This is a genomic window from Streptomyces sp. WM4235 (assembly GCF_001279725.1).
Classification (GTDB): Bacteria; Actinomycetota; Actinomycetes; order Streptomycetales; family Streptomycetaceae; genus Streptomyces.
Genome location: NZ_LGDE01000426.1, coordinates 1 through 56,821, shown reverse-complemented (window position 1 = coordinate 56,821; position 56,821 = coordinate 1). Strand labels below are relative to the sequence as shown.

The 56,821-nt window shown below is 72.2% G+C and carries 52 protein-coding genes and 3 pseudogenes (1 of these 55 cut by a window edge); 31 read left to right on the top strand and 24 right to left on the bottom strand.

Annotated features, from left to right (window positions below; genetic code table 11):
• The 5 genes and pseudogenes from ADK55_RS25765 to hutH form a co-directional block, all read left to right on the top strand.
• Positions 1-112, top strand: partial view of a biotin--[acetyl-CoA-carboxylase] ligase gene (locus ADK55_RS25765; protein ID WP_053682186.1) — the 3' end only. Its footprint begins 767 nt before the window's first position; 112 of the gene's 879 nt are visible here — the last part of the coding sequence; the start codon falls outside the window, past its left edge; it ends in the stop codon at positions 110-112.
• 205 nt (positions 113-317) lie between these two features.
• Entirely contained in the window at positions 318-1,484 is a 1,167-nt protein-coding gene (locus tag ADK55_RS25760; protein ID WP_053682185.1) for an adenylate/guanylate cyclase domain-containing protein, read from the top strand.
• 25 nt (positions 1,485-1,509) lie between these two features.
• On the top strand, positions 1,510-2,298 hold the full coding sequence (locus tag ADK55_RS25755) for an enoyl-CoA hydratase/isomerase family protein (protein ID WP_053682184.1): 789 nt from the start codon (positions 1,510-1,512) through the stop codon (positions 2,296-2,298).
• 238 nt (positions 2,299-2,536) lie between these two features.
• A pseudogene (locus ADK55_RS25750) lies at positions 2,537-3,660 on the top strand (diguanylate cyclase domain-containing protein).
• A gap of 118 nt (positions 3,661-3,778) precedes the next feature.
• On the top strand, positions 3,779-5,320 hold the full coding sequence (gene hutH, locus ADK55_RS25745; RefSeq protein ID WP_053682183.1) for a histidine ammonia-lyase: 1,542 nt from the start codon (positions 3,779-3,781) through the stop codon (positions 5,318-5,320).
• Positions 5,321-5,500: 180 nt separating this feature from the next.
• On the opposite strand, the gene ADK55_RS25740 is transcribed toward hutH, so the two are convergent.
• Positions 5,501-5,815 carry an LPXTG cell wall anchor domain-containing protein gene (locus tag ADK55_RS25740; protein WP_053682182.1) on the bottom strand — a complete coding sequence of 105 codons (315 nt, stop codon included), beginning with the start codon at positions 5,813-5,815 and terminating at the stop codon, positions 5,501-5,503.
• 164 nt (positions 5,816-5,979) lie between these two features.
• On the opposite strand from ADK55_RS25740, the gene ADK55_RS40100 reads away from it, so the two are divergent.
• The 3 genes from ADK55_RS40100 (at position 5,980) to ADK55_RS25725 (ending at position 8,844) form a co-directional block, all read left to right on the top strand.
• Positions 5,980-6,267, top strand: coding sequence for a hypothetical protein (locus ADK55_RS40100; RefSeq protein WP_234350238.1), 288 nt, complete (start codon positions 5,980-5,982; stop codon positions 6,265-6,267).
• A gap of 147 nt (positions 6,268-6,414) precedes the next feature.
• On the top strand, positions 6,415-7,689 hold the full coding sequence (locus tag ADK55_RS25730) for a L,D-transpeptidase (RefSeq protein WP_053682180.1): 1,275 nt from the start codon (positions 6,415-6,417) through the stop codon (positions 7,687-7,689).
• Positions 7,690-7,890: 201 nt separating this feature from the next.
• Positions 7,891-8,844: a GNAT family N-acetyltransferase gene (locus ADK55_RS25725; protein WP_063839612.1), complete on the top strand. Its 954-nt coding sequence runs from the start codon at positions 7,891-7,893 to the stop codon at positions 8,842-8,844.
• Positions 8,845-8,911: 67 nt separating this feature from the next.
• Here ADK55_RS25725 and ADK55_RS25720 read toward each other — a convergent pair whose 3' ends face one another.
• The gene (locus tag ADK55_RS25720; protein ID WP_053682178.1) at positions 8,912-9,790 is read right to left on the bottom strand and encodes a helix-turn-helix domain-containing protein; all 879 of its coding nucleotides are present in this window, start codon (positions 9,788-9,790) and stop codon (positions 8,912-8,914) included.
• 149 nt (positions 9,791-9,939) lie between these two features.
• On the opposite strand from ADK55_RS25720, the gene ADK55_RS25715 reads away from it, so the two are divergent.
• The gene (locus ADK55_RS25715) at positions 9,940-10,986 is read left to right on the top strand and encodes an NAD(P)-dependent alcohol dehydrogenase (protein ID WP_053682177.1); all 1,047 of its coding nucleotides are present in this window, start codon (positions 9,940-9,942) and stop codon (positions 10,984-10,986) included.
• Between the two features lie 274 nt (positions 10,987-11,260).
• Positions 11,261-13,426, top strand: a complete 2,166-nt coding sequence (locus tag ADK55_RS25710) for a sulfatase-like hydrolase/transferase (protein ID WP_053682176.1) — start codon at positions 11,261-11,263, stop codon at positions 13,424-13,426.
• A 60-nt stretch (positions 13,427-13,486) separates the two neighbouring features.
• On the opposite strand, the gene msrA is transcribed toward ADK55_RS25710, so the two are convergent.
• Positions 13,487-14,161: a peptide-methionine (S)-S-oxide reductase MsrA gene (gene msrA / locus ADK55_RS25705; protein WP_053682175.1), complete on the bottom strand. Its 675-nt coding sequence runs from the start codon at positions 14,159-14,161 to the stop codon at positions 13,487-13,489.
• Between the two features lie 94 nt (positions 14,162-14,255).
• Positions 14,256-15,362, bottom strand: coding sequence for a hypothetical protein (locus ADK55_RS25700; RefSeq protein ID WP_053682174.1), 1,107 nt, complete (start codon positions 15,360-15,362; stop codon positions 14,256-14,258).
• Between the two features lie 109 nt (positions 15,363-15,471).
• Here ADK55_RS25700 and ADK55_RS25695 point away from each other — a divergent pair, with 109 nt between their 5' ends.
• Positions 15,472-16,626 (top strand): cystathionine gamma-synthase, encoded by a 1,155-nt coding sequence (locus tag ADK55_RS25695; RefSeq protein WP_053682173.1) that lies wholly within the window; start codon positions 15,472-15,474, stop codon positions 16,624-16,626.
• A 33-nt stretch (positions 16,627-16,659) separates the two neighbouring features.
• Here ADK55_RS25695 and ADK55_RS25690 read toward each other — a convergent pair whose 3' ends face one another.
• The 3 genes from ADK55_RS25690 to ADK55_RS25680 form a co-directional block, all read right to left on the bottom strand.
• Entirely contained in the window at positions 16,660-16,914 is a 255-nt protein-coding gene (locus tag ADK55_RS25690) for a hypothetical protein (RefSeq protein ID WP_234350237.1), read from the bottom strand.
• Positions 16,911-17,363, bottom strand: a complete 453-nt coding sequence (locus ADK55_RS25685) for a sigma factor-like helix-turn-helix DNA-binding protein (RefSeq protein WP_053682172.1) — start codon at positions 17,361-17,363, stop codon at positions 16,911-16,913. Before ADK55_RS25685 ends, ADK55_RS25690 begins: the two co-directional genes overlap by 4 nt.
• A 104-nt stretch (positions 17,364-17,467) precedes the next feature.
• Positions 17,468-17,989, bottom strand: a complete 522-nt coding sequence (locus ADK55_RS25680; RefSeq protein WP_053682171.1) for a MarR family winged helix-turn-helix transcriptional regulator — start codon at positions 17,987-17,989, stop codon at positions 17,468-17,470.
• A gap of 269 nt (positions 17,990-18,258) precedes the next feature.
• Between ADK55_RS25680 and ilvA the strand changes: the two genes are divergently transcribed.
• From ilvA to ADK55_RS25665, 3 genes are all read left to right on the top strand, one after another.
• The gene (gene ilvA / locus ADK55_RS25675; RefSeq protein WP_053682170.1) at positions 18,259-19,491 is read left to right on the top strand and encodes a threonine ammonia-lyase; all 1,233 of its coding nucleotides are present in this window, start codon (positions 18,259-18,261) and stop codon (positions 19,489-19,491) included.
• Between the two features lie 244 nt (positions 19,492-19,735).
• On the top strand, positions 19,736-20,767 hold the full coding sequence (locus ADK55_RS25670; RefSeq protein WP_053682169.1) for an ATP-binding cassette domain-containing protein: 1,032 nt from the start codon (positions 19,736-19,738) through the stop codon (positions 20,765-20,767).
• On the top strand, positions 20,764-21,576 hold the full coding sequence (locus tag ADK55_RS25665; RefSeq protein WP_053682168.1) for an ABC transporter permease: 813 nt from the start codon (positions 20,764-20,766) through the stop codon (positions 21,574-21,576). Before ADK55_RS25670 ends, ADK55_RS25665 begins: the two co-directional genes overlap by 4 nt.
• 95 nt (positions 21,577-21,671) lie before the next feature.
• Here ADK55_RS25665 and ADK55_RS38785 read toward each other — a convergent pair whose 3' ends face one another.
• The 3 genes from ADK55_RS38785 to ADK55_RS25650 form a co-directional block, all read right to left on the bottom strand.
• The gene (locus ADK55_RS38785; protein ID WP_159041549.1) at positions 21,672-22,262 is read right to left on the bottom strand and encodes a hypothetical protein; all 591 of its coding nucleotides are present in this window, start codon (positions 22,260-22,262) and stop codon (positions 21,672-21,674) included.
• A gap of 56 nt (positions 22,263-22,318) precedes the next feature.
• Positions 22,319-22,816 carry a transcription elongation factor GreA gene (gene greA, locus ADK55_RS25655; RefSeq protein WP_053682166.1) on the bottom strand — a complete coding sequence of 166 codons (498 nt, stop codon included), beginning with the start codon at positions 22,814-22,816 and terminating at the stop codon, positions 22,319-22,321.
• A gap of 344 nt (positions 22,817-23,160) precedes the next feature.
• The gene (locus ADK55_RS25650; protein ID WP_053682165.1) at positions 23,161-23,574 is read right to left on the bottom strand and encodes a DUF4307 domain-containing protein; all 414 of its coding nucleotides are present in this window, start codon (positions 23,572-23,574) and stop codon (positions 23,161-23,163) included.
• A 337-nt stretch (positions 23,575-23,911) separates the two neighbouring features.
• Here ADK55_RS25650 and mca point away from each other — a divergent pair, with 337 nt between their 5' ends.
• Both mca and ADK55_RS25640 read left to right on the top strand, forming a co-directional pair.
• On the top strand, positions 23,912-24,793 hold the full coding sequence (gene mca, locus ADK55_RS25645; RefSeq protein WP_053682164.1) for a mycothiol conjugate amidase Mca: 882 nt from the start codon (positions 23,912-23,914) through the stop codon (positions 24,791-24,793).
• Positions 24,794-24,795: 2 nt separating this feature from the next.
• Positions 24,796-25,026 (top strand): hypothetical protein, encoded by a 231-nt coding sequence (locus ADK55_RS25640; protein WP_053682163.1) that lies wholly within the window; start codon positions 24,796-24,798, stop codon positions 25,024-25,026.
• Positions 25,027-25,217: 191 nt separating this feature from the next.
• Here ADK55_RS25640 and ADK55_RS25635 read toward each other — a convergent pair.
• Positions 25,218-28,482, bottom strand: a pseudogene (locus tag ADK55_RS25635) (tetratricopeptide repeat protein).
• A gap of 219 nt (positions 28,483-28,701) precedes the next feature.
• On the opposite strand from ADK55_RS25635, the gene ADK55_RS25630 reads away from it, so the two are divergent.
• Positions 28,702-29,541: a DUF4344 domain-containing metallopeptidase gene (locus ADK55_RS25630; protein WP_053682162.1), complete on the top strand. Its 840-nt coding sequence runs from the start codon at positions 28,702-28,704 to the stop codon at positions 29,539-29,541.
• 67 nt (positions 29,542-29,608) lie between these two features.
• Here ADK55_RS25630 and ADK55_RS40095 read toward each other — a convergent pair.
• Together ADK55_RS40095 and ADK55_RS25625 are read right to left on the bottom strand one after the other, a co-directional pair.
• Positions 29,609-29,821, bottom strand: a pseudogene (locus ADK55_RS40095) (hypothetical protein); the annotation flags it as partial.
• Between the two features lie 78 nt (positions 29,822-29,899).
• The gene (locus tag ADK55_RS25625) at positions 29,900-30,466 is read right to left on the bottom strand and encodes a Uma2 family endonuclease (RefSeq protein ID WP_053682161.1); all 567 of its coding nucleotides are present in this window, start codon (positions 30,464-30,466) and stop codon (positions 29,900-29,902) included.
• Positions 30,467-30,695: 229 nt separating this feature from the next.
• On the opposite strand from ADK55_RS25625, the gene ADK55_RS25620 reads away from it, so the two are divergent.
• Entirely contained in the window at positions 30,696-32,753 is a 2,058-nt protein-coding gene (locus ADK55_RS25620) for a thioredoxin domain-containing protein (protein ID WP_053682160.1), read from the top strand.
• Positions 32,754-32,850: 97 nt separating this feature from the next.
• On the opposite strand, the gene trhA is transcribed toward ADK55_RS25620, so the two are convergent.
• Positions 32,851-33,582: a PAQR family membrane homeostasis protein TrhA gene (gene trhA / locus ADK55_RS25615; protein ID WP_053682159.1), complete on the bottom strand. Its 732-nt coding sequence runs from the start codon at positions 33,580-33,582 to the stop codon at positions 32,851-32,853.
• A 219-nt stretch (positions 33,583-33,801) separates the two neighbouring features.
• Between trhA and ADK55_RS25610 the strand changes: the two genes are divergently transcribed.
• Together ADK55_RS25610 and ADK55_RS38780 are read left to right on the top strand one after the other, a co-directional pair.
• Positions 33,802-35,634 (top strand): phosphoenolpyruvate carboxykinase (GTP), encoded by a 1,833-nt coding sequence (locus ADK55_RS25610; protein WP_053682158.1) that lies wholly within the window; start codon positions 33,802-33,804, stop codon positions 35,632-35,634.
• A 284-nt stretch (positions 35,635-35,918) separates the two neighbouring features.
• Entirely contained in the window at positions 35,919-36,371 is a 453-nt protein-coding gene (locus tag ADK55_RS38780; protein ID WP_053682157.1) for a hypothetical protein, read from the top strand.
• Positions 36,372-36,546: 175 nt separating this feature from the next.
• Here ADK55_RS38780 and ADK55_RS25600 read toward each other — a convergent pair whose 3' ends face one another.
• The 8 genes from ADK55_RS25600 to ADK55_RS25565 form a co-directional block, all read right to left on the bottom strand.
• Positions 36,547-36,942 (bottom strand): hypothetical protein, encoded by a 396-nt coding sequence (locus tag ADK55_RS25600; protein WP_053682156.1) that lies wholly within the window; start codon positions 36,940-36,942, stop codon positions 36,547-36,549.
• Positions 36,943-37,044: 102 nt separating this feature from the next.
• Positions 37,045-38,256 (bottom strand): pyridoxal phosphate-dependent aminotransferase, encoded by a 1,212-nt coding sequence (locus ADK55_RS25595; protein ID WP_053682155.1) that lies wholly within the window; start codon positions 38,254-38,256, stop codon positions 37,045-37,047.
• Between the two features lie 188 nt (positions 38,257-38,444).
• Positions 38,445-39,026 carry a dihydrofolate reductase family protein gene (locus ADK55_RS25590; RefSeq protein WP_053682154.1) on the bottom strand — a complete coding sequence of 194 codons (582 nt, stop codon included), beginning with the start codon at positions 39,024-39,026 and terminating at the stop codon, positions 38,445-38,447.
• Entirely contained in the window at positions 39,023-39,607 is a 585-nt protein-coding gene (locus ADK55_RS25585; protein WP_234350236.1) for a TetR/AcrR family transcriptional regulator, read from the bottom strand. Before ADK55_RS25585 ends, ADK55_RS25590 begins: the two co-directional genes overlap by 4 nt.
• A 211-nt stretch (positions 39,608-39,818) precedes the next feature.
• Entirely contained in the window at positions 39,819-40,004 is a 186-nt protein-coding gene (locus tag ADK55_RS25580) for a hypothetical protein (protein ID WP_053682191.1), read from the bottom strand.
• A 103-nt stretch (positions 40,005-40,107) separates the two neighbouring features.
• Complete coding sequence (locus ADK55_RS25575) at positions 40,108-41,118, bottom strand: YdcF family protein (protein ID WP_053682152.1); 1,011 nt, start codon at positions 41,116-41,118, stop codon at positions 40,108-40,110.
• A 31-nt stretch (positions 41,119-41,149) separates the two neighbouring features.
• Positions 41,150-42,715, bottom strand: a complete 1,566-nt coding sequence (locus tag ADK55_RS25570) for an N-acyl-D-amino-acid deacylase family protein (protein ID WP_053682151.1) — start codon at positions 42,713-42,715, stop codon at positions 41,150-41,152.
• Between the two features lie 2 nt (positions 42,716-42,717).
• Positions 42,718-43,998, bottom strand: coding sequence for an amino acid deaminase (locus ADK55_RS25565; protein WP_053682150.1), 1,281 nt, complete (start codon positions 43,996-43,998; stop codon positions 42,718-42,720).
• A 162-nt stretch (positions 43,999-44,160) separates the two neighbouring features.
• Here ADK55_RS25565 and ADK55_RS25560 point away from each other — a divergent pair, with 162 nt between their 5' ends.
• Both ADK55_RS25560 and ADK55_RS25555 read left to right on the top strand, forming a co-directional pair.
• Entirely contained in the window at positions 44,161-44,991 is an 831-nt protein-coding gene (locus tag ADK55_RS25560; RefSeq protein WP_053682149.1) for an IclR family transcriptional regulator, read from the top strand.
• A complete protein-coding gene (locus ADK55_RS25555) occupies positions 44,988-45,398 on the top strand; it encodes a RidA family protein (protein WP_053682148.1) in 411 nt (136 codons plus the stop codon). The genes ADK55_RS25560 and ADK55_RS25555 overlap by 4 nt, the downstream gene beginning before the upstream one ends.
• 106 nt (positions 45,399-45,504) lie before the next feature.
• Here ADK55_RS25555 and ADK55_RS25550 read toward each other — a convergent pair whose 3' ends face one another.
• Together ADK55_RS25550 and ADK55_RS25545 are read right to left on the bottom strand one after the other, a co-directional pair.
• Positions 45,505-46,845 carry a M14 family metallopeptidase gene (locus tag ADK55_RS25550; RefSeq protein ID WP_053682147.1) on the bottom strand — a complete coding sequence of 447 codons (1,341 nt, stop codon included), beginning with the start codon at positions 46,843-46,845 and terminating at the stop codon, positions 45,505-45,507.
• Positions 46,846-46,973: 128 nt separating this feature from the next.
• Entirely contained in the window at positions 46,974-48,665 is a 1,692-nt protein-coding gene (locus tag ADK55_RS25545; RefSeq protein WP_053682146.1) for a chitinase, read from the bottom strand.
• Between the two features lie 360 nt (positions 48,666-49,025).
• On the opposite strand from ADK55_RS25545, the gene ADK55_RS25540 reads away from it, so the two are divergent.
• From ADK55_RS25540 to ADK55_RS25505, 9 genes are all read left to right on the top strand, one after another.
• Positions 49,026-49,919, top strand: a complete 894-nt coding sequence (locus tag ADK55_RS25540) for a hypothetical protein (RefSeq protein ID WP_199826625.1) — start codon at positions 49,026-49,028, stop codon at positions 49,917-49,919.
• Between the two features lie 43 nt (positions 49,920-49,962).
• A complete protein-coding gene (gene cpaB / locus ADK55_RS25535; protein ID WP_053682145.1) occupies positions 49,963-50,664 on the top strand; it encodes a Flp pilus assembly protein CpaB in 702 nt (233 codons plus the stop codon).
• Between the two features lie 7 nt (positions 50,665-50,671).
• Positions 50,672-51,952 carry an AAA family ATPase gene (locus ADK55_RS25530; protein WP_078999399.1) on the top strand — a complete coding sequence of 427 codons (1,281 nt, stop codon included), beginning with the start codon at positions 50,672-50,674 and terminating at the stop codon, positions 51,950-51,952.
• A gap of 75 nt (positions 51,953-52,027) precedes the next feature.
• Positions 52,028-52,357, top strand: a complete 330-nt coding sequence (locus ADK55_RS36800) for a TadE/TadG family type IV pilus assembly protein (protein ID WP_234350235.1) — start codon at positions 52,028-52,030, stop codon at positions 52,355-52,357.
• Between the two features lie 100 nt (positions 52,358-52,457).
• The gene (locus ADK55_RS25525) at positions 52,458-52,793 is read left to right on the top strand and encodes a TadE/TadG family type IV pilus assembly protein (protein WP_053682144.1); all 336 of its coding nucleotides are present in this window, start codon (positions 52,458-52,460) and stop codon (positions 52,791-52,793) included.
• Positions 52,790-54,154: a CpaF family protein gene (locus tag ADK55_RS25520; RefSeq protein WP_053682143.1), complete on the top strand. Its 1,365-nt coding sequence runs from the start codon at positions 52,790-52,792 to the stop codon at positions 54,152-54,154. The genes ADK55_RS25525 and ADK55_RS25520 overlap by 4 nt, the downstream gene beginning before the upstream one ends.
• Positions 54,151-55,089 carry a type II secretion system F family protein gene (locus ADK55_RS25515; RefSeq protein ID WP_053682142.1) on the top strand — a complete coding sequence of 313 codons (939 nt, stop codon included), beginning with the start codon at positions 54,151-54,153 and terminating at the stop codon, positions 55,087-55,089. The genes ADK55_RS25520 and ADK55_RS25515 overlap by 4 nt, the downstream gene beginning before the upstream one ends.
• A 13-nt stretch (positions 55,090-55,102) precedes the next feature.
• Complete coding sequence (locus ADK55_RS25510; protein ID WP_053682141.1) at positions 55,103-55,996, top strand: DUF5936 domain-containing protein; 894 nt, start codon at positions 55,103-55,105, stop codon at positions 55,994-55,996.
• A gap of 3 nt (positions 55,997-55,999) precedes the next feature.
• A partial coding sequence (locus ADK55_RS25505; RefSeq protein WP_199826624.1) for a histidine kinase occupies positions 56,000-56,821 on the top strand: 822 nt, incomplete at its 3' end.

The window sequence follows — 56,821 nt, the reverse complement described above, 5'->3', positions numbered from 1 at the left end:
CGGGACGGCCGAAGCGGTCGACGCGGACGGTCGGCTCGTCATCCGGACGGCCGACGACGCGCACGAGGCCGTGGGCGCCGGCGACGTCGTCCACCTGCGGTCGACCCATTAGGCCGGCTCCGGGTGCCCGCCCGGGGCGGGCACCCGGCCGGCCGGCCCGACGGGGCGGGCGGGCGCGGATCACGCTCGGGTCGCGGCCGGCGGAGTGGGGAGTGAGCTACGGCACACCTGCCGTATGGTTTAGGCGATCCCGGTCCTCCCGGTGATCAATCGGTTCGGAAGTCGGAATTGCGCACGGAATGGACAGGAGGCGGCCCTTGACCGTCGACGACTCAACGTCCAGTGCGCCCGCGTCCGGCGCGTCCGGCTCGTCCGCCGGCGCGGGCACCCCCATCGGGCGCGACCAGCACACCCCCCACCACGAGGTCGACCACACGGCCCAGCCGACGGCCGACCCGCTCGCCATCCGCCTGGAGCAGCTGATCCTGGGCGCCGAGCGCCGGTACACGCCCTTCCAGGCGGCCCGCAGCGCCGGGGTCTCGATGGAGCTGGCCTCCCGCTTCTGGCGGGCCATGGGCTTCGCGGACATCGGCCAGGCCAAGGCACTGACCGAGGCCGACGTACTGGCGCTGCGCCGACTAGCCGGCCTGGTGGAGGCCGGCCTGCTGAGCGAGCCCATGGCGGTGCAGGTGGCGCGGTCCACGGGCCAGACCACCGCCCGACTGGCCGAATGGCAGATCGACTCCTTCCTGGAGGGGCTGACGGAGCCGCCGGAGCCCGGGATGACCCGTACGGAGGTCACGTACCCGCTGGTCGAGCTGCTGCTGCCGGAGCTGGAGGAGTTCCTCGTCTACGTGTGGCGCCGCCAGCTGGCGGCCGCGACCGGGCGCGTGGTGCAGGTCGCCGACGACGAGGAGATGGTCGACCGCCGGCTCGCGGTGGGCTTCGCGGACCTGGTGGGCTTCACCCGCCTCACCCGGCGGCTGGAGGAGGAGGAGCTCGGCGAACTCGTCGAGGCCTTCGAGACCACGGCGGCCGACCTGGTCGCCGCACACGGCGGGCGACTGATCAAGACCCTGGGCGACGAGGTGCTGTACTGCGCCGACGACGCGGCCACGGCGGCGGAGATCGCGCTGCGGCTGATCGAGACCATGGAAGCCGATCCGCAGATGCCGGAGCTGCGGGTCGGGATCGCCTTCGGCACGGTGACGACCCGGATGGGCGACGTCTTCGGTACCACGGTGAACCTGGCGAGCCGGCTGACGTCCATAGCGCCCAAGGACGCGGTGCTCGTGGACGGCGCTATGGCCGAGGAACTGGGCCGGACCGGGGCCGCGCCGCGGTCGGAGAAGGAAGCCGCGTCGGAGGAGGGCGGCGGCACCTACCGCTTCGCGCTCCAGCCGATGTGGCAGCGGCCGGTGCGCGGGCTCGGGGTCGTCGAACCCTGGTCGCTGACGCGGAGGACACCTAAGATCCCCGGGTAACGTTCGTTAACCGGGAGGGTCCCCAGTGCCTGTGGAGTCGGAGTTCGTAGCGGTACGTCGGCACGGAGACGACGGGGTCGTCGAATTGGTCCTGGACCGCCCCAAAGCCATGAACGCGGTGTCGACGGAGATGGCCCGGGCCATCGGCGCCGCGTGCGCCTCGCTGGCCGCGGACGCCTCGGTGCGGGTCGTCGTACTGACCTCCACCGCGGAACGGGCCTTCTGCGTCGGGGCCGACCTCAAGGAGCGCAACTCGCTGTCGGACGCCGAACTGCTGCGGCAGCGGCCGACCACGCGCGGGGCGTACGGGGGCGTGCTGGAACTGCCGATGCCGACGATCGCCGCGGTGCACGGGTTCGCGCTCGGCGGCGGCTTCGAGCTGGCCCTGGCCTGCGACGTGATCGTGGCGGACGAGACGGCCGTGGTCGGCCTGCCCGAGGTGTCGGTCGGCGTGATCCCGGGCGGCGGCGGCACCCAACTGCTGCCCCGACGGGTGGGCGCGGCCCGCGCGGCGGAACTGATCTTCACGGCGCGCCGCGTCGAGGCGGCCGAGGCGCTGGACCTGGGCCTGGTGGACTCGGTGGTCCCGGCGGGCTCCGACCGCGAGGAGGCGCTGGCGCTGGCCGGGCGGATGGCGGCGAACTCGCCGGTCGGGCTGCGCGCGGCCAAGCGGGCGCTGCGGCTGGGGCACGGCATGGACCTGACGGCCGGCCTGGAGATCGAGGACGCGGCCTGGCGGACGGTGGCGTTCTCCGGGGACCGGGCGGAAGGTGTGGCGGCGTTCAACGAGAAGCGGAAGCCGCGCTGGACGTAGGGCCTGGCCGGCCGGGGGATTGGTGGGCGGGGCCCGGGGCCCCACCGGCCCCTGGATGCGGGGGGTGCGGGTGCGGGGTCGCGTGCGGCGCCGTTGCGGGGGCGCTGCCCCCGGGCCCCCGCGCCTCAAACGCCGGCGGGGCTGGATTTGTGCGGGCGGGTCGATTCGCGCGGCCGGACTGATTCACGCGGCCGGGTGGGAAGGTACGAAGTTGGACAAAACTCCCTAGTCTGGGGTGATGGGAGTTGACGGGCGGCTGAGAGCCGTCGTGGGCCTCGCGCAGGCCATGGCGGCCGCCTGCCTGCCGCGGGACAGCGTGCGGGCCGCCGCGCGGGGGGCGCGGCTGGCCCTGGACGGATCGTTCGCCGCCATCTCCGCGTGGGAGCGCGAACGGGGACGGCTGCGGGTGCTCGTCAACGAGGGGGAGCGGCGGGCCGGGGAGGAGGCGTTCCCCGAGGACGAGTCCTATCCCGTCCACGACTTCCCGGAGATCACCGAGTTCCTGCACGAGCGCTGGGCGGGCGGCGGTGGCCCGCACGCCTGGGTCGAGAGCGCCGTCGGAGACCGGCCCGGACGGCGCGGCGAGGCCCTGCGCCGGCGCGGCCGGGGCACCTGTGTCGTCGCGCCCATCGTGCTCAGCGGGCGGGCCTGGGGCGAGCTGTACGTGGCCCGGGACGAGGGGCTGCCGGACTTCGACGAGGACGACGCGGAGTTCGCGACGGTCCTGGCCGCCGTCGTGGCGGCGGGTCTCGCGCAGAACGAGCGGCTCGAAGAGGCCCGGCGGCTGGCCTTCACCGATCCGCTGACCGGACTCGCCAACCGGCGGGCCGTGGACATGCGGCTGGACGAGGCCCTGGAGGAGCACCGGCGCTCCGGGGCGGTGGTGAGCCTGGCCGTCTGTGACCTGAACGGCCTCAAGAAGGTCAACGACACCCTCGGTCACGCCATGGGCGACCGGCTCCTGGAGCGGTTCGGGTCCGTGCTGAGCCTGTGCGGGGCCATGCTGCCGGGCGCGCTGGTGGCCCGCCTCGGCGGTGACGAGTTCTGCCTGGTGAGCCTGGGGCCGTCGGCGGACGAGGTGGTGCGGGTGGCCTGCGGGTGGCCGAGGAGCTGTGCCTTCGGGCCGCCGAGCTGGAACTGGGCGAGGGGGTGGCCTGCGGGGTCGCCTCGACCGGGGATCCCATCGGCTTGGTGAAGTCCTCCCGGCGGCTCTTCCGGCTCGCGGACGCCGCCCAGTACAAGGCGAAGGCCGCGCGGTCGCCCCAGCCCGTGGTGGCGGGGCGGGACACGGCCGTGGTGCGGCTCGCGGACGCCGCGCAGGAGGCGGCGGGGGAGCGGCGACGGTTCCGCGGCCGGGCCTGAGCACCCGCTCCCGGGCCGGACAAGGGCCGTGACGGGGGCGGTGACGGCGCGTGAGGGACCCTCATCGAACTGGCTAGTGACAGAGAAGGATTCAGTCCGTAGGGTGCTGAATATGGATATGCACACTGTCGTGGTGGGGACGTCCGGGACCACCGCCGAGGACGTCATCGCCGTCGCCCGCGGCAACGCGCGCGTCGAGCTGTCCGGCGAGGCACTCGACGCCCTGGCCCGCGCCCGCGAGATCGTCGACGCGCTCGCCGCCAAGCCCGAGCCCGTCTACGGGGTGTCCACCGGGTTCGGCGCCCTCGCCTCCCGGCACATCAGCCCCGAGCTGCGCGCGCAGCTCCAGCGCAACATCGTCCGCTCGCACGCCGCCGGCATGGGCCCGCGCGTCGAGCGGGAGGTCGTGCGCGCCCTGATGTTCCTGCGACTGAAGACCGTCGCCTCCGGACACACCGGCGTACGCCCCTCCGTCGCCCAGACCATGGTGGACGTGCTCAACGCCGGGATCACCCCCGTCGTCCACGAGTACGGCTCCCTCGGCTGCTCCGGCGACCTCGCGCCGCTGTCCCACTGCGCGCTCGCGCTCATGGGCGAGGGCGACGCCGAGGGGCCCGACGGGTCCGTCCGGCCCGCCGGCGAGCTGCTCGCCGAGGCCGGCATCGAGCCGGTCGAGCTGCGCGAGAAGGAAGGGCTCGCCCTCCTCAACGGCACCGACGGCATGCTCGGCATGCTGGTCATGGCCCTCGCGGACCTCGCCAAGCTGTACACGTCCGCCGACATCACGGCCGCGCTGACGCTGGAGGCGCTGCTCGGTTCCGAGAAGGTCCTCGCCCCCGAGCTGCACGCCATCCGCCCGCACCCCGGCCAGGGCGCGTCCGCCGCCAACATGGCCGCCGTCCTGAAGGGCTCCGGGCTCACCGGGCACTTCCAGGAGGAGTCCGCCCCGCGCGTCCAGGACGCCTACTCGGTGCGCTGCGCCCCGCAGGTCGCCGGCGCGGGCCGCGACACCATGGCGCACGCCGCCCTGGTCGCCTCCCGGGAACTGGCCGCCGCCGTCGACAACCCGGTGGTGCTGCCCGACGGTCGCGTGGAGTCCAACGGCAACTTCCACGGCGCCCCCGTCGCGTACGTCCTGGACTTCCTGGCCATCGCCGCCGCCGACCTCGGCTCCATCGCCGAACGGCGCACCGACCGGCTGCTCGACAAGAACCGCTCGCACGGCCTGCCGCCGTTCCTCGCGGACGACGCCGGCGTGGACTCGGGCCTGATGATCGCCCAGTACACGCAGGCCGCCCTGGTCAGCGAGATGAAGCGGCTCGCGGTGCCCGCGTCCGCCGACTCGATCCCCTCCTCCGCCATGCAGGAGGACCACGTCTCCATGGGCTGGTCGGCCGCGCGCAAGCTCCGTACGGCCGTCGACAACCTGACCCGGATCGTCGCCATCGAGCTGTACGCGGCCACCCGGGCCATCGAGCTGCGCCACGGGCTCACCGCGGCCCCGGCGAGCCGGGCCGCCATCGCGGCCGCCCGCGCGGCGGGAGTCCAGGGCCCCGGGCCGGATCGTTTCCTCGCCCCCGACCTGGCCGCCGCCGACGCGTTCGTTCGATCGGGCGAACTCGTCGAGGCGGTCGAAACGGTGACCGGTCCGCTCGCCTGACCCGTCACGGCTCGCCCGACCGGCGACAGTACGACGAAGGGCCGCGCCCGGGGCGATCCCCCGGTGCGCGGCCCTTTCGCGTCTTCTCACGCCTTTGATCGGGCGCCGCGTGGCTCGGGCGCCGCGTCCGTCGTGCGTCGCGTCCGGCGGGCGCCGTCGGCCCCGGAGGGCCGAGCGGCGCTACTCGGCGCGGGAGCGGCGTACGGAGAAGGTCACGAACCCCGCCCCGAGCCCCAGGAAGAGGGTGCCGCCCATCAGGTAGGGGGTGGTGTCGATACTGCCGGTGTCGGCGAGGGCGAGAACGGCCTCCTGGGGTTCCGCGTGGTTCACGATCGTGTCGGAGGACGTGATCGTGCCCGTGTTGGCGGGGACGGGCGCCCCGGAGGATCCCGACGCCTGTTCCGGTGCCGTGGCGTTGGCCGACGGCACGAACCAGAGGGCGGCGAGGAGGGTGGTCGCTCCGAGAGCGGTGAGCAGCGGTCGACGTGCGGACACGGTGCGATCCCCCTTGTGGCAGCAGCGAATTGGCCGTGTGCGCCGATGCTAGTGAAAGGGGCGGGTCGTGGGAAAGTCGGGGCGGCCACGGGCTTACTCTCCGTCGTATGAACCCTTCTGAGACATCACGGTACGTACGACTTCGGGTGGATTTGGTCCTCGAAGTGACCGACGCCACGGCACTGACCGGAGCGGCGCACACCCACATCAAGGCCGACGAGTTCATGCCGGACGAGGAGCGCGGCCACGCGGAGGCGGCGGTCCGCGACGACGAGTCGGAGGCCCTGGCCTACCTCGTCGACCCCACCGACCTGGTCACGGACATCCCCGGAGTGGAACTGGCCCAGGCCTCCTGGAGCAGCGAGCCCGCCGAATACGACCCCGAGTCCATGGAGTGGGACCTGGACGAGGAAGATGGGGAACACGACGAAGAGCCGACCGGCAACGCGTGACCGTGGGATTGCACACATTCGAACCGGATGTGGAACCGAACAGGGTCGTGTGAGCGTTGTTGATCCGTGGCAGGGGGGCGTGCCCCCCCTGTCCGGTAGGGATACCGCCCGGCGGTAGCCGGGTGGAGCTCGGGGGTTCCGGCAACGATGGAGTGGCGTGTGAGGACGGACAGCATGCGGAGGAAGAGGTCCCTGGTGGCCGTTTCCGCCGTGCTCGGTGGCGTATTGATGCTCTCGGCCTGCAACGGCGGCGGAGACGGCGACCCGAAGGCGGGCGGCACGGAGAGCGGCAAGTCGCAGGCGGACGTGGACGCCGCGGCGGCCAAGGACAGCTCCAAGGCCCGAATAGCCATCACGCCCAAGGACGGCGCCACCAACATCGGCCTGAACGACGCGACCAAGGTCGCCGTCAGTGACGGCACGCTCACCAAGGTCGAGCTGAAGAGCACGGAGGGCACGGTCGTCCCCGGCAAGATCGCCGGCGACGGCAAGAGCTGGAAGCCGGACGGTGCGCTCAAGCGCTCCACCAAGTACGCCCTGTCGGCGACCGCCAAGGACGAGGCCGGCAAGGAGGCGCACGAGAACGCGTCCTTCACCACCGTCTCCCCGGAGAACAGCTTCGTCGGCTCGTTCATCCCGGACGAGGGCCAGACCGTCGGCGTGGGCATGCCGGTCTCGATCACCTTCAACAAGCCGATCAAGGACCAGAAGGCCGTCCAGGCGGCCATCAACGTCACCTCCAGCAGCGGTCAGGAAGTCGTCGGCCACTGGTTCGGCTCGCAGCGACTGGACTTCCGCCCGGAGGAGTACTGGAAGGCGAACTCCACCGTCACGCTGAAGCTGGCGCTGGAGGGCGTGAAGGGGGCACCCGGCGTCCAGGGCGTCCAGAACAAGACCGTCTCCTTCAAGGTCGGCCGCAGCCAGGTCGCCAAGGTCGACGCGAAGACCAAGCAGATGACGGTCACCCGGGACGGCGCGGTCCTCAAGACCATTCCGATCTCGGCGGGGTCCCCGGACAACCCGACGTACAACGGCAAGATGGTGATCTCCGAGAAGTTCAAGGAGACCCGGATGGACGGCGCCACCGTCGGCTTCAAGGACGGCGACGGCAAGGGCGAGTACGACATCAAGGACGTCCCGCACGCGATGCGGCTGTCCACCTCGGGCACCTTCATCCACGGCAACTACTGGGGCGCCGACTCGATCTTCGGCAAGGTCAACACCAGTCACGGCTGTGTCGGTCTCAACGACGCCCAGGGCGCCAACGACCCGAACACCCCCGGCTCGTGGTTCTTCGACAACTCGCTGATCGGCGACGTGGTCGAGGTGGTCAACTCCCCGGACAAGACCATCAAGCCGGACAACGGCCTCAACGGCTGGAACATGAGCTGGGCGGAGTGGAAGGCGGGCGCGGCCTCCTGACGCCGTGTACGACCCGAACTGACGCCGTGTACGAACTGAACTGACGCGCGGACACCACGGACGGCGGGAAACCCACACGGGTTTCCCGCCGTCCGTCGTCTTCCGGCGTCGCGGGCCCCTTCTCATCCGACTCCCGCCCGCGGGTGACGATGACGGAAAACCCCTGAGCGCGCGGCGGACGCCCCGGCTAGGGTCCCGCTCATGACGATCCGACCCGTTGCCCCACCCCCCTCCGACGCCGCGGTGGACTCCTGGCTCGCGGTCCTGACCGCCGCCACGACCACCGACCTGCCGGGGCTGCCGGCGCCCTCCCGCGTGGAGGTGGCCGGCCGGCTCCGGGTGCCGCCGGCCCGGGGCCGGAACGCGTTCTGGACGACGGACGACGGGGCCGGCGTCGCGGGCCTGCTCCTGTTCACCGACGAGGGCAACACGCACACCGCGTTCCTGGACGTGCTGACGGTGCGCCCCGAGGCGCGCCGGCGGGGCGTGGGCACGGCCCTGTGGGAGCGGGTCCGGGCCGAGCTCCTCGCGCGCGACCGCACCTCGGTCTCCGCGCTCGTCGACCTCGAAGGCCCGGGCCGGGCGTTCGCCGAGTCCCTCGGCTTCGAGAACGTGCTGCGGATGGCCTGGTACGTCCAGGACGTGGCGACACCCGCCGCGATACCGGCCACCCCCGGCTACGAGCTGCTGTGCTGGCCCGGGATCGTCCCCGACGCGTGGGCGCCGGCGCTGGCCGTGGCCCACGGCGCGATGGAGGACGCGCCGAGCGGGGACATGGACGAGCAGACGATGACGTGGACGGCCGAGCGGGTACGGGCCGCACAGCGGCTGGTCCTGGAGCGGGGCGGCGACCTGACCACGGTCGCGGCGGTGACCCCCGCCGGGGAGGTGGCCGCGTACACGGTGCTCGTCCGGACGGACCCGACGGGGCCGCGCGCCCTCCAGTACGACACGGTGGTCGTCTCCGCCCACCGGGGCCACGGCCTCGGCCGCGCCGTCAAGCTCCGCATGCTCGCGGACATGGCCGCGTGCCACCCGGACCTGCGACAGATCGGCACGACCGTGGCGGACGAGAACGGCCCCATGCGGGCGGTCAACGAGTCCCTGGGCTACCGGTGGGAACGCGGCGTGGGAATCTTCCAACGCACACTGTGACCCGGGGCCGGGGCGCGGCGCGGACCGTGATCCGCGGCGGGCGCCCGCGGGGCCGGCCGGACGCACCTCAGTTCTGCGACGGGGCGTCCACGGGGGAGTGGGTCGGCGCCGCCCAGGACGACAGCAGGCGCAGGGCGTCCGCCGACGGGGAACCCGGGGTGGCGTGGAAGGTGACCAGCGACTGTTCCGGGTCGTCGCGCAGGGTCAGCGTCTCGAAGTGCAGGTCCATCTCACCCACCACCGGGTGCCGCAGCCGCTTCACTCCGTGCGTCTTGTCCGCGACCGTGTGCGCCGCCCACAACCGGCGGAACTCCTCGTTCTTCACCGACAGCTCCCCGACCAGCGCCGACAACTGCTCGTCCTCCGGGTGCTGGCCCGCGTACATCCGCAGATTGCTGACCACCTCGCAGGCCCGGCACTCCCAGTCCGCGTACAGCTCCGCCGTCGCGCCGTCCAGGAACACCAGCCGCACCAGGTTCCGTTCACCGACCGGCAGCGCCCCGAAGTCCCCGAAGACCGCCACGGCCAGCCGGTTCCAGCCGATGACGTCCTGCCGCCGCCCCACCAGGTAGGCCGGTACGCCCTCCATCGCGTCCAGCAGCGTCCGCAGCTCCGGCCGGACCTGCTGGGGCCGCCGGGACTGGCGCCGCTTGAGGGTCCGCGGGCTCGCCAGGTGGGTCAGGTGCGCCGACTCCGTGTCGTCCAACCGCAGGGCCCGCGCGATGGCGTCCAGCACCTCCGCCGACACGTTCTGTCCGTGTCCCTGCTCCAGCCGCGTGTAGTACGCCACCGACACCCCGGCCAGCTGCGCCAGCTCCTCGCGGCGCAGGCCGGGCACCCGGCGGTGGCGGCCGTAGTCGGGCAGCCCCACGTCCCCGGGGCGCAGCCGGGCCCGCCGGCTCCGCAGGAACTCGCCCAGTTCGGCTCGCTGATCAAGCTGGTCCATACAGTCAGTATGTCCGGGTCGCGAACCGTGTGCCTGACCCCGCCAGTGGTAGGTCCACGGGACGTAGGCACAACAGGGGACTGGGTGACCCGAGGGAATGGGGGCATCGTGGAGATACCGCTGGAAATCCCCGTCCGAGGAGCTTCACCATGTCCGTCACCCAGGTCGCCGCCTACGCCGCTCCCGCCGCGAAGGCCCCGCTGGAGCGCACGACGATCCCGCGCCGCCCGGTCGGCGAACACGACGTCCTCATCGACATCAAGTTCGCCGGCATCTGCCACTCCGACATCCACCAGGCCACCGACGGCTGGGGCGAGGGCATCTTCCCCATGGTCCCCGGCCACGAGATAGCCGGCGTGGTCACCGAGGTCGGCGCCGGCGTCACGAAGTTCGCGGTCGGCGACCGGGTCGGCGTCGGCTGCTTCGTCGACTCCTGCCGCGAGTGCGAGCAGTGCCTGGCCGGCTTCGAGCAGTACTGCCTCAAGGGCATGACCGGCACGTACAACGCCATCGACAAGAACGGCGAGCCCACCTACGGCGGCTACTCCACCCACATCGTCGTCGACGAGAACTACACCGTCCGCATTCCCGAGGGCATCGACCTCGACGTCGCCGCCCCGCTGCTGTGCGCCGGCATCACCCTGTACTCCCCGCTCAAGCACTGGAACGCGGGCCCCGGCAAGAAGGTCGCCATCGTCGGCCTCGGCGGCCTCGGCCACATGGGCGTCAAGATCGCCTCCGCGCTCGGCGCGGACGTCACCGTCCTGTCGCAGAGCCTGCGCAAGAAGGACGACGGCCTGCGGCTGGGTGCCTCGGAGTACCACGCCACCAGCGACGAGACCACCTTCGAGAAGCTGGCCGGCACCTTCGACCTGATCGTCTCCACCGTCTCCGCGCCGCTTCCCCTCGACACGTACCTGCGGCTGCTCAAGGTCGACGGCGCGTTCGTGAACGTCGGCGCCCCGGAGGACCCGGTCTCGCTGAACCTGTTCTCCGTCATCGCCGGCCGCAAGACCCTCGCGGGATCCTCCATCGGCGGGATCGCCGAAACCCAGGAGATGCTGGACTTCTGCGCCGAGCACGGCTTGGGCGCCGAGATCGAGCTGATCGGCGCCGACCGGATCAACGAGGCCTACGACCGGGTCCAGGCGAGCGACGTCCGCTACCGCTTCGTCATCGACACCGCGACCATCTGACCCGACCACTCGGCGTCATCCGACCGCTCGGCGCGCATCCGGCCGCCCGGTGGCATCCCGCTGCTCCGCGCCGTCCGAGTGCCCCGCCCGACCCGCCCGCCCTGCCCGACCCGCCTGCCCCGCCGCAGGCGGGTCGGCCCGTTCCAGCGCCGCCGGGCGCTCCCGGGCCGCCCCGGCGGGCGTCGTCACACGCTTTTCACGCCCCGTGCATGGTCTTGCCGGCGCCCCCTGCGGACGATCGCCTCACCAGCCTTCCGTCCCACAGGAGTTCGCGATGCCCAGCCGCCGTCACTTCCTCGCCGGATCCGCGGCCGCCGTGGGCCTCGCCGCCCTGCCCCGGGCCGCGGAGGCCGCACCCGCACCGGCGGCCGAGGACACCGCGCCGCCCCACCTGGTGGTGATCCTGGCCGACGACCTCGGATACGGGGACCTCGGCGCGTACGGCCAGAAGCTGATCACCACCCCGCGCATCGACCGGCTCGCCGCCGAGGGGCTGCGGTTCACCGACGCCTACGCCGCGGCCGCCGTCTGCGCCCCGTCCCGGGCCGCCCTGCTCACCGGCCTGCACACCGGGCACGCCGCCGTCCGCGCCAACCCCGACAGCGGCGGCCAGGGCGCCCTCGGCGCCGGGGACACCACCTTCGCGGAGGTGCTCCGGGCGCGCGGCTACCGCACGGGCCTGTTCGGCAAGTGGGGCTTCGGACCGGAGGTCGGGGACCAGCCGAGCCACCCCGGCGCCCGGGGCTTCGAGGAGTTCCACGGGTACATCGACCACGGCCACGCCCACCAGTACCGCCCCTCCTACCTGTGGCGCAACGGTGCCAAGGAACCCCTGCCGGCCGGCACCTACGCGCCCACCGTCATCGCCGAGAGCGCCCTCGGCTTCATCGACGCGCACGCCGCCGGCCCCGACCCCTTCCTGCTGTTCCTGACCCCGAACCTGCCGCACGCCCCCAGCGAGGTCCCCGACGTGGGCGCGTACGCCGCCCGGACCTGGACCCAGGAGAACAAGGCGCACGCCGCCCAGATCAGCCTGCTCGACGCCCAGGTCGGCGCGGTCGTCGACCGGCTCACGGCGCACGGCATCGCCGACCGGACGGTGGTCCTGGTCGCCTCCGACAACGGCCCGCACGAGGAGGGCGGGGTGAACCCCGACCTCTTCGACGCCAACGGCCCGCTGCGCGGCTACAAGCGCAACCTGTACGAGGGCGGCGTACGCGTCCCGCTGATCGCCTGGAGCCCCGGCCGGATCGCCCCCGGCACCCTCAGCGACCGCCCCACCCCGCTGTACGACCTGCTGCCCACCCTCGCCGACCTGGCGGGCGCCCCGGCCCCCGCCGACATCGACGGGCTCTCGGCCGCCCCCGTGCTCACCGGGGCGCCCGCGACGGCCCCGCTCCACGACCACCTGTACTGGTACCGGGACGAGCAGGGCGTCACCGCCCGGGCCAACAGCCAGGACGGCGGCCGGGCCAAGAAGGTCGCGGAGGCGATCCGCAAGGACCGCTGGAAGGGGGTCCGGTTCGCCCCCGCGCGGGACCGGACCGTGCCCGACGCGCAGTGGCGGTTCGAGCTGTACGACCTGGCCGCCGACCTCGGCGAACAGCGCGACGTGGCCGCGGCGAACCCGGCCGTCGTCGCCTCCCTGACGGCCATGCTGCGGTCGTCCTGGTCGGACGCCTACCCGCGCCGCCCCTGGGGCCTCACGGTGGCCTCGGACGGGGTCACGGCCACCACCACCCTGTCCAACGGAACCTCCCGCGCCTGGCCGCAGGCCCGGGTCGGCCTCACGGTCCCGGCGGGCTGGACGGCCACCCCGACCGGCCCGGTCACGGCGGCCTCCCTGGCCCCGGGCGCGCGCCTGACGACCACCTGGAAGATCACCGCGCCGGGCTCCGGATCCGGTCCGGCCGTCCTGACGGCCCGGGCCGACACGGGCGCGTTCCGCTTCACCGCGGCGCACCCCTTCACACCGCTCCCCGCGCCGCCCACCCGGGACGGTCACCTCAGCGACCTCCCGTGGGTGTCGGCGACCAACGGCTGGGGCCCCGTGGAGATCGACCGCTCCAACGGCCGCAAGGAGGGCGGCGACGGCACCCCGATCGCCTTCGGCGGCGTCACGTACGCCAAGGGCCTCGGCGTGCACGCCCCGTCGGAGGTGGTCTACCACCTGGGTGGCCGCGCGGCCCGCTTCACCGCCCTCGTCGGCATCGACGACTTCTCGACGAGGCAGTCGGCGGCCGGCGCCACCCGCGCCGTGGTCCGCGGCGACGGCCGCACCCTCCTGACCACCCCGACGCTCACGGGCGCCTCGGGCCCCACGGCCATCGACCTCGACGTCACCGGCGTCCGCCTCCTCCACCTCGTGGTGCAGGACGCCAACTCCAACTCCGCCTTCGACCACACCTCCTGGGCCCGCCCCCACATCACCCTGGCATGACGAGGCCCCGGCCGCCCGCCGCGGGTGCGGCGGCCGACCGGGGCGTGCGCGCGGGACGGCTCAGGCGCCGGCCGCCGGGGCCTGGGCCACGCCGATCGGGCAGCTGACGCCCGTGCCGCCGATGCCGCAGTACCCGCCGGGGTTCTTGTCCAAATATTGCTGGTGGTAGGCCTCGGCCGGCCAGAACGGGCGCTCCGATGCCGGGAGGACGGCGGTGGTGATGTCGCCGTGGCCCGCTGCCGTCAGGACCCGCTGGTAGGCCTCGCGGGAGGACTCGGCCTCCGCCTGGTGGGCGGGGGAGTGGGTGTAGATCGCCGAGCGGTACTGGGTGCCGACGTCATTGCCCTGGCGGAAGCCCTGCGTGGGGTCGTGGGACTCCCAGAACAGCTTCAGCAGGGTCGCGTACGAGACGAGCGCCGGGTCGAAGACCACCCGCACGACCTCGGTGTGGCCGGTCTGCCCCGAGCAGGCCTCCTCGTACGTCGGGTTCTCCGTGAACCCGCCCTGGTAGCCGACGAGGGTCGTCCACACCCCGGGGGTCTGCCAGAACTTGCGCTCCGCGCCCCAGAAACAGCCCAGGCCGAAGTCCGCCACCGCCAGGTGCGCGGGGTAGGGGCCCGCCAGCGGGTTGCCGAGCACGGTGTGCGCGGACGGCAGCGAGAAGAGCGGTTCCGAGCGGCCCCGCAGGGCCTCTTCGCGGGTCGGGAGCTCGGGCGTGCGGCGGTACGAGAACATGGGTCGCCTCCTTGGTAGTGGGAACAACGGACGAGGGCGGCCCGGGATTCCCGAACCGCCCCGCGGCCGCCCCTCGCGTGCCCGCCGCCCCGCGTCAGTGCGGCAGCGTCGCCGGCGAACCGCCGTTGGCCTCGTAGCCCGCCACCGCCAGCGCCCGGTACACCGCGTACGCCGCCGCCGGGTCCGGCGAGGCCGACCAGGGCAGCGCGCCGACGTACCCGTCCACGTGCCGCACCTGCTCCATCGCCTCCGCCCAGCGCTCCATGCTCACCAGGAACATCAGCAGCAGGTGCCGTACGTGGGCGAGCATCGGGTCGTCCGCGCGGGCCGTGCGGACCGCGTACAGCGCGCCCTCCACGGCCCGGGTGACGACCGCGCTCTGCCAGAACGTCGACACGAAGTTCACCTCGGGCAGGTGCTCGTACACCGCGAACAGCGGCAGGGCCGCCAGCAGCGAACCCTGCGGGGCGCGGGCCGCCGCCGCGTGCGTGAACGCGTCGGCCTTCTCCCGCGAGCCGTGCCACTTCTCGCACCAGTAGTTCAGGGCCGCCAGGTGCGCGCCCATGTGCTGCGGGGCCCGGTCGATGACCTTCGCCCACAGTGCGTCGTACTCCGCCTCGGAGTAGCCCAGCGCCCGTCCGATCGCCAGCTCCGTGATGTACGGGACCGGGTCCCCCGGCGCGAGCAGGGCCGCCCGCCGGCAGGCCTCCAGGGCCTCCTCCAGGATGATCCGGTGGTCCTCGGAGCCGACGCCGCCCGAGTGCCGCCAGGCCTGCTGCACCAGCAGCTCGGCGTGCACCTGCGCGCCGCCCGCGTCCTTCGGCGCCTCCAGTCGCCACGCCTTCAGCCACTGCGCGCCCTCCCCGGGCCGGCGCACCAGGTCCAGCGCCGCCGCACCGCCGAAGGCCTGGACGCGCTGCCAGCGCTGCTCGCCCTCCGTCGGGGTCCCGGCGAGCAGTTGCGAGGCGGCCTGCCACTGGCCGGTGCGCTCGACGTTGTCGAGGGCGTCCATCAGGTCCTGGTCGGGCCCGGGAACGCGGATGTCCAGCTCCTCTTCCCGGTCGAACCCGTAGTTCGCGGGGTCGGCGGCGTCCGGGCTGCCGGGCGCGACCAGCCGGGCACCGCCCCGCCGGCGCCGGATGTAGGGGGCGGCGATGGCCACGAGCAGGCCCATCGCGAAGAGGAACCACAGAATCTCCATGCCTCCAAGCGAACCAGACGCACCCGGGCCAAGGCCAATGCCTCACTGGCCAGGTCCGATGGTCGGGGCACGAGAGGAACCACCGCCGTACGGGGCATAGCATCTGCCCATGAGCGACAGCCACGAGCACCAGAGCTTCGAGACCCGCGCGATCCACGCGGGCAATACGGCGGACCCGCGGACCGGCGCGGTCGTGCCCCCGATCTACCAGGTGTCCACGTACAAGCAGGACGGCGTCGGCGGACTGCGCGAGGGCTACGAGTACAGCCGCAGCGGCAACCCGACGCGCACCGCCCTGGAGGAGAACCTCGCGGCGCTGGAGGGCGGCCGACGCGGTCTCGCCTTCGCGTCCGGGCTCGCCGCCGAGGACTGCCTGCTGCGCACGCTGCTCTCCCCGGGCGACCACGTGGTCATCCCGAACGACGCCTACGGCGGCACGTTCCGCCTCTTCGCCAAGGTCGTCTCCCGCTGGGGCGTGGAGTGGTCGGTGGCCGACACCTCCGACGCGGACTCCGTGCGGGCGGCCCTGACGCCGAAGACCAAGCTGATCTGGGTCGAGACCCCCTCCAACCCGCTGCTCGGCATCACGGACATCGCCGTGGTCGCCGACATCGCGCGGTCCGCGGGCGCCAAGCTGGTCGTGGACAACACCTTCGCGTCCCCGTACCTCCAGCAGCCCCTGGCGCTCGGCGCCGACGTGGTCGTGCACTCGCTGACCAAGTACATGGGCGGTCACTCCGACGTCGTCGGCGGCGCGCTCGTCGCGGCGGACGAGGCGCTCGGCGAGGAGCTGGCCTACCACCAGAACGCCATGGGCGCGGTGGCCGGTCCCTTCGACTCGTGGGTCGTGCTGCGCGGCATCAAGACCCTGGCCGTCCGCATGGACCGGCACGCGGAGAACGCGGCGAAGATCGTCGAGGTGCTGGCGCGCCACCCGAAGGTCACCAAGGTCCTCTACCCGGGCCTGCCCGAGCACCCGGGCCACGAGGTCGCCGCCAAGCAGATGCGCAACTTCGGCGGCATGATCTCCTTCCAGGTCGCCGGTGGCGAGGAGGAGGCCATCGCGGTCTGCGGCCGTACGAAGATCTTCACCCTGGCCGAGTCCCTCGGGGGCGTCGAGTCCCTCATCGAGCACCCGGGCCGGATGACCCACGCCTCGGTGGCCGGCTCGGCCCTGGAGGTCCCGGCGGACCTGATCCGCCTCTCGGTCGGCATCGAGAACGCCGACGACCTCATCGCGGACCTCACCCGCGCGCTGGGCTAGGTCCCCTCTTCGCCGGATGCCGCCGGGCGGTCGTCACCAGCCCTCCAGGGGCGGGGAGACATCGCTCGGCGGCGTCGCCCACGGCCGGGTCAGCGCCGCCCACACCGTGAACGCGAGCGCCGCCGCGCACAGCACCGTCCAACCGAACCGGCGCAGCGCCCGGCGGCGGCGCAGGAGCCGGTCCCCGCGGGCCGCGGCGGCCGCCGCCAGCCCGACCGGCACCGTCGGGTGGGGACCCTCCATCAGCTCCCGCACCCGGGCCGCCTTGCGGTCGGGGAAGGCGCTCACGCCGCCTCCCGACCGGGGGCGGGCGCCGCGTCCCGCAGGGCCGCGACGGCCCGGTTGCACAGCGCGTGCACCCGCTCGGCGGGCAGCCCCAGCTGCGCCGCCGTGACCTCCTCCGCGACGCCCTCGTACACGCGCAGCACCAGGACGAGCCGTTCCAGCGGGACCAGCCGCGCGAGCGGCCCGGTACCGGAGGGCCGGCGGCGGGCGGTGCGGGCGTACGCGGCGCACAGTTCCTGCCGCGTGTGGTCGTACGGGTCGTCGCCGCGCAGCCTGCGCCAGTCCGCGTACGTACGGGCCAGGGCGCCCGCGAGGAGCCGGCGCGCGACGGCCGGGTCGTCCTCGGGTTCCGCGGTCAGCAGGATCGCGACGTGCAGGAGCCGGCCCGCCGCACCCGCGACGAAGGCCTCGAACTCCGCGTAGGGCCTTGCCCGGTGGTCCACAACCCCCATGGCTCACATAGTGCGGTCGGGGGCACCGCCTTGGTCAAGGGGTCGGACACGGCCGGATCCGTACGGTGGGGCGGGCGGCCCCGGGGACCGGGCGGCGGCGGGGTTCAGGAAGCGGGGCCCGCGTCCGCGACGGAGGCCATCAGCTCCGACAGCGACAGGTTGAAACGCGTCAGCAGCCCGGTGAAGGACTCGCGCTCCTCCTCCGTCCAACCGTCGGTCACGCGAGCCATCAGCTCGCGCCGCGAGGACCGGACCTCCTCCAGCCGCGCCAGCCCGCGCGGGGACAGCGCGAGCACCACGGCCCGGCCGTCCTCGGGGTGCGAGGTCCGCTTGACCAGGCCGCCGTCGACGAGCGGGGCCACCTGGCGGGTGACGGTCGACGAGTCGATGCCCATGCCGCCGGCGAGCGCCTTGACGCCCATCGGGCCTTCCAGGTCGAGTCGGTTCAGCAGCAGGTAGGCGGCTCGGTCCATCGAGTTGCGGGCCTGACCGACTCCGCCGAGGCGGGTCTGCTCCGCCCGGCGGGCGAAGACCGCCACCTGGTGCTGGAGCGCGTCGAGGAGACCGGCTTGGGCGGGCGTTTCGGCCACCGTGGGCAGGTCGGAACTGGCCGGGATGGAGGGCATGGCCGTGGGCTCTCTTCGCGTGGGTCCGACAAGGATGGGGGACAGAGTACGCGGCCGTGCGGCGGCTCGTACGCCTCGTACGAGAACTGATACGACCATCGCCGGACGGAGCGCGGGCGCCGTCGCGATTGGCGTGATCCCGCCCCCGGCGTCCCGATCCCCGGTCGGCCGGTTTCCCACCCCTGGCGGCGGGTCCCCCCTTTCCCGGGCCCCGTCTCACGGGTTCGACGTCCTGCGCCCCGATCCGCGCGGACTGCGAGACTGGCCACATGAACTACCGCGTGCCGACGCCCGTCCCCCAGGTCATCCTCGACGACGTCCGGGGGGCCCAGAAGATGCTGTCGGGCGTCTCGCGGGTCACCGCGATGGAAGGCAGTCGACACCTCTCCGCGCTGACCGGATCTCCGGTCCACTTCAAGTGCGAGAACCTCCAGCGGACGGGTTCCTTCAAGCTGCGCGGGGCGTACGTGCGCATCGCGGGCCTGCGCCCCGAGCAGCGCGCCGCCGGTGTGGTCGCGGCCAGTGCCGGCAACCACGCTCAGGGCGTCGCGCTGGCCTCGTCCCTCCTGGGCGTGCGTTCCACGGTGTTCATGCCCGTGGGGGCGCCGCTGCCGAAGGTGGCGGCGACCCAGGAGTACGGCGCCGAGGTGATCATGTACGGGCAGGTGGTCGACGAGACCCTCGCCGCCGCCCAGGAACACGCCGACCGCACCGGGGCGGTGTTCATCCACCCCTTCGACCACCGCGACATCATCGCGGGTCAGGGCACGGTCGGCCTGGAGATCCTGGAGCAGTGCCCGGAGGTGCGCACGATCCTCGTCGGCATCGGCGGGGGCGGGCTCGCCGCCGGCGTCGCGGTCGCGGTGAAGGCGCTGCGGCCCGACGTGAAGGTCATCGGCGTGCAGGCGGCGGGCGCCGCCGCGTACCCGCCCTCGCTCAAGGTCGGCTACCCGGTGTCGATCGACAACCCGAACACGATGGCGGACGGCATCAAGGTCGGCCGACCCGGCGACGTCCCCTTCAAGATCATCGGTGAACTCCTCGACGACGTCCGCACGGTGTCGGAGGACGCGCTCTCCAGCGCCCTGCTGCTCTGCCTGGAGCGGGCCAAGCTCGTGGTCGAGCCGGCCGGCTGCAGTCCGGTCGCCGCGCTGCTGAGCGAGCCCGAACTGTACGGCGGCGGCCCGGTGGTGGCGATCCTGTCCGGCGGGAACGTCGATCCGCTGCTCCTCCAGCGGATCCTGCGGCACGGCATGGCGGCGGCCGGCCGCTACCTCTCGCTGCGGCTGCGCGTGAGCGACCGGCCCGGAGCGCTGGCCGGTCTGCTCGGGGTGTTGTCGACGGTGGACGCGAACGTGTTGGACGTCAGTCACGTCCGGACCGATCCGCGGCTGGGACTCACCGAGGTGGAGGTGGAACTGCACCTGGAGACCAAGGGGCCCGAGCACTGCGCCCAGGTCGCGCGGTCGTTGCACGCCGCGGGGTACACGGTCATGAGCTGAGGTCGGGGCGCCGTCGCGTCGGCACTCGCGGCGGGTCCCCGATCGGGGCGGGACGCGCGGGGCCTCGCACATCCGAACGGAACTCCCCGCCCCATGGCGGTACGCGATATGACGCGATACCGTACCGGCTCGGCTCGTGCGCGCCCGGAGTCGGGCGGTCGAGTCTTCGCGAAGCCGGGCGGAACTCGTGTCCCGCCCATAAGATTTGCCCGGGAAACACCCGATTCGCTCTGGGAGAATCCTTATGCCAGGCGCCATCTACGCCGAAGGCCTGGTGAAGACCTTCGGTGACGTACGGGCTCTGGACGGCGTGGACCTCGATGTTCCCGAAGGAACCGTCCTGGGCCTTCTCGGCCCGAACGGCGCGGGCAAGACCACGGCCGTGCGCGTCCTGACCACCCTCCTGCGACCCGACAGCGGCAGAGCCCTCGTCGCGGGGTTCGACGTACTCGAGAACCCCGACCAGGTCCGCCGCTCCATCGGCCTCTCGGGCCAGTTCGCGGCGGTGGACGAGTACCTCACCGGCCGCGAGAACCTCCACATGGTCGGCCGGCTCTACCAGTTGAACTCCAAGGCGGCGAAGGCCCGCGCCGCCGAACTGCTGGAGCGCTTCAACCTCGCCGAGGCCGCCGACCGGACGGCCAAGACCTACTCGGGCGGCATGCGCAGGCGCCTCGACCTCGCCGCCGCGCTCGTCGTCAGCCCGCCCGTGATGTTCATGGACGAGCCGACCACCGGACTCGACCCCCGCAACCGGCAGCAACTGTGGGGCATCATCCGCGAACTCGTGGCGGGGGGCACCACCCTGCTGCTCACCACCCAGTACCTGGAGGAGGCCGACCACCTCGCCCACGACATCTGCGTCGTCGACCGGGGCAGGGTCATCGCGCGCGGCACCTCCGACCAGCTCAAGGCCCGTACCGGCGGCGAGCGGGTGGAGGTCGTCGTCCACGAAAGGGACCACCTCGCCACGGCGCGCGCGGTGCTCGCCGGTTTCGGCAAGGGCGAGGCCGGCGTCGAGGAACACACCCGCAAGCTCACCGTTCCGGTGTCCGGCGGCGCCAGACTGCTCGCCGAGATCATCCGCGAACTCGACGGCCGGGGCATCGAGATCGACGACATCGGACTGCGCCGGCCCACGCTCGACGACGTGTTCATCTCGCTGACCGGCCACGCGGCGGAACGGGACGCGGGGAACGGCGCCCCGGACGGCACCGCGGCCACGACCGGGGCCGAGCCCGAGGGCGACACGGCGCGGAAGGAGCAGGTGAAGTGAGCAGCACGACCGACTCCCTGGTCATCGCACATCGCAACCTCCTGCGGATGAGCAGGATCCCCGAGATGATCCTGTTCGGGCTCATCCAGCCGGTGATGTTCGTGGTCCTCTTCACGTACGTCTTCGGCGGGTCCATCAACGTTCCGGGGGCGCCCGCGGGCAGCGCGAGCGCCTACAAGGAATTCCTCATGGCCGGCATCTTCGCGCAGACCGTCACCTTCGCCACGGCGGGCGCGGGCGCCGGCATCGCCGACGACATGCACAAGGGGCTCATCGACCGGTTCCGCTCGTTGCCGATGGCGCGCGGCGCCGTGCTCACGGGCCGCACCCTCGCCGACCTCGTACAGACGGCGGTGACGCTGACCGTACTGGCGGGCGTGGCCTTGATCGTCGGCTGGCGTACGCACGAGAACATCGGCAAGGTGCTGGGAGGGTTCGCCCTGCTCCTGCTGCTCGGCTACGCGTTCACCTGGATCGGCGCCCTCATCGGCCTGACCGTGCGGACGCCGGAGGCGGCGACCTCGGGCGGTCTGATCTGGCTGTTCCCGCTGACCTTCATCTCGATCGCCTTCGTCCCGGTCAACGGCATGCCGAGGTTCCTCCAGTACGTCGCCGAGTGGAACCCGTTCAGTGCCACGGTGGCGGCGTCCCGCGGGCTGTTCGGCAACACGATCGACGGGGTTCCGCTGTCGGTGACCGGCGCCTGGCCGATGCTGCATCCCGTGTGGGCCTCGATCATCTGGTCAGTGGTGATCATCGCGGTGTTCCGCACGCTGGCGGTCCGCAAGTACCGCCGAGTGGACGCCTGATTCCGTCTCCTGATTCCGTCCCTTGAAAGCGCGGACGGCATCACACGGACGGCATCGGGAAGCCCGCCGATCGCATCCGGCGGGCTTCCTCGTACTCACGAGCAGAAGAGCGTGTACCCGGACTTCTTGTAGAAGGTGATGCGTCCGTTCACCTTCGCGCTCGCCAAGGTGGCGTACTTGCCGCACGGCGGAATCGCCGCCTTCGTCGTCACCTTGCCCGCGGAGATCGTCTTGCAGGTCGTGGAGATCGCGACGTCGGGGGTGTACGGGTGCGCCGCCAGCAAGGTGACGCAGAACTTGGTCGGGGCGTTGGGGCCGTTGAGGTTGGCCGAGCCGACGACTTTGCCGCCGCTTGCATAGGGGGCCTTCACCGTGCCCGACGCCTGCGCGTCCGCTTGGGCCGTCAGCGCACTGGTGAAAACAAGCGCGACGGCCGCGGCTGCGGTTCCCGCCAATCGGAATACGCCCTTCACAATTCGCTCCTCGCTCATGCGCGGTGGGGTGTTCGCCTCGTGCGGTGCCTCGGTCGGCGCCTTGTTCGATGTCTTGTTCGGGTGAGCACGAGAGAAGCTACTCGCCATGTGTGGACGTTCGTGATGCGAATCCGGCCAGGTTTCGGCCTGATTCGGACCGTGAAGGACGGGCGGCGTCGGCTTCCGGGAGGCGTGCGGGAAGAGCCCGGTCACGCGAGAGCCCCCGCCCGGATCCGATCCGGGCGGGGGCTCTCGACGTGCGCGGGTGCTCAGCCGGTGAAGGGCTTGACGTCGAGGATCTTGACGGCCGCCGTCTTGCCGTTCGGCAGCTCGTACGAGGCGTCCTCGCCGATCTTCTTGCCCATCACGCCGGTGCCCAGCGGGGACTGCGGGGAGTAGGTCTCGAAGTCCGAGGACGCGTACTCGCGCGAGGCCAGCAGGAACTCCATGGTGTCGTCCTCGTCGCCGTCGAAGGCGATCTTGACGAGAGTGCCGGGGGCGACCACGCCGTCGGAGGCGGGGGCGGTGCCGACCTTCGCGTTCTCCAGGAGCTGGGTCAGCTGGCGGACCCGGAGCTCCTGCTTGCCCTGCTCCTCCTTGGCCGCGTGGTAACCGCCGTTCTCACGCAGGTCGCCCTCTTCGCGGGCAGCTGCGATCTTCGTGGCGATCTCCGTGCGTGCGGGACCAGAGAGGTAGTCCAGCTCTGCCTTCAGCTGGTCGTACGCCGCCTGGGTCAGCCAGGTGACGCTCTCGCTCGTCTGGGTCACGGGTGCTCCTCGTCGGTACAGGGGACTTCAAAGCCGCCAGCGGCGGACGAAACCACGAGCCTAACAATTCGGGAAGAAAAGGGGGAGGACACCCTGTGTATGAAGTGTGTCATCGCGCGTCGCCGGGCCGGGCGGCGTCGCAGGTCACACGCCTGGTGCGGGGTGCGAGGGCAATCTTCCCGGGCGTGGCGCGCTACCGATCCGTAATGGGCGCCACCGGTCAGGAACGGTCAGTACCGGTCGGTGGCGGGGCCGTGGCCCCCGGGCTGCCCGACCCGGCAAGATCCGACCCGGCAAGATCCGAGAGGGCGGGATCCGAGAGGGCGGGATCCGGAAGGGACGGCCTACGAGGCGGCGCCGGCGGCCTGGCAGCCGACCAGCTCGACCATCGTCGCCCGCCCGGTGGTCTTCAGCGAGACGACCTCGTCCACGCGCGCGTCCCGCTGCCCGAAGGTGAAGTCGGCGCGGCCCACCTCGCCGTGCCCCTCGTCCTGGGAACTGAGGGTGCAGACCCCGGTCACCCCGGTGTCCTTGCGGACCTCCAGGTGCACCTTGACCTCGCTGTCCGACACGATCTGGAACTTGATCACCTCGGCGCTGACGGTCTGCCCGCCGACGTAGTCCCAGCCGATCCAGCCGACCACGCCCAGCAGCCCGACCCCGAGCACGGACCCGACGATCTTGAGCTTCCGGTCCGCGCGCTCGTCCGCCGACCGGCCGTAGCGACCCTCGGGCAGTCCTTCGCGCACCGTGCTCATCGATCGTTCCTTTCGCGAGGGCCGGGAAGCCTCGCTCCTCCGGTCCGGTCACCGTAACCGGAGGATGTCACGCCCCCCGGTCCGGGGCGGAATCAGGGGGCCGTCGGCGCGGGCGGTGAAAGCGGAATCCGAGGGCCCGGGAAAACCGGCGAAGGGCGGCCCGGGCACGCATTACCTTGGTCGGACCGCATGTACACGGGCACCGCGTGCGGGGCCTCGTCCCCCGGGACGAGTGTGCCGGGAATCTCCCTCGTCTCCGTTTGTTGAGGGGAGGAGTGACTATAGAAGGCGCCCACCGGCCTTCCCTTTTGCCAGACGAGTACCAGAGGATCCTGTCTTGACCGAGCAGCTTCGACTGATGGCCGTCCACGCCCACCCCGACGACGAGTCGAGCAAGGGCGCGGCCACCATGGCCAAGTACGTGTCCGAAGGGGTGCCCGTGCTGGTGGTGACCTGCACCGGCGGTGAGCGCGGCTCCGTCCTGAACCCCAAGCTCCAGGGGGACAAGTACATCGAGGAGCACATCCACGAGGTCCGCGCCAAGGAGATGGACGAGGCGCGCGAGATCCTCGGCATCGAGCAGGAGTGGCTCGGCTACGTCGACTCCGGGCTGCCCGAGGGCGACCCGCTGCCGCCGCTGCCCGAAGGCTGCTTCGCGCTCGCCGACGTCGACGAGGCCGCCGGCCGCCTGGTGAAGAAGATCCGCGCCTTCCGGCCGCAGGTCGTCACCACGTACGACGAGAACGGCGGGTACCCGCACCCCGACCACATCATGACCCACCAGATCTCCATGGTGGCCTTCGAGGGCGCGGCGGACACCGAGAAGTACCCGGAGGCCGAGTTCGGCCCGGCCTACCAGCCGCAGAAGCTCTACTACAACCAGGGCTTCAACAAGCCGCGCACCGTCGCCCTGCACGAGGCGCTGCTCTCCCGCGGCCTGGAGTCCCCCTACGGGGAGTGGCTGGAGCGCTGGAAGGAGTTCGAGCGCACCGAACGCACGCTGACCACGCACGTCCCCTGCGCGGACTTCTTCGAGATCCGTGACAAGGCGCTGATCGCGCACGCCACGCAGATCGACCCGGACGGCGGCTGGTTCCGCGTTCCGATGGAGATCCAGAAGGAGGTCTGGCCGACCGAGGAGTACGAACTGGCGAAGTCGCTGGTGGACACTTCCCTCCCCGAGTCCGACCTCTTCGCGGGCATCCGGGAGAATGCGTAGTCATGAGCGCTACGCAGGAAGCAATCGTCCAGCTCCTCCCGCTGGCCGGCGACACCTTCGACAAGAACAAGGTGACCCCGGGAATCCTCGGTTTCATCGTGTTCGCGGCCCTCGCCCTCGGGGTGTGGGGCCTGATGAAGTCGATGAGCAGGCACATGGGCCGGGTGGACTTCAAGGAAGCCCCCGAACCGGCGGCCAAGGGCACGGCGACGGACGGCACGCGGGCCCCGTAGGCCCCTGCCCCGCGGGCCCCTGAGCCCGCGGGGCCCACGCGGGCGTCGGACGCACGCGCGACGACCGCCGCCCCACCCGCGGACCGGTGGGGCGGTGGCACGTACGCGTGCGGTGGCACGTACGCGTGCGCGATCACGGCAGGCGCCGGGACGCCCGGACCGCCGGTCCCCGGCGGGTCCCGTCCGGGCCGTCAGGCGACCGGCACCACCGGCACCCCCATGACCTCCCGCGACCGCAGGTTCGGGACCATGCCCAGGCGCCACGCCTGCCAGCCCTCCGCCGGATCCACGCCCCGCCCCAGGATCACCCCGTACGTCTCCAGGCAGTCCTCCAGCCGCCGGTCACGCAGCGGGTGCGGGGCCGCCGCCAGCCGAGCCAGCTCCGCCCGCGCCTCGTCCGAGGCGCCCGGGACCGACGGCACCGCGTACGGCAGCATCGTGCAGCGCAGGAAACGCGCCCAGTCCTCCCCGCGCAGGTCCCCGTACGAGGCGAACAGCCGGGCCGCCTCCTCGCACAGCCCCAGCGCCTGCGGGACCCGCGCGTTGCCCGCGTCCACGATCGCCAGCTCCAGGCAGGTCCAGCCCTCACCGTGGGCCAGCCCGATCCGCCGGAAGTCCGCCCGCGCGTCCACCAGCAGCTGGCGGGCGAAACCGGAGTTCCGCAGGTTCCCCGTCTGCGCCGCCCGCTGGTCGCGCGTCACCCGCCCCGAGTGGTGCCGGGCGTGCGCCAGCCCGTACACGTCCCGCATCCGGGAGAACATCGTCCGGGCCCGCTCCAGCTCCCGCACCGCCCTGTCCCGCTCGCCGTCCTCCTCCAACGCCTGCCCGAGGTAGTACAGCGTCCACGCCTCGCCGCGCGCGTCCTCCGCCAGCCGGTGCCGGGCCAGCGCGTCCCGCAGCCGCTCCAGCGCCGGCCCCGGGTCCCCGTCCACCACCCGCGCCCGGCCCAACTGGGTCAAAGCCCAGGCCTGGCCCCGGTCGCCCGTACATCTCCAGGGCCAGCCGCAGCTCCGGCTCCGCCCGCTCCGGCGCACCCATCCGCAGGTACACCTGCCCTAGCTGGAAGTGCGCCCACGCCTCCCCGTGCACGCTCTCGCTCTCCCGGTGCAGGGCGATGGACCGCTCCAGCAGCGTCAGCGCCTCCCCGAGCTCCGCCCGGTCCCGCTGCACCGCAGCCAGCGCGTGCAACCCCCACGCCCGGTCACCCGCCAGCTCCGGCGACTCCTGGAGGGCCAGCGCCTCGCGCAGCCGGGCCGCCGCCTCCGGAAGGTTGCCCTGGTGGTGCAGGGTGATGCCCAACGACACCAGGGCCATCGCCGCGCCCGCCTCCTGCTCGGCCTCCATGTACTGGTCGACGACCGAGGTCAACGTGGTGCGGGCCTTGTCCAGGTCGCCGAGCTGGCGCGCGGCGATGCCCGTGCGCCACTGCACCGAGCGGGCCATCCGGCCGCCCCGCCCCGGCTCCCCCCGCTGCCCCGCCTCCACTGCCTGGGTCAGCTCGTTGATCTCACCCAGCCGGTACAGGTCCCCGCGCAGCAGACAGAAGTCGCACAGCGCGCCCAGCAGGTCCAGCACCGCCTGCTGATCCACGTCCTGCGAGTGCCGCAGCGCCGCCGTGATGAAGCTCGACTCGTCGTCCAGCCAGCGCAGCGCCGCGTCCAACGAGGCGAAGCCGTGCCCGCCGAAGTGGTTGGCGCGGGTGGACATCTTCCCGTCGACCATCCGGATCACCGAGTCCGCGAGCTGCGCGTAGTTGCGGATCAGCCGCTCGTGGGCCGCCGCCGCCTCCGCCCGGTCCTCGTCGGCCGTCAACCGCGCCGCCGCGTACGCACGCACCGCGTCGTGCATCCGGTACCGCTCCCCGCGCACCGGGTCCAGCAGGCCCGCCCGCGCCAGCTCGCGCAGCAGCCGCCCCGCCTCCACCTGGTCCGCGTCGATCAGCGCCGCCGCCGCGGACGGCCCGAGCGAGGCCCGCCCGGCCAGCGTCAGGCGCCGCAACAGCCGACGCCGCTCCTCGGGCAGCCGTACGTACGCCAGGTCCAGCGCGTGCTCCAAGGTGCCGCCGGAGCCCCCGGCCGCCCCTGCCTCCCCCAGCGGAGCCAGCACGCGCAGCGCCAACGGCAGCCCCGCACCGAGCACCGACAACTCCCGCACGGCCTCCTCGCCGTACGCGGGACCGCCCGCCGCCTCCGCGCCGGCGCGCAGCACCTCGGCCGCCTCCGGCTCCGACAGGCGGGCCAGCGGAAGCTGGTGCACCCACGCCGCCAGGTCGGTGGGCAACTCCAGCGGGCCGGAGGCCGTCACCAGGACCAGACTGTCGGACCGCTCCGGAACCAGCGTCCGGACCTGCGCCGCGTCCACCGCGTCGTCCACCACGACCGTCACCGGCAGCCCCTGGAGGTGTTGGTGATACAACTCCCCGAGCCGCCGCACCTGTTGCTCCGCCGAGGCCCCCTCGCGGAACAACAACTGCTCGCGCGGGGCGCCCAGCCGGTTCAGCAGGTGCAACAACGCCTCCCGCGTCGACAGCGGGGCCTCCGCGGCGCCGCCGTACGGGGAACCGCCCCGCAGGTCCACCACGCACGCCCCGCGGAACTGGTCCCGCAGCGCGTGCGCCGCCCGCAACGCCAACGCGGTACGCCCCGAACCGGGCTCGCCGTGCACCACCACGACCACCGGCCGGGTCTCGGTACTGGCCCGCGCCGCCTGCACCCACTGCGCGATACGCGTCAGTTCCGCCCGGCGACCCGTGAACCCCTCGTCCGTGCGAGGGAGTTGATTGAACGACTGCTCCAGCACACTGCGCCGCCGCGCCTCCGCGCTGCGATCCGTCCCGCGCAGCGCCGGCCCGGAGCCCGTCGTCTGCTTCACGAGGCCGACCGCGCCACCGTTGACGCCCGACCGGACGCGCGGCGGATTGCGCACCGCCGTCGCCACCAGGCGCTGCTGCTCCAGAAAGGGCCGAATGCCGCGCACCTCCAGCGCCGACAGCCACTGCAGCCTCAACTGCTCCGGACCGCCCGGCCTGCCCGCCTCCCCGGCCCGCCGGTTCGCCGCCGGCAGGTGAAGAGCCGTCACCTTGACCGCCGTCGTGGCCGCCCCCGCGACGCCCACGACCATGCCCGTACTGAACGCCGTACCGGCCGCCACGCCGAAGGCCAGGTCCGCCCCGACCGCCGCGACCGCCCCGACCGCCGTGACCAGCAACGCCGTCGAACTGTTCGCGCGCCGGAACGCCTCGCCCAGCGACTGGTCCCCGGCCGCCGCCTCGTCCAGGGCGCGCACGTACGCCTCGTACTCCTCGGAGGCGCTCGCGGCTAGCGTGTCCAGGGACTCCCGGCCGCGCGCCAGCAGGGCCGCCTTGTCGACCGGCGCCCCCGGAGCGGCCCGGCGCTCCTCCTCGTCCACGGCTCGCACCAGAAGCCGTTCGGCCTCCACACGATGACTGTCCCGCATCGGCATCCCCCTCAGAGCGCTCCGGCAACGTGCCCCAAGTGTCCTGCGGGACGGTCGCGAGCGCGAGGGAATCCGAACCGGTTCAGAGGGAGTTGGCGCGTCTTCGGTCGACCGCGTGCATATATGTACGGCCGGGCGCCGGGGGAGCTGCCCGGCCGCGCCTCCCGGACAGATCAGTAGGCTGATCCGAACATCCGACAGTGTGGTGGGGGCGGCACGATGACGGGGACACCGACGCGCGCCGCCGAACGCCGCCGCGCTGAACGCCGCCGCGCTGAACGCCGCCGCGCTGAACGCCGCCGCGCGGAACGCCGCCGCGCGGAACGGCACCGTGTCCTGCCCGCCGCACTGACCGCCTCGCTCTGCGCCGCCCTCGCGACGGCCCTGCTCTCGGGCGGCTGCGCACCCGCACCGCGCGGATTCGCCGTACGGTACGAGGCCCCCGCCGCCGGCGACGAACGCGAGGCCGCCTTCCTGCGCGACGGGAAGCACGCCGACCGGGCCGTCACCCGCCTGAACGCCTACCTCGACCTCCCCGACCGGGTCACCGTCGTCGCCCGCTCCTGCGCGGGCGAGGGCACCGCCTACGACCCCGCCGCGCACCGCATCGACCTCTGCTACGACGACATGGCGGAGGACCGGGAACTCCTCACGACGGACGAGAAGGTCGGCGCGATCGTCGCCGAGAGCGTCTACCACGAGGCGGGCCACGCCCTCGTCGAGGCCCTCGAACTCCCCGTCGGACCCGACCCCGACGAGGAGAACACCGCCGACCGCTTCGCGGCCCTGATGCTGCTCCGCGAGGGCCCGGACGGGGAACGCGCCCTGCGGACCGCCGCCGAGGAGTACGAACTCCTCGCGGCGCGGGAGCCGGACACCGCCCCCGACGAGGACGAACACGCCCCACCGGCCGACCGCGCCGCCGCCTACCTCTGCCTCCTGCACGGCGCCGCCCCCGACCGCCACCCGGACCTCGCCACCCGCACCCGCGACTGCGCCCCCACCTGGCCCACCACCCGCGCCACCTGGGAACACGCCCTGGCCCCGCTGCTGAGGTGATCGGCCGGCGGCGGGGCGTCGCGGCGGTCCGTCGCTCCGAGTACGCGAGCACCCACTTCAAGCGCGCCGCGGCGCCCCGCGCGTCCTCGACTCCGAACAGTTCGCGCCGGGCGGCTGCGATCTCCTGCTCGGTGAGCGCGCCGTGTTCCTCCTCGTGGGATGCCACGATCTCGGCGAGTCCGTCCATGGCGAGCGGGTGCCTGACAGCCTCGGTGATGTAGCTGGAAAGTCCACGGCGACCGGTTCGAGATCGCAGCTCACTGATCAGCTCTGCCGGCATGAACACGGAAATTCCGGCACGCGATCCCAGTGCCCCGCCGCTTTCGATGGAAGACGGTGAGGGGCGACTTCTCGGTCCCTACAGGACCCCAAGGTCAACCGTGACGGAGAAAGGCGCGGTGGCCTTCACCGTGCCCGTGAACATCTCGCCGTCCCTGTAAGCCTTGGTGGCGGGATCGAGAACGTAGGTGTAGACGATCGGGACACCGGTGGCGGCCTGCTCGACCCGCCAGTAGAACGGAATGCCGGCCTTGGCGTACTGGTCCACCTTGACGATCCGGTCCGTGGTCTCCGAACCGGGTGACACGACCTCGACGACCAGGAGTACGTGCTCGGGGCGGGTAGGCGTGAGGTCGATGGTCTCTGCCCGGTACACGATGACGTCCGGACGGCGGTTGGTGAGCGGAACGTCCTGCAGACGGACGTCGAAGTCCGTGTCGGCGTTCCAGTCCGGGCCCGCGGCGGCGTCCAGGGCATTGGCCAGGACCCGCGCCAGCCGGTTGTGCCGTTTGGAGGCGCTCGGGCTCACGACGACCATCCCGTCCACGATCTCGATGCCGGCGCACTGCTCCTCGGACCAAGAGTCGTACTGTTCCGCGCTGATCTGCGAATGCATCCACGCGGGCGCCACCATCTCGGCGGTCATGGTGTACCTCCTTCGAGGGGCCTCGGCAGGTCCGGCGCTGCTGCGCCCAGCCTACTGTTCCGAGGTGTCGGGCCGCCTGACTTGGAGGAACGCCGGGAGAAGTTCGACGCCGACCGTGAGGGGAAGGAGCCGCCCGCCACGGGATGACTCATACGTGCAATTCAGCCAAGCGGGGCGGGCTCGTGAGGGTTTCGTTGGTCGCGTCAGACGCTGTGAGAGGCTGGGCCGTATGAACCGGTTGGCTGGTGTGACCTCGCCCTATCTGCTTCAGCACGCCGACAATCCCGTCGACTGGTGGCCCTGGACGCCGGAGGCATTCGAGGAGGCACGACGGCGTGATGTGCCCGTTCTGCTCTCGGTCGGCTATTCCGCGTGTCACTGGTGCCACGTCATGGCCCACGAGTCCTTCGAGGACGAGCTGACCGCCGCCTACATGAACGAGCACTTCGTCAACGTCAAGGTGGACCGCGAGGAGCGGCCCGACATCGACGCCGTCTACATGGAGGCCGTACAGGCCGCGACGGGGCAGGGCGGCTGGCCCATGACGGTGTTCCTCAACGCCGAGGCCGAACCGTTCTACTTCGGCACCTACTTCCCGCCCGAGCCCCGGCACGGCATGCCCTCCTTCACCCAGGTGCTCGAAGGCGTGCGCACCGCGTGGGTCGGCCGGCCCGATGAGGTCGCCGAGGTCGCGTCGCGCATCACGCGCGATCTGTCCGAGAGGCAGTTGGACTACGGCAAGGCCGAGGCTCCCGGGCCCGAGGAGGCGGCGCGTGCGCTGCTCGCGCTGACGCGTGAGTACGACTCCACCCGCGGCGGGTTCGGCGGCGCGCCGAAGTTCCCGCCGTCCATGGTGCTGGAGTTCCTGCTGCGCCACCACGCCCGGACCGGAGCCGAGGGGGCCTTGCAGATGGCCGCCGACACCTGTGAGGCGATGGCCCGCGGCGGTATCTACGACCAGTTGGGCGGCGGGTTCGCCCGGTACGCGGTCGACCGGGAGTGGGTCGTGCCGCACTTCGAGAAGATGCTCTACGACAACGCGCTCCTGTGCCGGGTCTACGCCCACCTCTGGCGCTCCACCGGGTCGGAGCTCGCCCGCCGCGTGGCGCTGGAGACCGCGGACTTCATGGTCAGGGAGCTGCGTACCCGCGAGGGTGGCTTCGCCTCCGCCCTCGATGCCGACAGCGAGGACCCGTCGACCGGCCGGCACGTGGAGGGCGCGTACTACGCCTGGACGCCCGCGCGGTTGCGCGAGGTGCTCGGCGAGGAGGACGGGGAGGCGGCCGCCGCCTGCTTCGGGGTGACCGAGGAGGGGACCTTCGAGCACGGCGCCTCCGTGCTGCAACTCCCGAAGGACGGGCCGGCCCTGGACGCGGCGAAGGTCGCCGACATCAAGGCCCGGCTGCTCGCGGCTCGCTCCGGGCGGCCCGCGCCCGGCCGGGACGACAAGGTGGTGGCCGCCTGGAACGGGCTGGCCATCGCGGCGCTCGCCGAGTGCGGGGCGTTCTTCGAGCGGCCCGATCTCGTCGAGCGCGCCACCGAGGCGGCCGACCTGCTGGTGCGGGTCCACTTCGACGCCACGGCCGGGCCCCGCCTGGCCCGCACCAGCAAGGACGGGATCGTCGGCCTCAACGCCGGGGTCCTGGAGGACTACGGCGATGTCGCGGAGGGCTTCCTGGCGCTGGCCTCGGTGACCGGCGAGGGGGTCTGGCTGGAGTTCGCGGGCTTCCTCGTGGACCTGGTGCTGGACCGGTTCACCGCCGAGGACGGCTCGTTGTACGACACGGCGCACGACGCCGAGAAGCTGATCCGGCGTCCCCAGGACCCGACGGACACGGCGGCGCCCTCGGGCTGGACAGCCGCCGCCGGCGCGCTGCTCTCGTACGCCGCGCACTCCGGTTCGCAGGCGCACCGCACGGCCGCCGAGCGGGCGCTCGGGGTGGTTCAGGCGCTCGGGCCGCGGGTTCCGCGTTTCATCGGGCATGGGCTGGCGGTCGCGGAGGCGCTGATGGACGGGCCGCGCGAGGTGGCCGTGGTGGGCCATCCGGAGGATCCGGCGACGGCGGCGCTGCACCGGACGGCGTTGCTGGGGACGGCTCCCGGCGCGGTGGTGGCGGTCGGTCTGCCACTGGCGGCGGACGGCGGCGCGGCGGAGTTCCCGCTGCTGGTCGACCGCGCGTTGACGGACGACCTCCCGACGGCGTACGTCTGCCGGCACTTCGTCTGCGCCCGCCCCACGACCGAACCGGCCGAACTGGCCGAGCAGGTGGGCGGCGCGCACCCCTGAGCCCGAGGGGCGGGGGAGTCGCGTCCGCGGTCGCGCCCCGCAGTCGCGTCCGGCGTCGGTCCGGTGGCATCGCCGGCGGACCGACCGCCCGGCGACGTCAGTGCTGGTAGGCGGCGAGGGAGATGCCCACGTAGTGGGCGACGAAGGCCGCGAGCGTCAGCGAGTGGAACACTTCGTGGAACCCGAAGAAGCGGGGGGAGGGGTTGGGGCGCTTCATGCCGTAGATGACCCCTCCCACGCTGTAGAGCAGCCCGCCGACGATCACCAGCACGAGGACGGCGATGCCGCCGGTGCGCATGAAGTCGGGGAGGAAGAAGACGGCCGCCCACCCCATGGCGATGTAGCAGGGCGTGTACAGCCAGCGCGGGGCGCCGACCCAGAAGACGCGGAAGGCGATGCCGGCGCCGGCGGCGATCCACACCGCCCACAGCAGGGTCCGCCCCGTGGAGGGCGGGAGCAGCAGGACGGTCAGCGGGGTGTAGGTGCCCGCGATGATCAGGAAGATGTTGGCGTGGTCGAGCCGCCGCAGGATCGCCTCGCCGCGGGGGCCCCACGTGCCGCGGTGGTAGACCGCGCTGACGCCGAAGAGCAGGCAGGCCGTGAGGATGTAGACCCCGCAGGCGACGCGCGCCTCGGTCGAGTCGGTGAAGGCCATCAGCGCCAGGCCGGCGACGATCACGGCGGGGAACATTCCCAGGTGGAGCCAGCCGCGCAGCAGCGGCTTGTGTTCCAGGGCGGACTCGACGGCCTCGACGGCCTCGACGACCGGGTGGGCCGGATCGGCCGGGGCGGCCTCGGATGCCGGAGCGGCGGCGGCGTCAGAAGTCATGGCCACATGCTATCTACGGGTCCGTAGGTTTCCGTCAGTCCTCTTTACGGAAGATTGACGCGAGTGGCGATGCTCACGTGAGAAGCCCCCTGGACATATGCGCACATGCACCGGATGATCAGATGAGTGCGGTCGGCACCGGATGAGCGGAGCGCGAAGCGTCCGGGTCGCAGCCCCCACGGGGCAAACACCAAACAAACCCCTCAACAAGGAGCGATCGTGGCGCGCGACAACGCGGCTCCCACTTCCAACCCGACGCAGCACAAGGCGTTGACCTCCTGGGTCGACGAGATCGCCGCCCTGACCGAGCCGGACCGGATCGTCTGGTGTGACGGGTCCGAGGCCGAGTACGAGCGCCTGTGCGAGGAGCTCGTCGCCCAGGGCACGTTCAAGAAGCTCGACCCGGCCAAGCGCCCGAACTCGTACTACGCCGCCTCCGACCCCTCCGACGTCGCGCGCGTCGAGGACCGGACCTTCATCTGCTCCGAGAAGGAGGAGGACGCGGGCCCGACCAACCACTGGAAGGCCCCGGCCGAGATGAAGGCCCTCTTCACCGGCACGGACGGTGGGCAGGGCATCTTCCGCGGCTCCATGAAGGGCCGGACGATGTACGTCGTCCCGTTCTGCATGGGCCCCCTCGGCTCCGAACTCTCCGCGATCGGCGTCGAGATCACCGACTCCGCCTACGTCGCGGTCGCCATGCGCACCATGACCCGCATGGGACAGCCCGTCCTCGACGAGCTCGGCACCGACGGGTTCTTCGTCAAGGCCGTCCACACCCTCGGTGCTCCGCTCGCCGAGGGTCAGGCCGACGTGCCGTGGCCCTGCAACACCACCAAGTACATCTCGCACTTCCCGGAGACCCGCGAGATCTGGTCCTACGGTTCGGGCTACGGCGGCAACGCCCTGCTCGGCAAGAAGTGCTACGCCCTGCGCATCGCGTCCGTCATGGCCCGCGACGAGGGCTGGCTGGCCGAGCACATGCTGATCCTCAAGCTCACCCCGCCGCAGGGCGAGGCCAAGTACATCGCCGCCGCCTTCCCGTCCGCCTGCGGCAAGACGAACCTCGCGATGCTGGAGCCCACGATCCCCGGCTGGACCGTCGAGACCGTCGGCGACGACATCGCCTGGATGCGCTTCGGCGAGGACGGTCGCCTGTACGCGATCAACCCCGAGGCCGGTTTCTTCGGTGTCGCGCCCGGCACCGGCGAGCACACCAACGCCAACGCCATGAAGACGATGTACGCCAACACCGTCTTCACCAACGTCGCGCTCACCGACGACGGCGACGTCTGGTGGGAGGGCATGACCGAGACGTCGCCCGCCCACCTGATCGACTGGAAGGGCAACGACTGGACCCCGGACAGCGAGACCCCGGCGGCCCACCCCAACGCCCGGTTCGCCGTTCCGGCCTCCCAGTGCCCGACGATCGCGCCCGAGTGGGAGGACCCCAAGGGCGTCCCGATCTCCGCGATCCTCTTCGGTGGCCGTCGCGCCTCCGCCGTGCCGCTGGTCACCGAGTCCTTCGACTGGAACCACGGCGTCTTCATCGGCTCGAACATCGCCTCCGAGAAGACCGCCGCCGCCGAGGGCAAGGTCGGCGAGCTGCGCCGCGACCCCTTCGCCATGCTGCCGTTCTGCGGCTACAACATGGGCGACTACATGGGCCACTGGGTCGACGTGGCCAAGGGCAAGGACCAGGCGAAGCTCCCGAAGATCTACTACGTGAACTGGTTCCGCAAGAACGACGCGGGCAAGTTCGTGTGGCCGGGCTTCGGCGAGAACAGCCGCGTCCTGAAGTGGATCGTCGAGCGCCTCGACGGCACCGCCGAGGGCGTCGAGACCCCGATCGGCGTCCTGCCGACCGTGGCCTCCCTCGACACCGACGGCCTGGACCTGCCGGCCGCCGACCTGGACTTCCTCCTCACGGTCGACAAGGAGATCTGGCGCGACGAGGCCGCGCTGGTCCCCGAGCACCTGAACACCTACGGCGACCACACGCCGAAGGAACTGTGGGACCAGTACCACGCGCTCGTCGAGCGCCTGGGCTGACCCGCCCGCCCCGTCCGGGGCCCGAGAACGTGGGAGCCCCCGACCAAGCGGTTCCCACCGCAGCACGTGACCATCGTCAGGAGCGTTCGCGCTTCCGGGCATGTCGTGTGCGTCTGCTGACGGCGGACCTCCTGCAAACGGAGGTCCGCCGTCACGCGTTTCGGCCAGGGCCCGTCGGGCGACCGCGTCGAGTGGACGGCCGGCGTCCGTGCGATCCCGCTTCGAAATGCTGTGTGGGCCCTTGGGTGCTGGTGGGAGGGGCGGGCTGCCGGGAGGATCGTGCCATGGGCGTGAGCGCGTTGAAGTGGCAGGGCTGGCTGGTCGGTCTGGTGGTGCTGGCCGGGATGTTGGTGTTCGCTCCGCTGGGCCTGTACGTGTGGGCCAGCGGCGAGGGGCCGGCCGAGCCGCCGGAGGTCCCGCCGGGGGCGGCGGTGGACGACGTGCGGGTCACCTCGTGCCGCGTCGATCCGGTCGGCCGCAGGGTGGTGGCCGGGGTCGACGTCACGGGCCGGGTCCCGGGCGTGAGCGCGTACCTGGTCACGGTGGAGTTCCGCGAGAGCGCCGAGCCGGAGCCGGGCGGTCGTGCGGCCCAGGCGCTGGCCAGGATTCCCGGGGTGGCGCGGGGGGCGACGGAACACGCCGAGGTGGTGGGCCCGGTGTGGCCGGCGGCGAAGGTGCCGTGGTGCGGGGTGGCGGGGGCGGAGTTCGGCCCCACGCCCTCGGCGGGCACGCCGTGAGCGGTCCGCCCCGAACCCCGGCGCTCCGAGCGCCCGGGTGCACGGCACCGGGTCTCGACACGCGGGTGCGCGGCACCGGGTCGGATCGTCCGGGTGCGTCGCACCCGGTCTGATCGCGCCCCGCGCCGGTACATGGCACCCGGTCCGGAGCCTCCGCGGCCCCGGACCGGGGCCGTCAGTGGGCGCCGGCCAGGTCCGCGTCGGCGGAGCGCAGGGCGGCGGCGTGCGCGTCCATCCGCTCGGCGGCGAGGATCGCGGCGGTGGTGTCGGCGCGGGACGCGGCGACGAGCAGGGCGCGGGCGGCGAGGTCGTGCGCCCGCTGGTGGAGCGCGGCGGTGTTGTCCGCCCGCGGCCGGCGCAGTCGGGCGGGTCGGGCGCCGCGCAGCCGGGTGACCTGTTCGGCGATCCGGTCGCCGGCCTCGTCGAGCCCGAGGTCGTCGGTGACGGCGAGCAACGCCGAGAGGTGCCCGGCGAGCTGGATGTCCAGCGCTTCGCCGCGGCTGCTGTGCGGGTAGTCGCGGCCGCCGTCCATACGGTGGACGACCGACTTGGTGCGGATCGGCTCGTACATGAGGAGGCCTCCTGCGTGGTCAGGAAGCCATCCTACATTGGATTGGTTCTAAAGTTGTGCTTGATCCGGTCGATCGGTGGGATCCGGCCGGCCCTCCCGCTCCTACGGCTGGCTGTAGCCGTCGAGGAAGGTGCCGATCCGCGTCACCGCGTCCGCCAGGTCCTTGGCGTTCGGCAGCGTCACGATGCGGAAGTGGTCGGGCTCCGGCCAGTTGAAGCCCGTACCGTGCACCACCATGATCTTCTCGGATCGCAGCAGGTCGAGGACCATCTGCCGGTCGTCCTTGATCTTGTAGACCGACGGGTCCAACCGCGGGAAGAGGTACAGGGCGCCCTTGGGCTTCACGCAGGTGATGCCGGGGATCTGCGTCAGCAGGTCGTACGCGGTGTCGCGCTGCTCCAGCAGCCGTCCGCCGGGCAGGACCAGGTCGACGATCGACTGCCGGCCACCCAGGGCGGTGGCGACGGCGTGCTGCGAGGGCATGTTGGCGCACAGTCGCATGTTCGCCAGGATCGTCAGGCCCTCGATGTACGACGAGGCGTGCTGCTTGGGGCCGCAGACCGCCATCCAGCCGGCCCGGTAGCCGGCGACGCGGTAGTTCTTGGAGAGCCCGTTGAAGGTCAGGGTCAGCAGGTCCGGCGCGATGGCGGCGGTGTTCGTGTGCGTGGCGCCGTCGAACAGGATCCGGTCGTAGATCTCGTCCGAGCAGACGACGAGGTTGTGGCGACGCGCGATGTCCGTGAGGCCGCGCAGCATCTCGTCGTCGTAGACGGCGCCGGTGGGGTTGTTCGGGTTGATGATCACGAGCGCGCGGGTGCGGTCGGTGATCTTCCGCTCGATGTCCGCGAGGTCCGGCATCCAGTCGGCCTGCTCGTCGCAGCGGTAGTGGACGGCGGTGCCGCCGGCCAGGCTGACCGAGGCGGTCCAGAGCGGGTAGTCCGGTGCGGGGACCAGTACCTCGTCGCCGTCGTCGAGCAGCGCCTGCATCGACATCTGGATCAGCTCGGAGACGCCGTTGCCGAGGTAGACGTCCTCGACGTCCAGCTCGATGCCCTTGGTCTGGTAGTGCTGCACGACCGCGCGCCGCGCGGAGAGCAGTCCCTTCGCGTCCCCGTAGCCGTGGGCGTTGCCCAGGTTGCGGAGCATGTCCTCAAGGATCTCCGGCGGGCAGTCGAAGCCGAAGGCCGCGGGGTTGCCGGTGTTGAGCTTGAGGATGCGATGACCTGCCGCTTCGAGCCGCATGGCCTCTTCGAGCACGGGCCCGCGGATCTCGTAGCAGACATTGGCGAGTTTCGTTGACTGGATCACCTGCATGACGGGAGCTTACGGGGCCCGCCGCGGACCCGCTTCGAATTGCGCACCACGAAGAGGGGGAGGATTTGCCCCATTACGCGCGATGCGTGGGTGGCGGCGCGGTCCCTCCTTGGAAACGCGGGTCAGGCGCCGGTCCCGCCCTGCGGAACGGGTGTGTGCGCAGGGCGGTGACGATCGTGTTGCGCTCGTCACCTCGGGGGACGGGCGGGGGCGGCGGCCCCGCCCGCGCGGCACGCCCGGTCCACCCGGTAGGTCGCCTGGGTGAAGCCCCCGCCGAGAGCCTTCGCCGAGTCGAGCGTCAGGTCCACGTCCGCGTGCAGGGGGCCGAAGAGCGGGATGCCGGAGCCCAGCAGGACCGGGGCGGTGGTGAGGGTGAGTTCGTCCAGGAGGCCCTCGCGCAGGAAGGTCTGGACGACGAGCCCGCCGTCCACGTAGACGTTCTTCGCGCCCTGTGCGGTCAGGGTGGCCAGCAGGTCGTCCAGGGTGCGGTGGACGGTGATGCGCGGGTCGTCCGTGGTCAGGGTGGTGCTGAGGACGGCCACGCGCTTGCCCTCGTACGGCCAGAAGCCGAAGGTCAGCACCTTCTCGTAGGTCTTGCGGCCCATGGCGAGGGTGTCGATGCCGGCCATGAACTCCTCGAAGCCCGAGTCCCCGGCCTCCTCGCCGCGGCTGGTGAGCCACTCGATGTCGCCGTCGGGGCGGGCGATGAAGCCGTCCAGGCTGACGCCGATGGTGACGGCGGTGCGGAAGGTGCGGGTGGCGGTGCTCAAGACGGGTCCCCTCGCTTGGTTCGGTGTGGTTCCAGGGCGGCCGACAGGGCCGCGCGTTGGCGCCCCGCCAACGTGCCCTCGTGGTCGACGGCCCACAGCAGCCCCGCCCCCGTGACGGCCGCCTGTACGGCCGCCGCGAGCGCGGTGGTGTCGGTGTCCGGGCGCAGCTCGCCGGCGGCCGCGGCGCGGGTCAGCAGCGTGTGGCAGGCCTCGTGGTGGGCCCGCTGGGCGGCCAGGGCGTGCAGACGGAACTCCGGGTCGGTCAGGTCGGTGCACAGGGCCGCCAGGTGGTTCGCGTACGCCTCCGGGCCGGCCATCGGGCTCCAGGCCGCGGCGATCAGCGCGTCCAGGGCGTCCAGGGGCGAGGCGTGTTCCCGTACCGTCCGCTCGCGCAGCTCCGCGACGCCGCGCACGCCGTACTCGCAGAGGGCGAGCAGGAGTCCGCGCTTGGATCCGAAGCGCTGGACGAGCGTGCCGGGCACCAACCCGACCTCGCGCGCCACGGCGGCCAGCGTCAGCTTGGCCGGCCCCGTCCGTCCCATCACGTCGACGGCGGCGCGCAGGATCGTCGCGTCGTCCACGCCCCTCGGTCGTCCTGCCATCGTTCGCTCGATTCATTAATGAATGACTGTTCATTCATTAATGCAGGCGCAGGCGTTCGAGCACAAGGGGGCGGGCGCACAACCTCTGGCCACAGGCGAGGACGGGGCCATCCGTCCACTGACGCGGGCGCCGCCCGACGCGTCGCGAACGTGTCGGGACGGGTGGCGGCGCCCGGTCGGGAGGCGCGCGCTACGGGAGGTAGCGTTCCAGCGCCGCCGGACCCTCCTTTTCGATCATCTGACGCGCCTTTTCGAGCCGCTCCGGAGTCGGCTCCTGGCCGCGCGCCATCACAAGGTCCTCAGGGTCGAACGGACGCTCCGCCCCGGTGTAGAGGTGGGCCGGTCGGCTGGGCCGCTGGTCCGATTCACTGTCCATCGCGTACCTCCTCCAGTGCCCCCTGGCCCCCATCGTGCGGCGACATCCCCATGAACGCACGTCGGCCCGTTCCGGGCCCCGAAACCGGCCGCCCCGGCCCCGACTAGCCGGCCAGCAGCGTCAGCAGGACCCCGAAGGCGAACAGGGTGCCGCAGACCGTCAGGTTGACCCCCTTGTGCTCCACGAACACCGCGACGAACTCGCGGATCGTGGCGCTCGGCCAGAAGTACGCGGCCGTCGGGGAGCCCAGCACCTGGCCGTTCACCCCGACCTTGCGGGCCATCATGGCCGCGCGGAAGGCGTGGAAGTTGTTGGTGACCACCACACAGCGGTAGTCCGCCTTCCCCTCTTCCATGATGGTCCTGCTGAAGGTGAGGTTCTCCTCCGTCGTGCGGGAGCGGTTCTCCAGGACGACGTGGTCCGCCGGCACGCCCTCCGCGATCAGCCAGTCGGCCATCGCCCGGGCCTCCGCGACCTTCTCGTTCGACCCCTTGCCCCCCGAGGGAAGCAGCAGCGGGGCCGTGCCGCCGCGGGCGCACTGGGCCACGTAGATCCGCATGCCCTTGCGCAGCCGGGAGGCCAACAGCGGGGGGACCCGGTCCCCGCAGATCAGGCCGGAGCCGAGCATCACCACGTAGTCGACGTCGCCGCGCACCCGGATCCGCCCGTAGAGGTAGGCGTAGGCGAGGAAGCAGACGAAGAGGAACGAGACGTAGACCGCGATCATGATGACCATGGCGGTCATCCCGGCGACCTTCGTCGAGCCGCTCGCCATCGCGACGACCGCCAGCGCGAGTACCGCGAAGATCGCCAGACCGGCGAGCAGGGACAGCAGGTTGCCCGGGCTGCGGCCTTCCTTGCGGACCATGGTCACCCCGTTGGCGACGAGGAAGCAGGCGAGGGCCACGACCCCGACGGCCGGCACCAGGAACACCGCGACCGCGACGATCCTGGCGAGCGTGTCGGGGAGGTGCGTGAGTTGGAAGAGCAGGGCCATCGCCAGGCTGATGAAGGTGAGGCCCAGGAGGACCGCGTTGCGAAATCGCCGCCGGTCCTCCCGCACACTCGCACAGAAGAAGACAAACAGGAGGGCTGCGGGGGCGAAGGCGAGCATGCCGCACATCGTAAGCGGCTCAATTGAACCGTCAGCGGCCGGAATACGGCGTCCGTCGTACCGAACGCCCGGCCAGGACGTCGGTCCTGCGACCGTCCCGCATCACGAAACGCCCGTCGATCAGGACGTACGGGATCCCGGTCGGCAGCACCCGCGGACGCGCGTACGTGGACCCGGCCGCGACCGTGTCCGGATCGAAGAGGACCAGGTCCGCCCGGTACCCGACCCGCACCAGCCCCCGGTCGGGCAGCCGGAGCCGGGCCGCCGGCCGGCCCGCGAGGTGCGCCACGCACTCCTCCAGGGTGAGCACCCCCAGCTCGCGCACGTAGTGCCCCAGGTAGTGGGGGAAGGTGCCGTACGCCCTGGGGTGCGGCTTCGCGCCGCGCAGGATGCCGTCCGAGCCGCCGGTGTGGGCGGGGTGCAGCATGATCGCGCGGACGTTCTCCTCGTGCCCCACGTGCTGGAGGATCGTCGGCCGCAGCCGGTCCCCCAGCAACAGCCGCCGGGCCGCGTCCCAACCGGTCAGGCGCGTGCCGACGTACGCGTCGAACGCCGGATCGCCGACACCCGAGACCTCGATCGTCGACCAGTCCACCGGAACCCCGTGGCAGCCGTCCGCACCCTCCACCTCCAGCGCGTACCGGATCCGCTCGGCCTCGGCGTCGTCCGCGAGCCGGGCGAGGACCGCCTCGGGGCCGCCCGCGCCGGCCCGACTCGGGAGCAGGGCGACGAGGGTCGTACAGCCGGCGGTGTACGGGTAACTGTCGAGGGTGACGTCGCAGCCGTCGGCCAGCGCCGCGTCGAGGAGGTCCAGCAGCTCCCCGGCTCGGCCCTCGTTCTCGTCGAAGTTCATGGTGGCGTGCGCGAGGTGCAGGGCGCAGCCGGCCCCGCGGGCCAGTTCGACCATCTCGGCGTAGGCGGCGAGCGCCCCGCGCCCGTACGAGCGGTGGTGCGGGCAGTAGTAGCCGCCGTACGAGGCCACCACCGCGCACAGCTCCGCCAGTTCGGCGCCGGACGCGTACATGCCGGGGGTGTAGGTCAGCCCGGAGGACATCCCGACGGCGCCCTGCGCGAGGCCGTCGGCGACGAGCGCGCGCATCCGGTCGAGTTCGGCGGGGGTCGCGGGACGGTCGTCCCAGCCGAGCACCGTCGCGCGCACGGTGCCCTGGGGCACGAGGTAGGCGGCGTTGACCGCGACGCCCCCGTCGAGGCGGTCCAGGTAGCCGCCGACGTCGTGCCAGTCGAAGTCGACGTCGTCGCCCGGGCCGTTCCATCCGGCGATGGCCGCCCGCACCTCGGTGCGGGTGCGGTCGTCGACGGGTGCGTAGGACAGGCCGTCCTGGCCGAGCACCTCCAGGGTCACGCCCTGGGCGACCTTCGCGCCGTGGTCCGGGTCGCGGAGCAGCGCGAGGTCGCTGTGGGCGTGCATGTCGACGAACCCGGGGGCGAGGGCCAGGCCGTGCGCGTCGAGGGTCTCGCGGCCGGCGCCGAGCCTCCCGATCGCGGCGACGCGGCCCTCGTGCACGCCCACGTCCGCGAGGTACGAGGGCCCGCCCGTGCCGTCGACGACGCGGGCCCCCCGGATGACGAGGTCCACGGTTAGAAGAAGGTGCGCACGTAGTCGGTGACGGTGCCGTCGGCCTCCACGACCGGGATCAGCGGCCACTTCTCGAAGATGGTGCACGGGTGCGACATGCCGAGGGCCACCCAGTCGCCGACCCGGACGTCCTCGGCGGAGTCCGTCTCCAACCAGGCGTGCTGATCGGACAGTTTGACGACCCGGACGCCGTTGGCCGGGCGCTCGGTCCCGTCGAGGGCGTCGCGCACCAGTTCCGCCTCCGGCAGCCCGAGGTCGTAGGCGACGTCGCGCTTGCCCGCGTTGACGAAGGCCTGGGTGGGGGAGGGCCGGGAGACCACCTGGGCCCACAGGCGGAACGCGGGCCGCAGCCCGCCCTCCTCCGGGATCCGGTTGAAGGGGGTGAGGCGGGTGTACCAGCCGTGGTCGTGCGAGACGTACGCGCCGGAGCGCAGCAGCTTCAGGACGGGCCGCGACAGCTCCGGGATCGCGGCGAAGACGTCCGCGACGGCGTCGAACCAGGCGGAGCCGCCGGCGCTGACGACGATCTCCTCGACGTCCGGGGCGAACCGGCCCGCCTTGTCGAACTCGACCGCGAGGCCGGTGAGCCGGCGCAGGTAGGCGTGGACGCGTTCGGGGTCGGCGTCCGGGACCTCCGCCTCGTAGCCGGCGACGCCGACGAGGCGCAGCGTGTCGGTCTGCGCGACGGCGTCCGCGACGGCGCGGCAGTCCTCGTCGGTGCGGGCGCCGGTCCGGGCCCCCTCGCCGGCGCCGAGCTCCACGACCACGTCGACGACGGCCGGCCGGCCGCGCAGGGCGCGGTCCATCAACTGGACGCCGCGTACGGAGTCGACGTAGCAGACGAACCGGAACTCGGGATCGGCGGCGAGCTCGTCGGCCACCCAGGCCAGGGCCGCGGGGTCGACCAGCTCGTTGGCGAGGAAGATCCGCCCGATGCCGAAAGCGCGGTAGACGCGGGCCTGGTGGGGCACGGCGGCGGTGATGCCCCAGGCCCCGTGGTCCAACTGGCGTTGGAACAACTGGGGGGCCATGCAGGTCTTGCCGTGCGGGGCGAAGGCCAGGTGGTGACGCTCGGCGTAGGTCTCCAGCGCCGCCAGGTTGTGGGCGAGGGCCTCGGCGTCGAGGGTGAGGACGGGGGTGGTGAATCCGCCGGTGTGCAGGTTCCGGCGTTCGGCCGCGAGCTGCCCGACGGTGAGGGAGGCGCGTTCGGCGTCCGGGGGGAGACCCTTGAACCGGTGGTCGACCGGCTCGTCGGCCAGACGTCGGACTGCTTCGCTGCCCATGCGGAATCCTCTCGCGTTGCGTGTGACGCAACGTGCGTTGCGGGTGGTGCCTGTGGCTGTCTAACATCCCGGATGACGACGGGTCAACGGTGTCGGTTCCGTTCCCCTTCCGTTCCCCGCCGCGGGAGCCCGCGACGGCGGCCCGCTGCGAGAGGACACGGCGTGAGCCAATCGGTGGAGCGGGCCCTGCGGATCCTCCCCGCGCTGGCCCGGGGCCCCGCCGGCCTCGGCGAGGTCGCCGAGGACCTCGGCGTGCACAAGAGCACCGCCCTGCGACTGCTGCGGACCCTGCACGAACAGGGCTTCGTGTACCGGCAGCAGGACGGCCGCTACCGGCTCGGCGCCCGCATCTTCGCCCTCGCGGCCGAGGCCATCGAGAACCTCGACATCCGCGGGATCGCCCACCCGCACCTGGTCGAGCTCAACCGGCTCACCGGCCACACCGTGCACCTCGCCCTCCACCAGGACGACGAGGTCGTGTACGTCGACAAGGTCGACAGCCGCTACCCGGTGCGCATGTACTCCCGCATCGGCAGGCCCGTCCCGCTCACCGTCGCCGCCGTCGCCAAGCTCCTCCTCGCCGACCTGCCCGAGGCCGAACGCCGGGCGCTGGCCGACCGGATCGACTACCCGGCCTACACCGCCCGCTCCACCCCGGACGCCCAGGCCTTCCTGCGCGAGCTGGACCTCGTGCGGGAACAGGGCTGGGCCACCGACTTCGGCGGTCACGAGGAGTCCGTCAACTGCGTCGGCGCGCCCGTGCGCGGGCCGGACGGGCGGGTCGTCGCCGCCATGTCGGTCTCCGCGCCCACCGTGGTGGTCGGCGCCGACGCGCTGCTCGAACTGCTGCCCCTGGTGCGCCGCAGCGCCGACACGATCAGCCGGGAGTACTCGGGCGCCGCCCGGGACCCGGACCAGGACGCCGACCAAGGCCCAGTACAGGAACCCGCACAGGAACCCGTACAGGAACCCGCACAGGAGGACACGCCGTGACCGACAAGATCGCCATCACCCCCGACACCCACACCACCCCGCCCGCGAGGTTCTCGCACGGCGTGCGCAAGGGGAACCTGCTCCAGGTCGCCGGCCAGGTCGGCTTCCTCCCGCACGTCGAGGGACAGCCGCCGACCCCCGCCGGGCCCACCCTGCGCGCCCAGACCCTCCGGACGCTGGAGAACGTCCGTTCCGTGCTGGAGGCCGGCGGTGCGACCTGGGACGACGTGATGATGATCCGCGTCTACCTGACCGACACGGACCACTTCGGCGAGATGAACGCGCTCTACAACGCCTACTTCGAGGAGCAGGGCCTGAAGCAGGCCCCGGCCGCCCGCACCACCGTGTACGTGGGCCTGCCCGCAGGGCTGCTGATCGAGATCGACGCGCTGGCCGTCCTCGGCTGACGCGGGCCGCCGCGGGGGCCCGCGCGCGGCCGAAGCGCGGGAGGGGCGCGGGAGGGGCGCCCCCCTGGCGGTGGGGCGCCCCCGTCGGGGTGGAGCGGCGGTCAGGTCACTGCGTGCAGTACTGCGCTTCCTTGCCGATCGAGCGGTACATGCAGTCCGCGTTCTCCAGGAGCTGGAGCACGGCGTCCTTGTTGCGCGCCGTCTCCCGGTCGATCACCTCGTCGGGCGGGTAGAAGCCGCCGCCGCCCCCGGACTCGGACGGGTACATCTCGAAGGTGTAGGAGAAGATCCGCTGGTTGCCCCACAGCCAGTCGTCGATCGTCCCGTCGGTGATGTACAGGTCGCTCGACTGCTCCGGCGTGTAGCCGTTGCTGTTGGCCATGCTCGTGCCGATCTTCTTGTACACCGCCAGGTCGTCCGCGTTCAGACCGGGCGCGGTGTCGTTGTACGTCCACCCGAACGGCCACAGCACCAGCTCGCTGTAGGTGTGGAAGTCGATGGCGGCCTTGATCTGCTGCTTGCCGCCCACGATCCGGCTGCGGACGAAGTCGGAGACCACCTTGACCTCGGGCGCGGAGGACGCGGCGGCCCCGCGGTAGGTCTCGGAGCTCTTGCTGCCGCTGGAACCGCCGCAGCAGCCCCACTTGTAGTCCCAGTTGCGGTTCAGGTCGGTGCCCACGTACGAGGAGCCGGAGTTCGGCTGCCGGTTCTTGCGCCAGGAGCGGTAGGAACCGGTGGCGATGTCGTACTCGCCGCCGTCCGGGTTGAGGTCGGGGATGATCCAGATCTCGCGGCCGTTGACGGCGTTGGTGACGCGGGAATCGGTGCCGTACTTGGAGCCGAACTCCTTGAGCAGGTACAGGGCCATCTCGACCGTGAGGTGCTCACGGGCGTGCTGGTGGTGGGTGAAGAGGACCTCGGGTTCGGCCTCGTCGGTCGCGACGTTGTCACTGATCTTGATCGCGATCAGGTCCCGGCCCTGGTAGGACTTCCCGATGACCTTCTTGCTCATGATCCCGGGGTACTGGGCGATGCGCTGGTCGATCTCCGCGTTCGCCTCGGCGTAGTTGTGGTACTTCGAGTCGGCGGACGGGAAGTCCATCGGGCTCGCCGCGACGCCGCGCTCGGAGCGGTCCGGCGGCCCCGGCAGCGCGGTGAGTCTGTAGCCGAGGGCGCGCAGGCTCTTGGCCTGCATCGGGTCGGCGCTGACGACCACCGAGCGGGCGTCCACTTCGTCGATGGAGGCGCCCGTGCGGAGCAGGGCGGTGCGCTCGACGGCCGTGGACGGCCCCTGGATCTCGTACTGGACGATCGCCTCGTCCTGGGTCGCGGTCGACGGGGTGGGTGGGGTGGACGCCGTCGCGCTCAGGCCGTAGGCGGGTGCGCCGAGGGCGAGCGCCAGCAGGGCCGCCGTGACGGCGGCCCTTCGGCGGGTGTGGAGCCGCATGCGTTCTCCTGGGTGGGGAGGTGGGGGTGCCGTGCGGACGCGCACAGCGTGCTCTCATGGCATGTCCGGGTCAAGAATTCGAAACCGGCCAATGTGACCGCGGTCACGGCCACCCCCACCCCTACCGCCTACGGCAGGCTGTGGACCTTCGGACCCACCACGTTCGACCAGGTGCCACCCGCCTTGGCGTCCCAGTTGGTCGACCAGGTCATCGCGCCGCGCAGCCCCGGGTAGGTCTTCGACGGCTTGAACGAACCGCAGTTCGTGCCCCGGGCCAGGCAGTCCAGGGCGTTGTTCACGATGGTCGGGGAGACGTAGCCGCTGCCCGCGCCGCTCGGGGACGCCGGCACGCCGATGCCCACCTGAGAGGGGGCGAGGCCGCCTTCGAGCTGGATGCAGGCCAGCGCGGTCAGGAAGTCCACCGAGCCCTGGGAGTAGACCTTGCCGTCACAGCCGTTCATCGCGCCGCTGTTGTAGTACTGCATGTTGACGACGGTCAGGATGTCCTTGATGTTCAGCGCCGTCTTGAAATAGCCGCCCTGCGTGGACTGCATGTCGATCGTCTGCGGGGCCATGGTGAGGACGAGCGAGGGGCCCGCCTTCGCCGACAGCGAGCGCAGCGCCTGCGTCATGTACGTCGGGTTGAGGCCGTTCTCCAGGTCGATGTCGATCCCGCTGAAGCCGTACTCCCGCATCAGCGCCCAGGCGGAGTTGGCGAGGTTGTCGGCGGACGCGGAGTCGTTGACCGAGATGGTGCCCTTCTCGCCGCCGATGGACAGGATGACCGACTTGCCGGCCGCCTTCTTCGCGGCGATGTCCGCCTTGAACTGCGGCACCGTGTAGCCGCCGAGGCCCGCCGAGTCGAGGTTGAAGGAGATGCCGCCGGGCGTGGTCGTGGCGTCGGCGAAGGAGACGGCGATGATGTCGTACTGCGCCGAGACGTCCGAGAGCTTCTGGACGGTCGCCCCGTTGTTGAAGTTCTGCCAGTAGCCGGTCAGGGCGTGCTTGGGAACGCCCGGATTCGGGTTGCCGCCGCCGCCCGTGGTGGTGCTCGTCACCGCGGCGGACCTGGGCCCCTCGCCGGCCGCGTTGTACGCGCTCACCTGGAAGGAGTACGAGGTCGAGGCGGCCAGGCCCGAGATCTGCGCGGAGGCCGAGGAGACCGTCTGGACGCGGACGCCGTCCTGGTAGACGTGGTAGCCGGTGGCGCTGCCCACCGCGTTCCACGAAAGAGTGAGGGCGTTCGCGCTCTGGCCGGAAACGGCGGCCCCGGCGGGGGCGCCCGGGACGCTCGGGCCGGGATCGGTGCCGCCGCCCCCGTCCGGGCCGAAGACGCTGAACTCGTCGACGAGGAAGCCCGGCTGGCCGTACCAGCCGTGCGTGTAGACGGTCACCCGGGTGGTGTTGGGGCCGGTGGAGAAGGTGGTCGACAGCTTCTGCCAACCGCCGCCCGTGCCGGGGGTCCAGGTGGACACGTCCTGGGTGCCGGTCCCGGTCGCGCCGAGGTACACGTACGAGCCCTGCACCTGCGTGCTCAGCGTGTACGTGGAATTCGGCTTGACCGTGACGGTCTGGCTGCACCGGGCGTTGTCCGAGCCCGCCGGGGTGGCCTTCAGGGCGCCGGCCCCGGCGAAGACGGGGGAGGACACGACGGCGCCGCCGCCGCCGGTGCAGGACCAGTCGGACAGGCCGGACTCGAAGCCTCCGTTCCGGGCGACGTTGACGTCGGCGGCTTGCGCCGTACCGGCGGTGAGGGCGGTCAGACCTCCGGCGGCGAGGGTGGCGGCGCCCAACAGGGCGAGGGAGCGTATGCGGTTCACGAAGGCTCCGGTGGGGGGAGAAGGGGATGTGAAAGGCGTGACAGGGGCAAGTGGGGTACCCCGCAGCCAAGTTGGTCCAGACCAATCCCGGTGTCAAGGGTCTTGGCAATGTGGCTTGAAATGACCTCTACGTCACCCGTGTGCCGATCCCCGATGTCCGGATTTCTCGCCACCTGCGCCCTCTGCTCCCGCGCACGGGAATCCGCAAGGCCCTGCCCTGCCAGGGAGGACGCGGATATGGTGCTGAGGCAAGGGGGAGCTGCGCGGATCGTTTGCCGTCGCGCAGTCGTGCGCGTACGTGGGGACTGCGTGACGGGGGTGGGAACGCCCGTGACGTACAGGGTGAACGGGGGGATTCGCGTGCCGACCGCCATTGCTGTCACCAGTGCCGATCTGGTGCTGCCGGCCCCCGACCGCCACACCCCGACCGCCGCCGTCCTGCGCCCGCCCGACCAGGTCGACCTCGACGGAGCCCTCGCCGAGACCGCCGCCCTCCTGGAGCGACACGGCCACCTCGTGGTCGTCGTACCGCCCTGGCTGCCGCTCGCCACCATCCGCCGGCTGCACACCGTACGGGCCATTCTCGAAACCGACCGGATCGCGCTCCTCGACGTCGATCTGCCGCCCCTGGGAACGGCCCTGCTGGTGCGTCAGCTCCGCCAGCTCAGCGTCTGCGACTTCAGCCCCGGGGTGCTGGCCTCCGCGGCCCGCCTGCTGCCGCACTACATCTACGCGGGCGCCCTGCTCGGCAGCGTCGCCAAACTGGACCGGGTGCCGGTCGGCCTCAAGGCGCACGCCAGGTCCTGGTCACCGAGCGCCCAGTTCGCCGTACTCGCCCACCCCACCCCGCACCTGGCCAGGCTGGGCACCTCCGGGTCCTCGGGCGCCCACAGTGCGGGCGGCGCCGCCGCGGGACTCCCCGCCGGCCCCGGCTTCGCGACCCACCTCACCTTCGCCCGCGGCCAACTCGCCTCCGACTGGGTGACCGCCGAACTGGCCCCCGCCTGGCAGGTGCAGGGCGTCATGGAGAACCCGCTGCCCGCCGACTCGCCCGTCTGGTGGGCCACGTCGAAGCTCGTCGAGTTCGGCGCCGCCATCCCGGACGTGGCCGTCCTCTACCAACTGGTCGCCTCCGTGCGCCGGGAGCAATGCCGATGGTGCGGCTTCGAACTCATCGGCGACCGCTGCGGCTTCTGCTCCGCCCCGCTGACGGCCCCACCGCCCACGGCCGCGACATCCCGATCCAGACCCTGACCACCGGCCCGAACGAACGAAGAACGGCGAGGTAGTACGGCCCATGAACTCACGCCAGCGCCGCGGCGTCATCCTGCTCCTCCTGTCGATCCTGTGCGCCCTCGCGGCGTTCGCCGGGGTGCTCGTGGTGATCGGCGACGTCAACTCCAAGGTCGGGGCCGAGGTCGTCGCCTACCGCGTGAAGGGCGACATCGCGCCGTACAGCGCGCTCACGGCCGGCCAGTTCGAGCAGGTCACGGTCCCCAAACGGTGGCTGTCCGAGACGGCCGTCACCGACCTCGGCGGACTCGGGAACAAGATCGCGCTCACCACGCTCAAGAAGGGCTCGCTGCTCCAGAGCGACATGTACGTCGACAAACCGCAGCTCCAGCCCGGTGAGCAGGAGATCGCCATCATGATCGACGCCGCCACCGGCGTGGCCGGCAAGATCACCTCCGGCGCCAAGGTCAACATCATCGCCACCTTCAAGGGCGCCAAGGAGACCGACCCCTCGCGCTCCGTGATCATCGTCGCCAACGCCCGCGTCCTGGGCGTCGGCAAGCTCACCGCCCTCGACAAGGACAGCGACCGCAAGGGCCCCGCCGAGGCCGTCCCGATCACCTTCGCCCTGAACACCAAGGACACCCAGCGCGTCGCGTACGCCGAATCCTTCGCGGAACACGTCCGGCTGGCCCTGGTGGCCCCCGGCACCGATTCGGCGCCCAGCCCCAGCGACCGCACGTACACCCTCGACGGGGACAAGTGAGGCCCGGATGACCACCCGAATCCTCCCCGCGTCCGGCGACCCGGACGCCGCCCGCGCCATCACCACCCTCCTCGGCCAGCTCCCGGACACCGAGCCGGCCACCCCGGTCCCCGATTCCACCGCCCTCCTCGACACCCTCGCCCGGCTGGCCGCCGAATCCCTCGACGACCTGCCCGAGGTGGTGCTGGTCCACGAGCGGATCGGCCCGCTGCCCGCGCTGGAACTCATTCGCGAGGTCGCCCTCCGCTTCCCCGCCGTGGGCGTGGTCCTGGTGTCCTCCGACGCCGCACCCGGGTTCTTCGCCGCCGCCATGGACTCCGGCGCCCGCGGCCTGATCGTGCTCCCCCTCGCCTACGAGGAACTCGCCGCGCGCGTCCAGGCCGCCGCCCAGTGGGCCGTCGGCGTACGCCGCCACCTGGGCCGCGGCCCGGACCTGCCCGCCGGACCCGGCGGCCGGGTGGTCACCGTCGCCGGCGCCAAGGGCGGGGTCGGCACCACCTTCACGGCCGTCCAGTTCGCCCTCGCCGCGGCCGCCTCCGGACGACGTACCGCCCTGGTGGACATGGACCTCCAGGGCGGGGACGTGGGCTCGTACCTCGACGTGCAGTTCCGCCGCTCCATCGCCGACCTCGCCGGGATCCAGGACATCTCGCCCCGGGTCCTCCAGGACGCCGTGTACGACGACCGGACCGGACTCGCGCTGCTGCTGGCCCCCGCCGACGGCGAACGCGGCGAGGAGGTCGACGAACGCGCCGCCCGACACGTCGTGACCGCCCTGCGAGGCCGCTACGAACTCGTCGTCATCGACTGCGGCACCCAGGTGACCGGCGCCAACGCGGCAGCGGTGGAAATGGCCGACATCGCCGTGCTCGTCACCACCCCGGACGTGGTCTCCGTCCGCGCGGCGAAACGGCTGGTCCGCATGTGGGAACGCCTCCAGGTCCGCAAGGCCGAGGACACCACCATGGTCGTCAACCGCTGGAGCAAGCACACCGAGATCCAACCCGCCCTCATCGAGAAGATCACCAAGACCCGGCCCACCCGCACCCCCGTCCCGGCCGCCTTCAAGGAACTCCAGGCGGTCGTCGACGCGGGCCGCGTCCAGGACCTCGACAACCGCTCCACCGTGAAACAGGCCCTGTGGACCCTGGCCGGCGAACTCGGCCTGCTCACCGCCCCCACCACCGCGGCATCGGCCGACGGCGCCGTCCCGCCGCCGCGCTCCGCCGAACTGGCGGTCCGGCCGTCCGGGCCCCTGGCCCGGCTGCGGCGCGGCCGGGAGGGCTGACCGGTGCCCGCGCGGAGACGGGGAGGGGTTAGGTCGTGGGGTCAGGTACGGGAGGCCCACCGGGACCGGGGCCAGGTGGCCGTCGAGTTCGTCGGGATGGTCCCGTTGATCCTGCTGCTCGTGGCGGCGGTGTGGGAGTGCGTGCTGATCGGGTACGCGTTCTCGCTGGCCGGCAACGCGGCGGACGAGGCGGCCCGGGTCGGGGCGGTGCACGGCCGCGACGCCTGCGTGGCAGCGGCCGGCAAGTACATCGGGGGCGCCTGGAACATGACCGCGGAATGCGGGAAGGCCGGTGACATCTACAAGGCCACCGTCTACCTCAACGTCCCCGTGTTCTTCCCCGGCCTCGACATCGGCGTCCCCATCACGGGCGAGGGCGGCTCCGCGCTGGAGAAGGAGGACTGACGTGAACCGGCACCCTGATCCGCACTCCGATCCGCACCCCGATTCGCGCCGTGACCACGGCCGTGACCTTGGCCGATACCGTGGCCGTGACCGGGGTCAAGTGGCCCTGGAGTACATCGGGTTCATACCGATCCTGCTCTTCGTCGCACTGTGCGGCATCCAGCTGGGCTGGGTCGCCTACGTCCACCAGCAGGCGGAGACCGCCGCCCGCACCGCCGCCCGCGTCGAGGCCCGTAAACCGGGCGCCGGAGCGGCCGCGGGCGCGGCGGCGGTGAAGCCGAGCCTGGGCGCCAAGGTGGTCGTGGCCACGACCACCGACGCCGTCACCGCGACCGCGACCATCACGATCAACTCCATCGTGCCCGGGCTCCCCATCGACCCGGCCACCGCCACCGCCACCATGCCCAACGACGACCCGAAGGTGACCGGACCATGAGCCTGCGTTCCCGGGTCAACACCCCCGACGACCGCCACAGCCACGGCGACGACGGCCGACTGGTCTCCTCGTACCGCGCCAAGCTGCTGGAGGAGATCGACCTCGCCGAGATGTCCGCGCTCGCGCCCACCGAGCGCCGGGCCCGTCTGGAACGCGTACTCGGCCACATCATCAGCCGCGAGGGGCCCGTCCTCTCCACCGTCGAACGTGCCCAACTGATCCGCCGCGTCGTCGACGAGGCCCTCGGCCTCGGCGTCCTCGAACCGCTCCTCGAAGACCCCTCGATCTCCGAGATCATGGTCAACGGACCCGACCAGATCTTCGTCGAACGCGCCGGCCGGGTGGAGCAACTGCCCCTGCGCTTCGCCTCGCACGAACAGCTCATGCAGACCATCGAGCGCATCGTCTCCACCGTCAACCGGCGCGTGGACGAGGCCAATCCGATGGTCGACGCCCGCCTGCCCAGCGGGGAGCGCGTCAACGTCATCATCCCGCCGCTCTCCCTCACCGGCGCCACCCTCACCATCCGCCGCTTCCCCCGCGCGTTCACCCTGCACGAGATGATCAGCCTCGGTTCGCTGGACGAACAGATGCTCATGCTCCTGTCGGGCCTGATCCAGGCCAAGATGAACGTGATCGTCTCCGGCGCCACCGGCACCGGCAAGACCACCCTCCTCAACGCCCTCTCCGGCCTGATCCCGGAGGGCGAACGCATCATCACCATCGAGGACTCGGCCGAACTCCAACTCCAACAGGCCCACGTGATCCGCCTCGAATCCCGCCCCCCGAACGTCGAGGGCAGCGGCCGGATCACCATCCGCGACCTGGTACGCAACTCCCTGCGCATGCGCCCCGACCGCATCATCGTCGGCGAGGTCCGCGGCGGCGAGACCCTCGACATGCTCCAGGCCATGTCCACCGGCCACGACGGCTCCCTCGCCACCGTGCACGCCAACAGCTCCGAGGACGCCCTGATGCGCCTCCAGACCCTGGCGTCCATGTCGGAGGTGGAGATCCCCTTCGAGGCGCTCCAGGACCAGATCAACAGCGCCGTCAACGTCGTCGTCCAACTGACCCGCTTCGGCGACGGCTCGCGCCGCATCACGGAGATCTCCATCCTCGACTCGCACGGCCGCGAACCGTTCCGCATCACCACCGTGTGCCGGTTCGCGGCCCAGCCGATGGGCCCGGACGGCCGCGTCCACGGCCACTTCGAGTACTACCCGCTGCCCCGCCGGATCGCGGACCGCCTCTACATGAACAACCAGCCGATTCCCCAGGCCTTCGGGGTCGCCATGTCGGACGATCAACTGGCCACCCGGACCGCACGGACCACTCGGACCACTCGGACCATCCTGTGAACACAACCGTCTCCCTCACCCTCGGCGCCACCCTGCTGGCCGGCCTCCTCGTGGTCTGGGGCGTACACGCCTACTCCGCCGGCCGCGCCCAGCGCGCCGCCCTGATCGAGCGCCTCGCCGCGAGCGGCGCCCCCGAGTCCCAGGGGCGCGGACGCCGCTTCCGGGAGATCGACCGGCGGCTGCGCCGCACCCGACTGGGCCGGCGCATCGAGATCAAACTGGCGACCACCGGCCTGGACCTCACCCCGGGCGAGTTCTTCGTCTACATGCTGCTGTCCGTGGCCGGGGTTTGGCTGGTCTTCGCGTCGTTCCTCGCCCCGTTCTTCGGACCGGTGGCCGCACTGATCGCGCTCTGGTCCGCCAACGCCTTCCTCAACTGGCAGCGGTCCCGCCGCACGGAGCGGTTCATCAACCAGCTCCCCGACCTGGCCCGCATCCTCGCCAACGCCACACAGGCGGGCCTGGCACTGCGTACCGCCATCGGCATCGCCGCCGAGGAACTGGAGGCCCCGGCCGGGGAGGAACTCGCCCGGGTCGCCGACCGGCTCGCCATCGGGCACTCCATCGAGGAGTCCCTGGGCGAGCTGACCGAGCGCCTGCCCTCGCGGGAACTGGTCGTCCTCGTCTCCACCCTGGTCCTGTCGGCCCGCGCCGGCGGCGCCATCGTGGGCAGCCTGCGCAACCTCACGGTGACGCTGGAACAGCGCAAGGAGACGCGGCGGGAGATCCGCACCCAGCTGTCGCAGGTGACCGTGACCGCGTACCTGGTGCCGGCCATCGGGCTGGGCTCCCTGCTGCTGGTGGACATGATGATGCCGGGCGCGCTGGACCGGATGACGGGGGCGTTCATCGGGCAGACCGCCGTCCTCGTCGCGCTGGGCCTCTTCGCCCTCGGCTTCGTCCTCATCCGGCGCCTGTCGAAGATCGACGTGTGAGGGGCAGCGACCGATGACCGCACTCCTTCTCGCCCTGGCCCTCGGCCTGTCCGTCTTCGGCGCCCTGTACGGGCTGCGCCTCTACCGCGCCGACGTCAAACTCCCCAGCGACCTCGCCCTGGCCCTGGAAGTCGGCGCCACCCGCACCACCGCCGTCGGCTCGCTCGTCGACCGCCTCGGCATCCGCTGGGCCCCGCTCGTCCTGCGCCTGATGGGCCAGGACCGCGTCGCCCGCAAGCGCCGCCAGATCGACATGGCCGGCAACCCGGCCGGCCTGACCATCGACCGCTACGCGGCCCGCCGGGCCGTGTACGCCGTCCTGGGCGGGCTCGGCGCCTTCTCCCTGTTGATCAACGACCAGTTCGTACCGGCGCTGCTGATGGTCGCGTTCGGGCTGTTCTGGATCGAGGTCGGCCTGTGGTCCGCGATCCGCGTGCGACGCGACCACATCGAACGCACCCTGCCCGACTTCCTGGACGTCCTCGCCGTCGTGGTGAGCGCCGGGCTCGGCTTCCGGCAGGCACTGGAACGGGTGGCGGACAAGTACGAAGGCCCGTGGTCCGACGAGATCCGCATCACCCTCCAACAGATGGACATGGGCGTCAGCCGCCGCCAGGCCTTCGACGAACTGCGCCGACGCAACGACTCCGAGCAGGTCGCCCAGTTCGTGACCGCCCTCCAGCAGGGCGAGGAACTCGGCTCCCCGATCGTCGAGACCCTGATCGCCATCGCCGAGGACATGCGCCGCACGGACGCCCAGAACGCCCGCCGCCGCGCCGCCCGCGCCGTCCCGAAAGCCACCTTCTCCGTCACCATGTTCATGCTGCCGGGCACGCTGATCCTGCTCGTCTGCGGATTCGTGTACGGGGCGAACATCGACTTCGGCGCGATGTTCGGAGGCGGCTGAGCCATGCCCTCTCCCCTGAGCCCGCCCCTTCCTCCGGACCCGTCGGGCGCACTGCGGGCGAACGCGCTGCGGGCGAACGTACTGCTGACGAACGCGCTGTGGGCGTCCGCGCGGCGCGTCCTCGTGCTCCGGCTCGCCCTGATCGCCGTGGGCGCCCCGGCCGCACTGGAACGGTCGGCGCCCGGCGGCCCCACCCACCTGACGGCCGGCGCCCTCCTGCTCACCTTCACGCTGTCGTACGCCGCGTTCCGCGCGGGGGAGCGCCTCGGACCGCTCGTCCCGCGCCACCGGGCGCTGCTCGCCTGGGACATGGCGCTCGTCGCCCCGCTGCTCGTCGTCGCCGGCCCCGCGCTCCCGCTCGGCCTCGTCTGCCTCTGCACCCCGCTGCTCGCCGGACTCCTCCACGACCGCCGCGGCGCGGCCGGGTACGCGGTCGCACAGGCGGCACTGGTCGCGGCGCTGACGGCGGCGAAGGGCGGTCTGCCCTCCCTCGCGCTGCCCGCCCACACCCTGCCCTCCCTCGCGCTGCCCGCTCTCTGCCTGCTCGCGGGGGCGGCGGGGGCCTGCCTGCGGGACCTCCTCACCCGCTTCGACGAGGCGAGCCGGACCCGCGCCGAGACCGCCGCCCGCCTTGCCGCGACCCAGGCCGCCCGCACCGAACGCGACCGCCTGGCACGCGAGATGCACGACTCCGTCTCCAAGACCCTGCACGGCCTGGCCCTGGCGGCGGACGCCCTGTCCCGCACCGCCGACCCGGCCGCGGTCCACCACCAGGCGCGCACGGTGGCCGAGGCCGCCCGCCGCGCCGCGGCCGAGTCCAGGCAC

Coding starts and splice junctions, on each gene's coding strand:
- ADK55_RS25695 (WP_053682173.1), top strand. CDS start 15,472: ATGAGCGACAGCCACGAGCACCAGAGCTTCGAGACCCGCGCGATCCAC.
- ADK55_RS25730 (WP_053682180.1), top strand. CDS start 6,415: ATGGAGTGGCGTGTGAGGACGGACAGCATGCGGAGGAAGAGGTCCCTG.
- ADK55_RS25720 (WP_053682178.1), bottom strand. CDS start 9,790: ATGGACCAGCTTGATCAGCGAGCCGAACTGGGCGAGTTCCTGCGGAGC.
- ADK55_RS25575 (WP_053682152.1), bottom strand. CDS start 41,118: ATGCTCGCCTTCGCCCCCGCAGCCCTCCTGTTTGTCTTCTTCTGTGCG.
- ADK55_RS25510 (WP_053682141.1), top strand. CDS start 55,103: ATGACCGCACTCCTTCTCGCCCTGGCCCTCGGCCTGTCCGTCTTCGGC.
- ADK55_RS25550 (WP_053682147.1), bottom strand. CDS start 46,845: ATGCGGCTCCACACCCGCCGAAGGGCCGCCGTCACGGCGGCCCTGCTG.
- ADK55_RS25685 (WP_053682172.1), bottom strand. CDS start 17,363: ATGGGGGTTGTGGACCACCGGGCAAGGCCCTACGCGGAGTTCGAGGCC.
- ADK55_RS38780 (WP_053682157.1), top strand. CDS start 35,919: ATGGGCGTGAGCGCGTTGAAGTGGCAGGGCTGGCTGGTCGGTCTGGTG.
- ADK55_RS25670 (WP_053682169.1), top strand. CDS start 19,736: ATGCCAGGCGCCATCTACGCCGAAGGCCTGGTGAAGACCTTCGGTGAC.
- ADK55_RS25700 (WP_053682174.1), bottom strand. CDS start 15,362: ATGGAGATTCTGTGGTTCCTCTTCGCGATGGGCCTGCTCGTGGCCATC.
- msrA (WP_053682175.1), bottom strand. CDS start 14,161: ATGTTCTCGTACCGCCGCACGCCCGAGCTCCCGACCCGCGAAGAGGCC.
- ADK55_RS25565 (WP_053682150.1), bottom strand. CDS start 43,998: ATGGGCAGCGAAGCAGTCCGACGTCTGGCCGACGAGCCGGTCGACCAC.
- ADK55_RS25650 (WP_053682165.1), bottom strand. CDS start 23,574: ATGAGCACGGTGCGCGAAGGACTGCCCGAGGGTCGCTACGGCCGGTCG.
- ADK55_RS25630 (WP_053682162.1), top strand. CDS start 28,702: ATGACGGGGACACCGACGCGCGCCGCCGAACGCCGCCGCGCTGAACGC.
- ilvA (WP_053682170.1), top strand. CDS start 18,259: ATGAACTACCGCGTGCCGACGCCCGTCCCCCAGGTCATCCTCGACGAC.
- ADK55_RS25620 (WP_053682160.1), top strand. CDS start 30,696: ATGAACCGGTTGGCTGGTGTGACCTCGCCCTATCTGCTTCAGCACGCC.
- ADK55_RS25640 (WP_053682163.1), top strand. CDS start 24,796: ATGAGCGCTACGCAGGAAGCAATCGTCCAGCTCCTCCCGCTGGCCGGC.
- trhA (WP_053682159.1), bottom strand. CDS start 33,582: ATGACTTCTGACGCCGCCGCCGCTCCGGCATCCGAGGCCGCCCCGGCC.
- ADK55_RS25520 (WP_053682143.1), top strand. CDS start 52,790: ATGAGCCTGCGTTCCCGGGTCAACACCCCCGACGACCGCCACAGCCAC.
- hutH (WP_053682183.1), top strand. CDS start 3,779: ATGCACACTGTCGTGGTGGGGACGTCCGGGACCACCGCCGAGGACGTC.
- ADK55_RS25595 (WP_053682155.1), bottom strand. CDS start 38,256: ATGCAGGTGATCCAGTCAACGAAACTCGCCAATGTCTGCTACGAGATC.
- cpaB (WP_053682145.1), top strand. CDS start 49,963: ATGAACTCACGCCAGCGCCGCGGCGTCATCCTGCTCCTCCTGTCGATC.
- ADK55_RS25625 (WP_053682161.1), bottom strand. CDS start 30,466: ATGACCGCCGAGATGGTGGCGCCCGCGTGGATGCATTCGCAGATCAGC.
- ADK55_RS25530 (WP_078999399.1), top strand. CDS start 50,672: ATGACCACCCGAATCCTCCCCGCGTCCGGCGACCCGGACGCCGCCCGC.
- ADK55_RS25580 (WP_053682191.1), bottom strand. CDS start 40,004: ATGGACAGTGAATCGGACCAGCGGCCCAGCCGACCGGCCCACCTCTAC.
- ADK55_RS25600 (WP_053682156.1), bottom strand. CDS start 36,942: ATGTACGAGCCGATCCGCACCAAGTCGGTCGTCCACCGTATGGACGGC.
- ADK55_RS25715 (WP_053682177.1), top strand. CDS start 9,940: ATGTCCGTCACCCAGGTCGCCGCCTACGCCGCTCCCGCCGCGAAGGCC.
- ADK55_RS25725 (WP_063839612.1), top strand. CDS start 7,891: ATGACGATCCGACCCGTTGCCCCACCCCCCTCCGACGCCGCGGTGGAC.
- ADK55_RS25680 (WP_053682171.1), bottom strand. CDS start 17,989: ATGCCCTCCATCCCGGCCAGTTCCGACCTGCCCACGGTGGCCGAAACG.
- ADK55_RS25710 (WP_053682176.1), top strand. CDS start 11,261: ATGCCCAGCCGCCGTCACTTCCTCGCCGGATCCGCGGCCGCCGTGGGC.